Source organism: Mesorhizobium sp. WSM4837, assembly GCF_055811435.1.
In genome coordinates, this window is sequence record NZ_JBVVQE010000045.1 from 1 (window position 1) to 56,830 (window position 56,830).

At 62.1% G+C, this 56,830-nt stretch carries 47 protein-coding genes and 2 pseudogenes; 32 read left to right on the plus strand and 17 right to left on the minus strand.

Annotated features, from left to right (window positions below; genetic code table 11):
* Positions 1-231, plus strand: a pseudogene (gene tdh, locus AC0L3D_RS23610) (L-threonine 3-dehydrogenase); the annotation flags it as partial.
* 62 nt (positions 232-293) lie between these two features.
* Here the strand turns inward: tdh and AC0L3D_RS23615 are convergent.
* The gene (locus tag AC0L3D_RS23615) at positions 294-749 is read right to left on the minus strand and encodes a MarR family winged helix-turn-helix transcriptional regulator (protein ID WP_287070675.1); all 456 of its coding nucleotides are present in this window, start codon (positions 747-749) and stop codon (positions 294-296) included.
* A gap of 79 nt (positions 750-828) precedes the next feature.
* Here AC0L3D_RS23615 and hmgA point away from each other — a divergent pair, with 79 nt between their 5' ends.
* The 6 genes and pseudogenes from hmgA (at position 829) to AC0L3D_RS23645 (ending at position 5,302) form a co-directional block, all read left to right on the plus strand.
* Positions 829-2,142, plus strand: coding sequence for a homogentisate 1,2-dioxygenase (hmgA, locus tag AC0L3D_RS23620; protein WP_128176899.1), 1,314 nt, complete (start codon positions 829-831; stop codon positions 2,140-2,142).
* Between the two features lie 11 nt (positions 2,143-2,153).
* Positions 2,154-3,044: an MBL fold metallo-hydrolase gene (locus AC0L3D_RS23625; protein WP_473645982.1), complete on the plus strand. Its 891-nt coding sequence runs from the start codon at positions 2,154-2,156 to the stop codon at positions 3,042-3,044.
* 74 nt (positions 3,045-3,118) lie between these two features.
* Positions 3,119-4,132 (plus strand): fumarylacetoacetate hydrolase family protein, encoded by a 1,014-nt coding sequence (locus AC0L3D_RS23630; protein ID WP_473629744.1) that lies wholly within the window; start codon positions 3,119-3,121, stop codon positions 4,130-4,132.
* A 27-nt stretch (positions 4,133-4,159) separates the two neighbouring features.
* The gene (locus tag AC0L3D_RS23635; RefSeq protein ID WP_473629745.1) at positions 4,160-4,705 is read left to right on the plus strand and encodes a DinB family protein; all 546 of its coding nucleotides are present in this window, start codon (positions 4,160-4,162) and stop codon (positions 4,703-4,705) included.
* 51 nt (positions 4,706-4,756) lie between these two features.
* Positions 4,757-5,004: pseudogene (locus AC0L3D_RS23640) on the plus strand (BrnT family toxin).
* Positions 4,991-5,302, plus strand: a complete 312-nt coding sequence (locus tag AC0L3D_RS23645) for a BrnA antitoxin family protein (RefSeq protein WP_023803217.1) — start codon at positions 4,991-4,993, stop codon at positions 5,300-5,302. The pseudogene AC0L3D_RS23640 and the gene AC0L3D_RS23645 overlap by 14 nt, the downstream one beginning before the upstream one ends.
* Positions 5,303-5,309: 7 nt before the next feature.
* Here AC0L3D_RS23645 and hppD read toward each other — a convergent pair whose 3' ends face one another.
* Complete coding sequence (hppD, locus tag AC0L3D_RS23650) at positions 5,310-6,422, minus strand: 4-hydroxyphenylpyruvate dioxygenase (protein WP_128170248.1); 1,113 nt, start codon at positions 6,420-6,422, stop codon at positions 5,310-5,312.
* Between the two features lie 139 nt (positions 6,423-6,561).
* Between hppD and AC0L3D_RS23655 the strand changes: the two genes are divergently transcribed.
* The gene (locus AC0L3D_RS23655; protein ID WP_473629780.1) at positions 6,562-7,029 is read left to right on the plus strand and encodes an Lrp/AsnC family transcriptional regulator; all 468 of its coding nucleotides are present in this window, start codon (positions 6,562-6,564) and stop codon (positions 7,027-7,029) included.
* On the opposite strand, the gene AC0L3D_RS23660 is transcribed toward AC0L3D_RS23655, so the two are convergent.
* From AC0L3D_RS23660 to aztA, 4 genes are all read right to left on the minus strand, one after another.
* Complete coding sequence (locus AC0L3D_RS23660; protein ID WP_287257746.1) at positions 7,026-7,364, minus strand: protein tyrosine phosphatase family protein; 339 nt, start codon at positions 7,362-7,364, stop codon at positions 7,026-7,028. The genes AC0L3D_RS23655 and AC0L3D_RS23660 overlap by 4 nt on opposite strands.
* Before the next feature lie 147 nt (positions 7,365-7,511).
* A complete protein-coding gene (gene aztC, locus AC0L3D_RS23665) occupies positions 7,512-8,444 on the minus strand; it encodes a zinc ABC transporter substrate-binding protein AztC (protein ID WP_473645970.1) in 933 nt (310 codons plus the stop codon).
* 19 nt (positions 8,445-8,463) lie between these two features.
* Positions 8,464-9,339: a zinc ABC transporter permease AztB gene (gene aztB / locus AC0L3D_RS23670; protein ID WP_473645984.1), complete on the minus strand. Its 876-nt coding sequence runs from the start codon at positions 9,337-9,339 to the stop codon at positions 8,464-8,466.
* Positions 9,339-10,163, minus strand: coding sequence for a zinc ABC transporter ATP-binding protein AztA (gene aztA / locus AC0L3D_RS23675; protein WP_473645971.1), 825 nt, complete (start codon positions 10,161-10,163; stop codon positions 9,339-9,341). The genes aztB and aztA overlap by 1 nt, the downstream gene beginning before the upstream one ends.
* Positions 10,164-10,385: 222 nt before the next feature.
* Here aztA and AC0L3D_RS23680 point away from each other — a divergent pair, with 222 nt between their 5' ends.
* Positions 10,386-10,730: a RidA family protein gene (locus tag AC0L3D_RS23680; protein ID WP_023803210.1), complete on the plus strand. Its 345-nt coding sequence runs from the start codon at positions 10,386-10,388 to the stop codon at positions 10,728-10,730.
* A 45-nt stretch (positions 10,731-10,775) separates the two neighbouring features.
* On the opposite strand, the gene hutC is transcribed toward AC0L3D_RS23680, so the two are convergent.
* Complete coding sequence (gene hutC / locus AC0L3D_RS23685; protein WP_473629746.1) at positions 10,776-11,522, minus strand: histidine utilization repressor; 747 nt, start codon at positions 11,520-11,522, stop codon at positions 10,776-10,778.
* Positions 11,519-12,871, minus strand: coding sequence for a formimidoylglutamate deiminase (locus AC0L3D_RS23690; RefSeq protein ID WP_473629747.1), 1,353 nt, complete (start codon positions 12,869-12,871; stop codon positions 11,519-11,521). Before AC0L3D_RS23690 ends, hutC begins: the two co-directional genes overlap by 4 nt.
* A gap of 100 nt (positions 12,872-12,971) precedes the next feature.
* On the opposite strand from AC0L3D_RS23690, the gene hutI reads away from it, so the two are divergent.
* The 8 genes from hutI to AC0L3D_RS23730 all read left to right on the plus strand — a co-directional run bounded on the left by hutI (position 12,972) and on the right by AC0L3D_RS23730 (position 30,864).
* Positions 12,972-14,207: an imidazolonepropionase gene (gene hutI / locus AC0L3D_RS23695; RefSeq protein WP_473629748.1), complete on the plus strand. Its 1,236-nt coding sequence runs from the start codon at positions 12,972-12,974 to the stop codon at positions 14,205-14,207.
* Positions 14,204-15,739, plus strand: coding sequence for a histidine ammonia-lyase (hutH, locus tag AC0L3D_RS23700; protein WP_473629749.1), 1,536 nt, complete (start codon positions 14,204-14,206; stop codon positions 15,737-15,739). The genes hutI and hutH overlap by 4 nt, the downstream gene beginning before the upstream one ends.
* A gap of 52 nt (positions 15,740-15,791) precedes the next feature.
* Entirely contained in the window at positions 15,792-16,610 is an 819-nt protein-coding gene (gene hutG, locus AC0L3D_RS23705; protein WP_473645973.1) for an N-formylglutamate deformylase, read from the plus strand.
* Positions 16,611-16,650: 40 nt separating this feature from the next.
* Positions 16,651-18,321: a urocanate hydratase gene (hutU, locus tag AC0L3D_RS23710; protein ID WP_473629751.1), complete on the plus strand. Its 1,671-nt coding sequence runs from the start codon at positions 16,651-16,653 to the stop codon at positions 18,319-18,321.
* A gap of 8 nt (positions 18,322-18,329) precedes the next feature.
* Positions 18,330-18,917: a HutD/Ves family protein gene (locus tag AC0L3D_RS23715; RefSeq protein WP_473629752.1), complete on the plus strand. Its 588-nt coding sequence runs from the start codon at positions 18,330-18,332 to the stop codon at positions 18,915-18,917.
* Between the two features lie 245 nt (positions 18,918-19,162).
* Complete coding sequence (locus tag AC0L3D_RS23720) at positions 19,163-27,721, plus strand: glycoside hydrolase family 94 protein (protein ID WP_473629753.1); 8,559 nt, start codon at positions 19,163-19,165, stop codon at positions 27,719-27,721.
* A gap of 360 nt (positions 27,722-28,081) precedes the next feature.
* Positions 28,082-29,854, plus strand: a complete 1,773-nt coding sequence (locus AC0L3D_RS23725; protein ID WP_027153911.1) for a glucan ABC transporter ATP-binding protein/ permease — start codon at positions 28,082-28,084, stop codon at positions 29,852-29,854.
* Between the two features lie 245 nt (positions 29,855-30,099).
* On the plus strand, positions 30,100-30,864 hold the full coding sequence (locus AC0L3D_RS23730) for a heme ABC transporter permease (RefSeq protein WP_027153912.1): 765 nt from the start codon (positions 30,100-30,102) through the stop codon (positions 30,862-30,864).
* Between the two features lie 89 nt (positions 30,865-30,953).
* Here AC0L3D_RS23730 and AC0L3D_RS23735 read toward each other — a convergent pair whose 3' ends face one another.
* Positions 30,954-32,012 carry a D-TA family PLP-dependent enzyme gene (locus AC0L3D_RS23735; protein WP_027153913.1) on the minus strand — a complete coding sequence of 353 codons (1,059 nt, stop codon included), beginning with the start codon at positions 32,010-32,012 and terminating at the stop codon, positions 30,954-30,956.
* Positions 32,013-32,158: 146 nt separating this feature from the next.
* Between AC0L3D_RS23735 and AC0L3D_RS23740 the strand changes: the two genes are divergently transcribed.
* On the plus strand, positions 32,159-32,845 hold the full coding sequence (locus AC0L3D_RS23740; protein WP_236387019.1) for a D-lyxose/D-mannose family sugar isomerase: 687 nt from the start codon (positions 32,159-32,161) through the stop codon (positions 32,843-32,845).
* Positions 32,846-32,860: 15 nt separating this feature from the next.
* Here the strand turns inward: AC0L3D_RS23740 and AC0L3D_RS23745 are convergent, their stop codons facing one another.
* The 6 genes from AC0L3D_RS23745 to AC0L3D_RS23770 are packed head-to-tail and all read right to left on the minus strand — an operon-like array spanning position 32,861 to position 38,907.
* A complete protein-coding gene (locus tag AC0L3D_RS23745; RefSeq protein ID WP_473629754.1) occupies positions 32,861-33,727 on the minus strand; it encodes an RDD family protein in 867 nt (288 codons plus the stop codon).
* Entirely contained in the window at positions 33,714-34,745 is a 1,032-nt protein-coding gene (locus AC0L3D_RS23750; protein ID WP_051505641.1) for a stage II sporulation protein M, read from the minus strand. The genes AC0L3D_RS23745 and AC0L3D_RS23750 overlap by 14 nt, the downstream gene beginning before the upstream one ends.
* Entirely contained in the window at positions 34,742-36,052 is a 1,311-nt protein-coding gene (locus AC0L3D_RS23755; RefSeq protein WP_473645975.1) for a DUF58 domain-containing protein, read from the minus strand. The genes AC0L3D_RS23750 and AC0L3D_RS23755 overlap by 4 nt, the downstream gene beginning before the upstream one ends.
* Positions 36,049-37,005 carry an AAA family ATPase gene (locus AC0L3D_RS23760; RefSeq protein WP_473629756.1) on the minus strand — a complete coding sequence of 319 codons (957 nt, stop codon included), beginning with the start codon at positions 37,003-37,005 and terminating at the stop codon, positions 36,049-36,051. The genes AC0L3D_RS23755 and AC0L3D_RS23760 overlap by 4 nt, the downstream gene beginning before the upstream one ends.
* Positions 36,992-38,284 carry a DUF4350 domain-containing protein gene (locus AC0L3D_RS23765; RefSeq protein WP_473629757.1) on the minus strand — a complete coding sequence of 431 codons (1,293 nt, stop codon included), beginning with the start codon at positions 38,282-38,284 and terminating at the stop codon, positions 36,992-36,994. The genes AC0L3D_RS23760 and AC0L3D_RS23765 overlap by 14 nt, the downstream gene beginning before the upstream one ends.
* Positions 38,281-38,907 carry a DUF4129 domain-containing protein gene (locus AC0L3D_RS23770; RefSeq protein WP_473645976.1) on the minus strand — a complete coding sequence of 209 codons (627 nt, stop codon included), beginning with the start codon at positions 38,905-38,907 and terminating at the stop codon, positions 38,281-38,283. Before AC0L3D_RS23770 ends, AC0L3D_RS23765 begins: the two co-directional genes overlap by 4 nt.
* Before the next feature lie 151 nt (positions 38,908-39,058).
* Between AC0L3D_RS23770 and AC0L3D_RS23775 the strand changes: the two genes are divergently transcribed.
* The 12 genes from AC0L3D_RS23775 (at position 39,059) to AC0L3D_RS23830 (ending at position 52,422) form a co-directional block, all read left to right on the plus strand.
* Positions 39,059-39,823: a glycerophosphoryl diester phosphodiesterase membrane domain-containing protein gene (locus AC0L3D_RS23775; RefSeq protein WP_473629759.1), complete on the plus strand. Its 765-nt coding sequence runs from the start codon at positions 39,059-39,061 to the stop codon at positions 39,821-39,823.
* Between the two features lie 55 nt (positions 39,824-39,878).
* A complete protein-coding gene (locus AC0L3D_RS23780) occupies positions 39,879-40,766 on the plus strand; it encodes a DUF7847 domain-containing protein (protein WP_473645978.1) in 888 nt (295 codons plus the stop codon).
* A 59-nt stretch (positions 40,767-40,825) separates the two neighbouring features.
* On the plus strand, positions 40,826-41,470 hold the full coding sequence (locus AC0L3D_RS23785; protein ID WP_473629761.1) for a hypothetical protein: 645 nt from the start codon (positions 40,826-40,828) through the stop codon (positions 41,468-41,470).
* Positions 41,470-41,607: a hypothetical protein gene (locus tag AC0L3D_RS23790; protein ID WP_473629762.1), complete on the plus strand. Its 138-nt coding sequence runs from the start codon at positions 41,470-41,472 to the stop codon at positions 41,605-41,607. Before AC0L3D_RS23785 ends, AC0L3D_RS23790 begins: the two co-directional genes overlap by 1 nt.
* Before the next feature lie 540 nt (positions 41,608-42,147).
* Positions 42,148-45,957 (plus strand): methionine synthase, encoded by a 3,810-nt coding sequence (gene metH, locus AC0L3D_RS23795; RefSeq protein WP_473629763.1) that lies wholly within the window; start codon positions 42,148-42,150, stop codon positions 45,955-45,957.
* Between the two features lie 96 nt (positions 45,958-46,053).
* Positions 46,054-46,491 carry a YybH family protein gene (locus tag AC0L3D_RS23800; RefSeq protein WP_473629764.1) on the plus strand — a complete coding sequence of 146 codons (438 nt, stop codon included), beginning with the start codon at positions 46,054-46,056 and terminating at the stop codon, positions 46,489-46,491.
* A 210-nt stretch (positions 46,492-46,701) separates the two neighbouring features.
* Positions 46,702-47,568, plus strand: a complete 867-nt coding sequence (locus tag AC0L3D_RS23805) for a class I SAM-dependent methyltransferase (RefSeq protein ID WP_023803186.1) — start codon at positions 46,702-46,704, stop codon at positions 47,566-47,568.
* Positions 47,569-47,932: 364 nt separating this feature from the next.
* Positions 47,933-50,545: a bifunctional diguanylate cyclase/phosphodiesterase gene (locus AC0L3D_RS23810; RefSeq protein WP_473629781.1), complete on the plus strand. Its 2,613-nt coding sequence runs from the start codon at positions 47,933-47,935 to the stop codon at positions 50,543-50,545.
* A gap of 326 nt (positions 50,546-50,871) precedes the next feature.
* Positions 50,872-51,159 carry a DUF6074 family protein gene (locus AC0L3D_RS23815; protein WP_473645979.1) on the plus strand — a complete coding sequence of 96 codons (288 nt, stop codon included), beginning with the start codon at positions 50,872-50,874 and terminating at the stop codon, positions 51,157-51,159.
* 58 nt (positions 51,160-51,217) lie between these two features.
* Positions 51,218-51,526 carry a hypothetical protein gene (locus AC0L3D_RS23820; RefSeq protein WP_128170272.1) on the plus strand — a complete coding sequence of 103 codons (309 nt, stop codon included), beginning with the start codon at positions 51,218-51,220 and terminating at the stop codon, positions 51,524-51,526.
* Complete coding sequence (locus AC0L3D_RS23825) at positions 51,523-51,750, plus strand: hypothetical protein (RefSeq protein ID WP_473629766.1); 228 nt, start codon at positions 51,523-51,525, stop codon at positions 51,748-51,750. The genes AC0L3D_RS23820 and AC0L3D_RS23825 overlap by 4 nt, the downstream gene beginning before the upstream one ends.
* 444 nt (positions 51,751-52,194) lie before the next feature.
* A complete protein-coding gene (locus AC0L3D_RS23830; protein ID WP_473629767.1) occupies positions 52,195-52,422 on the plus strand; it encodes a hypothetical protein in 228 nt (75 codons plus the stop codon).
* Between the two features lie 179 nt (positions 52,423-52,601).
* Here AC0L3D_RS23830 and AC0L3D_RS23835 read toward each other — a convergent pair whose 3' ends face one another.
* Complete coding sequence (locus tag AC0L3D_RS23835) at positions 52,602-52,844, minus strand: hypothetical protein (RefSeq protein WP_287174308.1); 243 nt, start codon at positions 52,842-52,844, stop codon at positions 52,602-52,604.
* On the opposite strand from AC0L3D_RS23835, the gene AC0L3D_RS23840 reads away from it, so the two are divergent.
* Together AC0L3D_RS23840 and AC0L3D_RS23845 are read left to right on the plus strand one after the other, a co-directional pair.
* The gene (locus AC0L3D_RS23840) at positions 52,829-53,215 is read left to right on the plus strand and encodes an endonuclease/exonuclease/phosphatase family protein (protein ID WP_473629782.1); all 387 of its coding nucleotides are present in this window, start codon (positions 52,829-52,831) and stop codon (positions 53,213-53,215) included. The two genes, AC0L3D_RS23835 and AC0L3D_RS23840, sit on opposite strands and share 16 nt — an antisense overlap.
* A gap of 61 nt (positions 53,216-53,276) precedes the next feature.
* Positions 53,277-54,677, plus strand: a complete 1,401-nt coding sequence (locus AC0L3D_RS23845; RefSeq protein ID WP_473645981.1) for a phospholipase D family protein — start codon at positions 53,277-53,279, stop codon at positions 54,675-54,677.
* 169 nt (positions 54,678-54,846) lie between these two features.
* Here AC0L3D_RS23845 and AC0L3D_RS23850 read toward each other — a convergent pair whose 3' ends face one another.
* A complete protein-coding gene (locus AC0L3D_RS23850) occupies positions 54,847-55,929 on the minus strand; it encodes a sensor histidine kinase (protein ID WP_128170275.1) in 1,083 nt (360 codons plus the stop codon).
* Positions 55,930-56,830: the final 901 nt, after the last annotated feature.

The following is a 56,830-nucleotide window of genomic DNA, read 5'->3' on the forward strand; positions in this document are numbered from 1 at the left end:
GCGCCGACCGGCTTCGAGATCGACTGGAACAAGGTCATCTTCAAGATGCTGCATCTCAAGGGCATCTATGGCCGCGAAATGTTCGAGACCTGGTACAAGATGATCGCGCTGGTGCAGGGTCCGCTCGATGTCAGTGGGCTGATCACCCACCGCATCGGAGTGGACGACTTCCAGACCGGGTTCGATGCGATGAAGAGCGGCAATTCCGGCAAGGTGGTGATGGACTGGTGAGTGTTGGCCGGGTGCCGTTCCGGAAACGTTAGAGGGGTGGGCAGGATCGCTGCGTAGCAGTTTCATAGCTGCGTCGTTGATCTATCCAATGCCCCCTTAAGTGCCGCCATCCCTTCCGTGACCGCCGCTCGCTCGCTCGCGTTCAGCCTTCCCAGCAAGTCCCGCTCGAACGCTTTTGCCAACGGCACCATCTCGCGATAGGCGGCAAGGCCCGCGTTGGTCAGCGTCAGGTGCTCGACACGGCGGTCTTTTTCATCAGGTTTTCGCGTCAGCCAGCGGCGCCGTTCGAGCTCGGCGACGGCGCGCGAAACCTTGGTCTTGTGCATGGCCGACTGTTCGCCGAGCGCTGTTGCCGTCATCGTGCCGTGCTGGCCGAGACCGGCCAGCGTGCGCCATTCGGGCCGCGTCAGGCCGTGGCGGTCCTTGTAAACCCTGGAAAATTCGCGGCTGACAGCATCGGCAAGGCGATAGAGCCGGTAGGGCAGGAAGCTTTCAAGTTCGAGGGTGTCAGCCTCCATGGTCTGCTCCATCACGATTGATAGTTACATTTTCGATGGTTACAAATGAAACCAATTTGGTCAATCCAGGGAGGATGCCATGGCCTTTTCCTACATGCCGGGGTTCGGCAACGACTTCGAAACCGAGACTTTGCCCGGTTCGCTGCCGCAAGGGCGGAATTCGCCGCAGCGGCCGGCCTACGGCCTTTATGCCGAGCAGCTTTCGGGCTCGCCCTTCACCGCGCCACGCGGCACCAATGAGCGCTCCTGGCTTTATCGCATCAGGCCGAGCGTCCGGCACACCGGCCGCTTCAAGGTGGCGGATTATCCGCTGTGGAAAAGCGCGCCGAATGTCGGCGATCACGAACTGGCGCTTGGCCAGTACCGCTGGAACCCGGTGCCGATGCCGAAGGAACCCACCGACTTCATTGCCGGCATGCGCTCGATCACCACCGCCGGCGACGTGCTCGGCCAGACCGGCATGGCCGCCCATGTCTATGTCGCCAACCGATCGATGGCCGACGACCATTTCTTCAACGCCGACGGCGAGTTGCTTATCGTGCCGCAAGTGGGCGCGCTGCGCTTCGTCACCGAGATGGGCGTCATCGAATTGCGACCGGGCGAGATCGCCGTGCTGCCGCGCGGCCTCGTGTTCAAGGTCGAACTGGTCGATGAAACAGTGCGCGGCTATGTCTGCGAGAACTACGGCGCCAAGCTGACGCTGCCGGATCGTGGCCCGATCGGCGCCAATTGCCTGGCCAATCCGCGCGATTTCAAGACACCTTGCGCCTGGTTCGAGGACAAGGAGACGCCGTGCCGGCTGATCGTGAAATGGTGCGGCCAGTTTCATGTCACCGAACTCGATCATTCGCCGCTGGATGTGGTGGCGTGGCACGGCAACTACTCGCCCTACAAATATGATCTTGCAACGTTTTCGCCGGTCGGCGCCATCCTGTTCGACCATCCCGATCCGTCGATCTTCACGGTGCTGACCGCGCCGAGCGGCGAAGAGGGCACCGCCAACATCGACTTCGTCATCTTCCCGCCGCGCTGGCTGGTGGCCGAAAACACGTTTCGCCCGCCCTGGTATCACCGCAACATCATGAGCGAGTTCATGGGCCTGATCCACGGCCAGTACGACGCCAAGGAAGAGGGTTTCGTTCCCGGTGGCATCAGCCTGCACAATCTGATGCTGGCCCACGGGCCTGACGCAACAGGTTTTGAAAAAGCCTTCCACGCGGATCTGAAACCGGTCAAGCTCGACAACACCATGGCCTTCATGTTCGAGACGCGATTCCCACAGATGCTGACCCGCTACGCCGCCGAGGTTGAAACCCGGCAGGACAATTACATCGACTGCTGGGCCGATCTGAAGAAGCGCTTCAACGGCACGCCCGAGGGCGACTGGTCTTGAGCGCTGATCCAATGCGGGATCGGCTGGTGCTGCTGGGCTCGAAGGGCGGCCCGGCGCTCCGGCCGGGCGGTCGGTGGCCGAGTTCGTCGCTGCTGATATTCGGCGGACGTACCATCGTCGTGGATTGCGGGCTTGGCGTGACGCACGGGCTGGCCGAGACCGGCATCAGCCTGAAGTCGCTCGACCTGGTCTTCATCACGCATCTGCATTCCGACCATGTGCTGGAACTCGGTCCGCTGATCCACACCGCCTGGACGGCGGGTCTGGCGACACCGGTCACCGTGTTCGGCCCGCCCGGCACCGGCCATTACTGGCAGCGCTTTTGCCAGGCGATGGAATTCGACATCGAGATACGCATAGTCGACGAAGGCCGGCTTGATATCGCAGATTTGGTTTCGATCATCGAGTTCGGCGAAGGCCGGGTGATGGAGGAGCGCGGCCTGAAGGTTTTGGCGCTGCGCGTCGACCATCCGCCGGTGAACGACTGCTTTGCGCTGCGCTTCGAGCATGCCGGACAGAGCGTGGTGTTTTCCGCCGATACGGCGTTCTTTCCGCCATTGGCGGATTTCGCCAAAGGCGCCGACATTCTCGTCCATGAAGCCATGCTGGAAGACGGCATCGAGCGGCTCGTCGCGAAAACCGGCAATGGCGCGCGGCTGAGGGAGCATCTGCTCGCCAGCCATAGTTTTGCTGAGGAGGCGGGGCGCATCGCCAGTGACGCAGGAGCCAAAAGACTGGTGCTCAACCACCTCATCCCGGCCGATGATCCCGAGATCGGCGAGGCCGACTGGATCGCCGCCGTCAGGAAAACATGGGCCGGAGACTTGACGATTGCCCACGACGGCCTTGTTGTGGGACTGGAGCATGATCCCGAACCGAAGGACCGCGTTAGCGAAAAGTGAGAACCGGTTTTCGGAAGAGATCATAAGAACAAAATTCAAAGCGGCACCAAAGCCGCATCAGGAGAGGAAACCGCATGAAGCTTGCCACATTGAAGGACGGGACGCGCGACGGAAAGCTGGTCGTCGTCTCGCGCGACCTGACGCGGTTCACCGATGCCTCGTTTCTGGTGCCGACGTTGCAGTCGGCGCTCGACGACTGGAACCGGATCGCGCCGCATCTGGCGACAATAGCGGAATCGCTGGAGAACAATGCGGTGCCGTCAGCGCGCTTTCACGAGCATGATGCCCATTCGCCGTTGCCGCGCGCCTACCAGTGGGCCGATGGCTCTGCCTATGTGAATCATGTCGAACTGGTGCGGAAGGCGCGCGGCGCCGAGATGCCGGCAAGCTTCTGGACCGATCCGCTGATCTACCAGGGTGGTTCGGACAGTTTCATCGCGCCGCGTGATCCGATCCGCACGGTCGACGAGGCTCTTGGCGTTGACATGGAAGGGGAAGTCGCTGTCGTCGTCGACGATGTGCCGATAGGCGCAAGCCTCGATGCGGCAAGAGCCGCGATCCGGCTGGTCATGCTGGTCAATGACGTCACGCTGCGCTCCCTCACCGCGCCAGAGCTTGCCAAGGGCTTCGGCTTCTTCCAATCAAAGCCGTCCTCGGCGTTTTCGCCCGTCGCGGTGACGCCGGACGAACTTGGCGAGGCCTGGGATGGCGGCAAGGTCAACCTGCCGCTGCTGGTCGATCTCAACGGCAAGCCGTTCGGCCGCGCCAACGCCGGCGTGGACATGACCTTCGATTTTCCGGCGCTGATTGTGCATGCCGCGAAAACCCGGCCGCTGGCCGCCGGCACCATCATCGGTTCGGGCACGGTCTCCAACAAGCTCGACGGCGGCCCTGGCAAGCCTGTCGCGGCGGGCGGCGCCGGCTATTCCTGCATTGCCGAGTTGCGCATGATCGAGACGATAGAGGCCGGGGAACCAACGACCCCGTTCCTGCGCCTTGGCGATACGGTACGCATAGAGATGAAGGACAGGATCGGACATTCGATTTTTGGTGCGATCGAGCAGAAGGTCGAGAAATACATCAGGTAAGATTGCACTGGGAGGACGTCTGAAACGATGAACCTGCTGGACCATTTCAGCCGCATGGCGCGCAACAATCTCTGGTCGAACGACCGGCTGTATAGCGCTGTGCTGCAGCTTGAGCCCGGCGAATTCGAAGCCGAGCGAACCAGCTTCTTTCCGTCGATCATGGCAACGCTCAACCACATCCTGGCGGTCGATCATCTCTATCTCGATTTTCTCGAAGAGGGCGACGTTGGCGCCGCGGCCCATGACGATTTCGTGCCGTTCGATGAACCACAAGCGCTGTTTGACGCCCAGGGCGCATCCGACCGGCGACTGATCGCCTTTTGCGATCATTTGTCGGCGGCCGATCTCGACCGCCGTGTCATCACCGACCGGCGCGAGGACGGAAAAACGGAGCGCATCAGCGATCTGCTCGCCCACCTCTTCATCCACGACATCCATCATCGCGGCCAGGTGCACGCCATGCTGTCCGGCACCTCGGTAAAGCCGCCGCAGCTCGACGAATTCTTCCTCGACTATGATCTGAAGCTGAGGAGAGCGGAGCTCGAGCGGTTGGCGATTGATGGCGGCAATTAATTGTAGTTACGAAAATTCTTGACTTAATTATTGTAGGTACATAAATTTCGGATGAAGATCGTCTGGAAACGGTTGGCCAACATCGAGAAACACGGGTTGGATTTTGCCGCGCTGGATGACGAATTTTCCTTACGTCAACGATCTGGGCGGCCAAAGCTGGTCGTCTCATGGCAATTGGTCGGATGATTGACGGCGTCGTTGCCGTGATCTTTGTCCGGCTCGGCTCCGAGGGCATCTCAATCATTTCGATGCGCCCGGCCAACCCGGCTGAAGGAAGGTTGTACAATGACAAAACCTAAGCTGCAGACAAAATTCGAACCGGGGCGCGGCTACAGCAAGGAAGATTGGGATGCCGTTTCGGACAATCCGGAATGGACAGAGGAGGATTTTCGAAACGCTCGTCCCTTCGCTGAAGTATTTCCGGACCTCGCCGAAAGCATTCGCCGTTCGCGCGGGCGGCCGGCGCTCGACAATCCCAAGAAACAGGTGACGCTGCGCCTCGACAGCGATGTGGTCGCTCGCTTTCGCGCCGGCGGTCCCGGCTGGCAGAGCCGCATCAACGACATTCTGCGCAAGGCCGCCGGCTTGGCCAAATAGGCGTCGCCTACTCCGCCGCCTGCACCTTCAACACCCCGCGCTTGATCTGGTCCTGCTCGATCGATTCGAACAGCGCACGGAAATTGCCCTCGCCAAAACCCTCGTCGCCCTTCCTCTGGATGAATTCGAAGAAGATCGGCCCGATTACGGTTTTCGAGAAGATCTGCAGCAGGATCTTGGTCGTGCCGCCGTCAACCACGCCTTCGCCGTCGATCAGGATGCCGTGCTTTTTCATCCGCTCGATCGGCTCATCATGGCCGTGCACGCGGGCATGAGACATCTCGTAATAGGTTTCCGGCGGACCGGGCATGAACTTCAGCCCGTTGGCTGCCAGCCTGTCGGTGGCGCCGTAGATCTCGTCCGTGCCGACAGCGATGTGCTGGATGCCTTCGCCATTATACTTCTTCAGATATTCGGCTATCTGGCTGGTGTCGTCCTTGGACTCGTTGAGCGGGATGCGGATCTTGCCGCAGGGCGAGGTGATCGCGCGGCTGACCAGGCCGGTGATCTTGCCGTCGATGTCGAAGAAATGGATCTGCTTGAAGCCGAACAGGTCACGATAGAAATCCCACCATTTGTCCATATTGCCGCGATAGACATTGTGGGTGAGGTGGTCGAGATAATAGAAGCCGACGCCTTCCGGCTTCGGGTCGGGCTCGCCCAGCCAGTCGAATTCGGCTTCGTAGGCCGAGCCTTTGTCGCCGTAGACCTCGATGAAATAAAGCAGCGAGCCGCCAATGCCTGATATCGCCGGCACATCGAGCGCCTTGTCGGCGCCTTCATAGGGTGTGGCGCCTTTGGCGACAGCATGGTCGAACGCGTGCTTGGCATCGACCACCCGCCAGGCCATCGAGGAAGCGCAGGGGCCGTGCTTGTCGACGAATTTCATCGCATGCGAGCCGGGTTCGGCATTGACGACATAGTTGATGTCGCCCTGCCGCCAGACGGTGATGTTCTTGGTGCGGTGCTTGGCTACCGGTACATAGCCCATGCGGGTAAAAAGCTCGGCGAGCTTTTCCGGTTCGGGATGCGCGAACTCGACGAATTCGAAGCCGTCGGTGCCGGCGGGATTGGCCTTGCTGATCGTTGCGGGCGGTGCATCGTGCGGGAAGGGACCCATGGTGTTGTCCTCCTAAGCTGCTTGGCCGCAAAGGGCCATTTTGACGCTACTATAGCGCGGAGCAGGCGCATGGTGCTTGCATTCAAACGCTTTAAACGAATAAATCATGCGGGAATTGTGCATGGTGGATGAAAAAATCATGGATGAGGCGCGCATAGACCAGTTTGACCGCAAGATAATGGCTCTCTTGCAGGGCGACGCACGGCTGACCAACAACGATTTGGCGGAACGGGTGAACCTGTCGGCGTCGCAATGTTCGCGCCGCCGCCAGAGGCTGGAGGAGGACGGCTATATCAGGGGCTATCGCGCGGTGCTCGACCGCGACAAGCTCGGCTTCTCACTGGTCAACGTCATCTCGGTGACGCTCGCCACCCACAACCGTGACAATGCGCGGCGCTTCGGCGAGTTGGTGGCGCGGTTGCCGCAGGTGCAGGAGGCGCACGCGCTGACCGGCGAGATGGATTACATCCTGAAAGTGGTGACGCCCGACCTGAAATCGCTGTCGGAATTCGTCAACGGCGTGCTCCTGCCGCACGAATCCGTGCAGCATGTGAAGACGGCGATCGTGCTGGAAACGCTGAAGGAAACCGGCGCGCTGCCGATTTAGCCCTTCGACTGCTGGATCAGCCCAAAAAGGTTGGTGCAGCGTGCGCCGGAACGGCAATAGGCGAACACCGGGCCTTCGAGCTCATCGAGCGCCTCAGCCTGGTCCTCGACATTTTGGGCGGTGATCTGGCCGCTGACGACCGGGATGTAGCGAAAGGTAAGCCCGGCGGCTTCGACTGCCGCTTTGACGGTGTCCGCCGAAGGCTGGCCGGGCTGCTCGTCATCAGGCCGGTTGCAGATGACGCTCTTGAAGCCGGCGGCCTTGATGGCGGCGACTTCTTCGGGCTGGATCTGGCCGGAGACCGAATAGTCCTCGGTGATCTGACGATATTCCATATTTCCTCGCAAAACTGGTTTGGCCGCAGTCTTTAAGACTCCCCGACGAGATCGGCAATCCGCGCAGAATGAAATCCCACTGCGCAGATAGTTATTTTCGACGGAGAATCCAACAGAGCCGGCGCGGCCCGGCTGGCCAGGAAGGCATCAGCTTCCGAGGATCGCGCCTTTGATCTGGGCGATGTTGTTGTGCATCAGGTCGATATAGGTCGATGCCGGGCCGTCGGGTTGCGACAGCGCATCCGAATAAAGCGTGCCGCCAACCTTGGTGCCGGTCTCGCTGGCGATCTGCTCGATCAGCCGCGCGTTGGTGATGTTCTCGATGAAGACCGCCGCCGCCTTGTCCTGCTTCACCTGGCTGACCAGCTTGGCGACGTCGGCAGCGGACGGCTCCGACTCGGTCGACACCCCTTCGGGCGCCAGGAAGGTGAGGCCATAGGCCTTCTCGAAATAGCCGAAGGCGTCATGCGAGGTGATGACGACGCGCTTCTCTTCCGGGATCGACTGGATCGCCGCCTGCACTTCGCCCTCAAGCACGTCGAGTTTCTCGGTATAGGCGGCGGCATTGGCCTTGTAGCTGTCGCAACCCCCAGCGTCGGCGGTGCAGAAGGCATCGGCGATGTTCTTCACATAGATCTTGGCGTTAGCGATCGACTGGAAGGCATGCGGATCGGTCTCGCCATTAGTATGGGCGCCTTCAGCGGCGTCGGCATCGGCGAATTCGGGTTTGAAGTTGATCGGCGTGACGCCCCTGGTCAAAACGGCGATCGTCGCCTTGGAGGCACTGGCGTCGACCAGGCGCTGCAAAAAGCCTTCGAAATGCAGGCCGTTGACCAGCACCACATCCGCACCCGCCATCGCCACCGCGTCAGCCGGGCTCGGCTCGTAGACATGGGCATCGCCATCCGGCCCGACGATGGTGGTCAGATTGATCCGGTCGTCGCCGACATTTTTGGCGAAATCGGCAATGATCGTGAAGCTGGCGACCACTTTCAACGGCTCCGCGAGGGCCGACGACGCGCCAAAGGCTGACAATGTCATAACGCCCACTGCCAGGGCGGCGCGGATCGATTTCAGCATGGACAGCACTCCTTTGGGATCAGGCGGTTCTGTGGCGGTGATGGATAATGCGGGCGTGCAGGATGCCGCGCGTGCCGAACAGGATCGAGGCAAAATAGACAACGCCGGCCGACAGGATGATGGCCGGGCCGGAAGGCAGCGACACGTGGTAGGACAAAAGCAGCCCGGCGACGCAAGAGGCAAAGCCGATCAGCACCGCCAGCACGCACATCGGCTCGACGCGCATGGTCCAGAAGCGGGCGGCAGCCGCAGGCAGCATCATCAGCCCGACCGATAGCAGCGTGCCGAGCGCCTGGAAGCCGCCGACCAGGTTGAGCACAACGAGGCCGAGGAAGATGAAATGCACCGGGCTGCCCAGCCGGCTGACCGAACGCAGGAACAGCGGGTCGAGACATTCGGCGACGAGCGCCCGCCAGAAGATGGCGAGGCTGACCAGCGTGACCAGCACGATGCCGCCGATCAGTGTCAGCGCTTCATTGTTGAGCGCAAGCACGGTGCCGAACAGCACATGCATGAGATCGACGCTGGAGCCGCGGATCGACACCATCAGCACGCCGATCGCCAGCGAAATCAGGTAGAAGGCCGCCATCGAAGCGTCCTCGCGCTGGATGGTGAAGCGCGAGACGGCGCCGGCGCCGAGCGCGACGATGATGCCGGCAATCAGCCCGCCGATGGTCATCGGCAGGATTTCCAGCCCATAAAACAGGAAACCGGCGGCAGCACCCGGCAGGATGGCGTGGGCCATGGCGTCGCCGGAAAGGCTCATGCGCCGCAACATCAGGAACACGCCGACCGGGCAGGCGCCGAGCGACAGCATCAGCGAGCCGGCAAGCGCCCGCTGCATGAAGGCGAATTCGGCGAACGGAGCAACGAGAAGACCGTAGAGCGTGTCCATCATGCTGCCCGCGGCCCGGAGCCGTGATGATGGTCGTGCGCATGGTTGTGCCCAAGGTCGTGCCCGGGGCCGTGACCGTGATCACCGTGTTTGTCCGGCTCGCACCAGGGCGCGTTCTCCTCCCAGGCTTCGTGGAAGCGGCGCGCGCGCAACAGGTTTTCCGGCCGCAGTGTTTCCCTGGTTTCGCCCCAGGCGATTGGCTGGCGCGCCAGCAGCAGCGTCTCGGGGAAGTTCTGGCGCACCAGTTCCAGATCGTGGACGACAACCAGGATCGTGCGTTCCTCGCCATGCCAGCGCTTGATTAGTGCGATCAGGTCGCCGACGGTCTTGGTATCGACGGCGTTGAACGGTTCGTCGAGCAGAATGAGATCGGCGTCCTGCAGCAGCACGCGAGCGAACAGCGTGCGCTGCAGCTGGCCGCCCGACAGCGTGTCGATCGGGCGCTTCTCGAAGCCGCCGAGGCCGACGGCCATCAGCGCCTGGCTGACCGATTCGCGATCTTCCCTGGTGTAGCGGCCGAGCAGCCCGCGCCGTGGCCACAGGCCGAGCGAAACCAGATCAACGACCCGGGCGGGAAAGGAGCGGTCGAGTTCCGACTGTTGCGGCAGATAGGCGGCGCGCACGCCGGGCGCCCGGACAACCGTGCCGGCCATCGGCTTCAACACGCCGACGATACCCTTCATCAGGGTCGACTTGCCCGATCCATTGGCGCCGACGACTGCTGTCAGCGACCCGCGGCGGATTGTGCCATCGAGATGATGGATCGCCGGATGGCTGTTGTAGCCCAGCGTCAGGTCGCGGAATGTCAGGCAGGTTTTGGTCATGTGACGATCCGTGGGACACCACTAGTACGGCAGCGGGGTGGATATGTGATGTTATTACATTAATCAACAAGTCAATCCGGCGGAATTGCGGCGACCGGAGCAATTTGCGTGTGCCTATTTTCGCCCCACGCCTGCTGGCTCAAGAGGATTCGCTCATGCAACCTTGCCGCCAGCGAACCGCGACTCTAAAGAGGCGCGACCCACAAAGGAAGGAAACGTCCAATGAGCATTCGTCGCATCGATGTTGGCCCACGCATGAGCCAGATCGTCATCCATGGCAACACCGTCTATCTGGCTGGTCAGGTCGGCGAACCAGGCGGAAACGTCGGCACCCAGACCAGGGACATCCTGGCGGCCATCGACGAATTGCTGGCCAAGGCCGGCACCGACAAGACCAAGATCCTGCAGGCGATCATCTGGCTGGCCGATATGAGCACCTTTGCCGAGATGAACGCGGCATGGGACAAGTGGGTGCCACAGGGCCATACCCCGGCCCGCGCCACCGGCGAGGCCAAGCTTGCCGGGCCGGAATACCTGGTCGAGATCATCGTTACCGCCGCCATTTGAGATGCGGCTCTTTACCCTCCCCCTCGAGGGCCCTCGAGGGGAGGGTTACCCCTGCGACGGTGTGAACCGCGCGACCAGCGTGTGGCTGTCGGCCGCATAGGTGAAACGGACATGGGTGACCGGGTGCTCGGCGCTCCATGTCCGTCGCTCGACCACCAGGCAGGGGGCGCCGGACTCGATTTCGAGTGCGGTCGCAATGTGTCTGTCGGCGGCGACGGCGCGGATGCGGTGCTCGGCGGCACTCCATGGCACGCGGGCGATCAGCCACGGCCCAGGCGCGACGGCAAAAAATTCCTCGTTGGCGGCCTCGGCCACAGCGGCCAGGTTGATCAGCCGCTGTTCGTGGGCGAACGGCCGCTTGCCGGCGAAATGCCGGCATTCCAGCGCCAGCACCGGCCCGTTGCAGTCGAGTTCCAGCAAGGCGCGATCCTCGGCGCTGCTGCGTCTTTTATGTCGTGCCACACGCTCGTAGCGATAGGGCAGGCCGAGCGCCTCGACCTCGATCCTGATGTCATGGATTTCCAACACCGCAGCTTGCGACTGCGGCCGCTGGACAAAGCTGCCAGAGCGGCGGCGGCGCTCTATCAGCCCCGCCTTGGCAAGCTGCGACAGCGCCTTGTTCACCGTCATGCGCGAACATTTGTACTCGGCCGTCAGCTCGTGCTCGAACGGGATGCGGTGGCCGGGCGCCCAGGCGCCGGACAGGATTCGTTCGCTGATGTCGGACAGGATGCGTTGATGCAGCGAGAGGGGCTCGCCGCCGTCCGCATCCATTGTCTGGATCATGCTCATGCCGAAAGCGCCGTCATCACCTTGCGAAAACGCTCGGCAATAAAATCGCGCCTTGCGTGCCTGCCACTGCTGACCAGTTTCTTGCCATGCACCCAGACACAATCGACCTTGGAACCGTTGGCGAAGATCCAGGTGTCGAGCACTGCATCGCCCGTCTTGCCGGCAAGCGACGGGTGCTTGCCATCGAGCGAGATGAAATCGGCTGGGGCGCCAGCGGCGATCCGCGAGGGACTTGCGCCGAGCGCTGCGCTGCCGCCGTCGAGCGCGGCATCGAACAGTGCGCGCCCGGTCGAACCGCCGGCGACCGCCAGCAGGTTGCGGGCACGGTGGGCGAGGCGCTGCGAATATTCGAGCTGCCGCAATTCGTCCGGCAGGCCGATCAGCACGTTGGAGTCGGAGCCGACGCCGAAGCGGCCGTCATGCTGTTTGAACAAAGGTGCTGCAAAGGTGCCGTCGCCGAGATTGGCCTCGGTGATCGGGCAGAGGCCGGCGATTGCTCCGCTTTTCGCCATGGCCGCCGTCTCGGTCTCGGTCATGTGGGTGGCGTGGATCAGGCACCAGCGACTGTCGACCCTGGCATTGGCGAGCAGCCATTCGACCGGCCGCGCCCCGGACCAGGCAAGGCAGTCCTCCACCTCCTTCACTTGCTCGGCGATGTGGATGTGGATCGGTCCGCCGGGTGCCATTGTCGCGATGCTTTCCAACTGCTCCGGTGTCACGGCGCGCAGACTGTGCGGGGCGATGCCGACGACCGCGTGATTCAAGGTGCGAACGGTTTCGTGACATTTCTCAACAAGCCGCGAGAACCGATTCATATCGTTGATGAATCGCCGCTGGCCTTCATTCGGCGCTGCGCCGCCGAAAGAGGAATGTGCATAGAAGACCGGCAGCAGCGTCAGCCCGATGCCGGTGTCGGCAGCCGCGGCGGTGATGCGGTCGGCCATTTCGGCGACGTTGGCGTAAGGCTGGCCGTCGCGGTCGTGATGCAGATAGTGAAACTCGCCGACGCGTGAGAACCCAGCCTCCAGCATCTCGACATAGAGCTGCGCGGCGACCGCCTCGACCTGATCCGGCGTCATCGACAGCGCGAAGCGATACATCACCTCGCGCCAGCTCCAGAAACTGTCGGCTGAAGTGCCGCGCAACTCGGCTAGACCGGCCATGCCGCGCTGGAAGGCGTGGCTGTGCAGGTTCGGCATGCCTGGCAGCAGAATGGCATGGCGTTCGTCACCGGGCTGGGATGCGGTGTTCGGCTCGACCGTGGTGATGTGGCCATCACTGAGGACAATCCGGGCATTGGAATGCCAGCCGTCGGGCAGAAGCGCCTGTTCCGCAAAGATCGCCGTCACGTTTTTCTCTCCGATTCCCAGTGTCCCGTGCAATGATACCACTTGCAGTGCGTTTCAATATGTATATACATAACCACCGCCGATTGAAACGGAAAAGATGATGGCTGGAGAGAGCAAAAGCCGGGCAGGGGAGATCCGCCTCTGGCGCAATGCGCGACTGGCGACCATGGCCGACAGCGCCGCCGGACTGGGTATCGTCGAAGACGGCGCGATCGTCGCGCGCGATGGTCTGATCGTCTATGCCGGCCAGGAAGCCGACATGCCGGCAGCGTTCAGCCAGAACGCCGAGATTGTCGATTGCGAAGGCCGCTGGATCACACCCGGCCTGATCGACTGCCATACTCATCTGATCCACGCCGGCAATCGCGCCAACGAATTCGAGATGCGGCTGGCCGGCGCCACCTATGAAGAGGTCACCAGGGCCGGCGGCGGGATCGTCTCGTCGGTCAAGGCGCTGCGCGCTGCCAGCCAGCAGGAATTGGTTGCGCAGTCGCTGCCGCGCCTCAACGCGCTGATCGCTGAAGGCCTCACCACCATCGAGGTCAAGTCGGGCTACGGGCTCGATCTCGAAAACGAGAAGAAATCGCTGCGCGCCGCGCGGCTCTTGGGCGAAAACCGTCCAGTAACGGTAACAACGAGCTTCCTCGGCGCGCATGCCCTGCCGCCTGAAGCGAAAGGCGGCAAGGACGCGTTTATCGATCTGGTCGCAAACGAGATTTTGCCGGCCGTCACCGCCGAGGGCCTGGCCGACGCGGTCGATGGTTTTTGCGAGGGCCTCGCCTTTTCGCCCGAGCAGATTTCTCGCGTGTTCGACGCGGCGAAAGCAGCAGGCCTGCCGGTAAAACTCCACGCCGACCAATTGTCCAACCTGCACGGCGCGGAACTTGCGGCGCGCTATGGCGCCCTGTCGGCCGACCATCTCGAATACACTGACGAGGCAGGTGCGGCGGCGATGGCGAGGGCCGGGACCGTGGCGACGATCCTGCCCGGCGCCTACTATTTCATCCGTGAGACCAAGAAGCCGCCGATCGGCCTGTTTCGCCAGCATGGCGTCAAAATGGCGGTCGCCACCGACTGCAATCCCGGCACCTCGCCGCTGACCTCGCTGCTGCTGACCATGAACATGGCGGCGACTTTGTTTGGTCTGACTGTTGACGAATGCCTTGCCGGTGTCACCCGCGAGGCCGCCCGTGCGCTCGGACTGCTCGGACGAACCGGCACGCTGGAGGCTGGGAAATCGGCCGACCTGGCGATCTGGGACATCGAGCGCCCGGCCGAGCTCGTCTACCGCATGGGCTTCAACCCGCTGCATGCCCGCATCTGGAGGGGACAATGAGTGAACTCAGACTCAAGCCGGGCAACACGACGCTGGCCGACTGGCGCGAAATCTATCGTGGCGCCATGCCGAAGCTGGACGCGGCCTGCTGGCCAAAGATCAAGGCCAGCGCCGAGGCCGTTGCCCGCATCGTCGCCAAGGGTGAGCCGGTCTATGGCATCAACACCGGTTTCGGCAAATTGGCCAGCGTCCGTATCCCCGCCGCCGATCTCGAGACGCTGCAACGCAACATCGTGCTGTCGCATGCCGCCGGCGTCGGCGAACCGATGCCGGTCGCTGTTTGCCGGCTGATGATGGCACTGAAGCTGGCCAGCTTGGCGCAGGGCGCGTCCGGCGTGCGGCCGCAGACCATTGAGCTGCTCGAAGCGATGCTCGCCAACGACGTCATTCCGGTGGTGCCGGCGCAAGGCTCGGTCGGCGCATCCGGCGACCTTGCGCCACTGTCGCACATGACAGCGGTGATGATCGGCGTCGGCGAATGTTTTACCCCGCATGGCCGGTTCCCGGCCAAGGTCGCCTTTGTCTCGCACGGGCTGGAGCCGGTCACGCTTGGCGCCAAGGAAGGGTTGGCGCTGCTCAACGGCACGCAGTTCTCGACCGCCTATGCGTTGGCCGCCTTGTTCGACGCCGAAGTGCTCTACCAGTCGGCGCTGGTCGCCGGTGCGCTCTCGACCGATGCCGCCAAGGGTTCCGACGCCCCCTTCGATCCGCGCATCCACCTGCTCAGGAGGCATCCTGGCCAGATCGAGACGGCAGAGACGCTGCGCAACCTGATGGCCGGCAGTGCCATCCGTGAATCGCACCGGGTCGGAGACGAACGCGTGCAGGACCCGTACTGCTTGCGCTGCCAGCCGCAGGTGATGGGTGCAGCGCTCAGCGTGCTGCGCCAGGCCGCCGGCACGCTGGGCACCGAGGCCAACGGCGTCACCGACAATCCGCTAATCTTCGCCGAGGACGACTCAGCACTTTCCGGCGGCAATTTCCACGCCGAGCCGGTCGCCTTCGCCGCCGACATGATCGCGCTCGCCGTCTGCGAGATCGGCTCGCTGTCGGAACGGCGCATCGCCATGCTGGTCGATCCGGCGCTGTCGGGCATGCCGGCCTTCCTGACCCCGAAGCCAGGCTTGAATTCCGGCTTCATGATCCCGCAAGTGACGGCGGCGGCACTCGTCTCGGAAAACAAGCAAAAGGCCTATCCGGCCAGTGTCGATTCGATCCCGACCTCGGCCAATCAGGAAGACCACGTCTCGATGGCGGCACATGGCGCGCGCCGGCTGATCGGCATGATCGAGAATGCGACGGCCGTCATCGGTATCGAATTGCTGGCCGCCACGCAGGGCTGCGATTTCCATGCGCCGCTGGCATCGAGTGCGCCGCTCGAAGCGGTACGCAGGCTGGTCAGGGCCGAAGTGCCGCATCTCGACAATGACCGGCATTTCCACCCCGACATGGAAAAGGCCATCGCCATGGTGCGCAGCGGCGCTGCCGTGAAGGCAGCGGGCGCGGTGGCGCTGCCGGGAATCGCGTCGTGAGGATGTGCGCCTCTATAGGTCGCCGCAAAGCGCCAGCGCAGGGAGACCATTCATGAACGTGCCCTCCTGGCTCACTGTAAAGCGCGGCACCGCCCCCCTGCTGGTCTCGATCCCGCACACCGGCATCGATCTCGCCGGCCTTGAGAGCCGGCTGGTGTCGCCTTGGCTCGGCCGCCGCGACGCCGACTGGTGGATCGACAAGCTGTATGACTTTGCCGAAGACCTCGGCGCGACGGTGGTGCATACCGCGATCTCGCGCACCGTCATCGACGTCAATCGCGATCCCTCCGGCGTCTCGCTCTATCCCGGCCAGGCAACCACCGGCCTGTGCCCGACCGAGACCTTCGACGGCGATCCGCTCTATCGTGTCGGGGAAGAACCTGATGCCTCGGAGGTCGACGAGCGCCGCGAAAAGTACTTTGTGCCTTACCATGCCGCCATGCAGGCCGAGATCGACAGGCTGCGCGCCGTGCACCGGAAGATCGTCCTCTATGACTGCCATTCGATCCGCTCGATGCTGCCGCGGCTGTTCGAAGGCACTCTGCCGGTGTTCAACCTCGGCACCAATGACGGCAAAAGCGCCGACCCGGGCTTGCAGGCAATGGTCGGCCAGATCCTCGCCGAGACCGGCGAGAGTTTTGTCGTCAACGGCCGCTTCAAAGGCGGCTGGATCACGCGCCATTTCGGCCAGCCGCAAAACGGCGTTCATGCGCTGCAGATGGAACTGTCCAACCGCGGCTATATGCGCGAGCCCGAGGGCAAAAGTACGCCCGACAATTGGCCGGTGCCTTACGACCCGGCATTCGCCGCGCCGATCCGCGCCACGCTGAAGCGGATCCTGGAAAGAGCGATTGCCTGGGCCGGGCGCTGACGCATCGTCGCGCAGCTCATTCGAAAGGAAAAGTGACGCCATGACCGATCCTCGCCACAACATCCGCGAAGTCCGCAGCCCGCGCGGCAGCGAGCTCAACGCCCGCACATGGCTGACTGAAGCGCCGTTGCGCATGCTGATGAACAATCTCGATCCCGACGTCGCCGAAAACCCCAACGAACTGGTCGTCTATGGCGGCATCGGCCGCGCGGCGCGCACCTGGAACGACTTTGATCGCATCGTCGCCTCTCTGAAGACGCTTGGAGACGACGAGACGCTGCTGGTGCAGTCGGGCAAGCCGGTCGGCGTGTTTCGTACCCACACCGATGCGCCGCGCGTGCTGATCGCCAATTCCAACCTCGTGCCGCACTGGGCGACATGGGAGAAATTCAACGAGCTCGATAAGAAGGGCCTGATGATGTACGGCCAGATGACGGCCGGCTCGTGGATCTACATCGGCACCCAAGGCATCGTGCAGGGCACCTACGAGACCTTCGTCGAGGCTGGCCGCCAGCATTACGACGGCAACCTCAGGGGCAAATGGATCTTGACCGGCGGCCTCGGCGGCATGGGCGGCGCCCAGCCGCTGGCCGCGGTCATGGCCGGCGCCTGCTGCCTGGCGGTCGAATGCGATCCCGACCGCATCGATTTCAGGCTGCGCACCCGCTATGTCGACGAACGCGCCGACACGCTCGACGAGGCGCTGGAAAGGATCGAGCGCTGGACCAGGGCCGGCGAGGCGAAATCGGTCGGCCTCGTCGGCAACACCGCAGACATCGTGCCGGAACTGGTGCGGCGTGGCGTGCGCCCCGACCTGGTCACCGACCAGACGTCGGCGCATGATCCGCTCAACGGCTATCTCCCCAAGGGCTGGTCGCTCGCCGAATGGCGCGAGAAGCGCACCAGCGACCCGAAGGCGGTCGAAAAGGCGGCGCGCGCGTCGATGCGCGAACATGTCGAGGCGATGGTGGCGTTCTGGAACGCCGGCGTGCCGACGCTCGACTATGGCAACAACATCCGTCAGGTGGCGAAGGAGGAAGGGCTCGACAATGCCTTTGCCTTCCCGGGTTTCGTGCCGGCCTATATCCGGCCACTGTTTTGTCGCGGGATCGGTCCGTTTCGCTGGGCAGCCCTCTCCGGCGATCCCAAGGACATCTACAAGACCGACGCCAAGGTGCGTGAGCTGACGCCCGGCAACACCCACCTGCACAACTGGCTCGACATGGCGCGTGAGCGCATCGCCTTCCAGGGTCTGCCGGCGCGCATCTGCTGGGTTGGTCTCGGCGACCGCCACCGGCTCGGCCTCGCCTTCAACGAGATGGTGGCGAAAGGCGAGCTCAAGGCGCCGGTGGTCATCGGCCGCGATCATCTCGATTCAGGCTCGGTTGCCTCGCCGAACCGCGAGACGGAATCGATGAAGGACGGCTCCGACGCCGTGTCCGACTGGCCGCTGCTCAATGCGCTGCTCAACACCGCCTCCGGCGCAACCTGGGTATCGCTGCATCATGGCGGTGGCGTCGGCATGGGCTTTTCGCAACATGCCGGCATGGTCATCGTTGCCGACGGCACACGCGAAGCGGCCAAACGCCTGGAGCGGGTGCTATGGAATGACCCCGCAACCGGCGTCATGCGCCACGCCGATGCCGGCTATGACCTCGCCATCGACTCCGCCAGGGAGCACCAGCTCAACCTGCCAGGCATCCTCGGCTGAACCGCGCCTTGCGCATCCTCCGGGCAGCCGAATACCGGTCCATGCCGTGGAAGAACGGCGGCGGGGTGACGACGGAAATCGCCGTCTCGCCCGCAGGTGCTGCGCTCGATGATTTCGACTGGCGCGTCTCCATGGCGCGCGTCGAAAGCGGTGGACCATTCTCCGAGTTTGCCGGAGTGGACCGAAGCTTGGCCGTGCTGGAAGGCGAGGGGATCATCCTTGATATCGCCGGCCGCCCGGCGGCTACGCTGACCAAAACGTCCGCCCCGCTTTCCTTTGCGGCCGATGTGCCGACGCAAGCGGCGCTGATCTCCGGTCCGATCACCGATCTCAACGTCATGACACGGCGTGGACGGATGACCCATGCCGTCGAACGCCTGGTGATTTCAGCCCCGACGGAAATCCAGTCGGCCGCTGATGCGACCCTCATCCTGTGTTTTGACGGCGAAATCACGATGGCCGGCGCGGCGCCTGTCCGCATCGGACCGAGCGACACGCTGTTGCTCGGACCGGACGCCGCGAAACGGCGCGTCGAGCCTGCGCGACCAGCGACGCTGTTCGTGATCCGCATCGATCGCGTTGCGGCAAACGATTAACGCCTGTTTCGAAACATGATCACAACACCAGCGAAATATGCCGTAAGCTCAAGCCCAGATCACGAAAAAGCCTGAATCCTTCCGTCGATCAACTCCCGGCGGGAGGGAGGTGGTTTGTCTGCAGGTCTTGGTGCGAAAATAGACTTTCGGCCCTTGTTTCGATGCAACCAATTTCATTTCAATCGGTTCTAGGGACATTGCCGTGGCGGTGACGCCGCTAACGCGTCCCCCATGCGGAATTTTCAATGAATATACAGACAGACCCCACCCAAATGGAAAAGACGAGCGCGAGCTTTCCGGCCATCACGGAAGAGCCGATACGCTCCAATTTCCTGCCGGAAGAGCGCCTGCGCACGCTGGGTGCAAGCCTCGCCAAGGGTGACGTCAAGGATCTGTTCGGCCTGGAGCCGTTCGATTTCCAGCCACGCGTCCGCGACAGCGCCAGCAAGATCCTCGAAGTCTACCGTTCGACCAATGCCGCGCAGGCGAGAGGCGAGACGATCACGCCGGCGGCGCAATGGCTGCTCGACAACAACTATCTGGTCGAGGAAACCATCTTCCAGGTCAAGCGCGACCTGCCGCACCGTTTCTATCGGCAGTTGCCGACCCTGAAGCTGCGCGACGGCGCTCGTGTGCCGCGCGCGCTTGCGCTGGCCTGGACCTATGTCGCGCATTCGGACAGCTCCGTCTCGGCGGCGATGTTCAAGGCGATCGTCGAAGGCTTTCAGGCTGTCGAGCCGCTGAAGATTGGCGAGCTCTGGGCGCTGCCGTCGCTGCTGCGCTTCGTTCTGATCGAAAATCTTCGCCGGATCGCGGTCCGGGTCAATCGTACCCGGCAGATGCGCCAGATTGCCAACGAGGTTGCCGATGGCGTGCTGGCGATCGACGACAGCGCCGACCGTCAGGCGATCCTGTCGAACTACGTCGCCCATGCACGAGACACCACCTTTGCCACCCAATTGCTCTACCGCCTGCGCGACGGATCGCAAAATGCCGGCAGGGCGCTGGAATGGCTGGAGGGCGAGCTTGAAAAGTCCGGCTCCGATGCCGAGGAAATCATCATCAGCGAGCATCGCACGTTGTCCAGCGGCAACGTAACCACCGGCAACATCATCCGCGGCCTCAGGCTCATCAACGATATCGACTGGACGGTTTGGTTCGAAGATGTCAGCCGCATCGACACCTTGCTGCGCGAGCGCACCGATTTCGCCGCGCTCGATTTCTTCTCGCGCGACCAGTACCGGACCGCGATCGAGGAAATGGCGCGCCGCTCCGATCGTTCCGAATTCCGCGTTGCTGAAAAGGCGATCGAACTCGCCGGCCATGCCGCTGTCGCCGATACCACCGTCACCGGTCCGACCGCTCACACCGACGTCGGGTTCTTTCTGGTCGGCCCGCGCCGGCTGGAACTGGAAAAGGCGATCGGCTATCGGCCGACCGTCAGCGTCACGATCAAACGAGCGTTCCGCAAGACCGGATGGCTGGGCATTGTCGTGCCGGTGTTCGCGCTGACGGTCCTGCTTCTGGTCCTCTCAGGCAATGCCCTTGCCAGTCTCGGCCTGTCGCTGCCGTCGATCGTCCTGATGCTGGCGCTGTTTGCCGTGCCGGCAAGCGAAGGCGCGCTTGCCTTCTTCAACACCGTCGTATCGTTATTCCTGAAGCCCACGCGCCTCGTCGGCTACGACTACAGACGCGGCATGCCGCCCGAGGCGCGCACGCTGGTGGTGGTGCCGTCGCTGATCGGCTCGCGCGACGACGTCGAGGAGAACATCCGCAACATCGAAGTGCACCACCTGGCCAACACGGCGGACGAAATCCATTTCGCTCTGCTTTCGGACTGGCCGGACAGCAAAACCGAAATCGATGCGGCGGATATCGAGATCCTCCAATATGCTCGCGACGAGATCGCGCGGCTGAACGCCCGCTATCCCAGCGAAGGCGCGCCGCGTTTCTACGTCCTGCACCGCCGGCGGCTCTACAATGAATCCCAGGGCGCCTGGATGGGCTGGGAACGCAAGCGCGGCAAGCTCCACGAACTGAATCTTCTGCTGCGTGGTGACAGCGACACCACTTTTCTGCCGCTGGACGTGCCGTTGCCGGAAAACGTCATCCATGTGATGACCCTGGATGCCGACACGCGCACCACCCGCGATGCCGTCGCCAGTTTGGTTGGCAAGCTTTGCCATCCGCTCAACCGCCCGCGTTACGATGCGGCAAAGCGCGTCGTCAGCGCCGGCTACACCATCCTGCAGCCGCGCATCACCGCTTCGCTGACCAGCGGCGACGACGCATCCTTCTTCCAGCGGGTCTTTTCTGCCAATCGCGGCCTCGATCCCTACGTATTTGCCGTCTCGGACATCTACCAGGACGTCTTCGGCGACGGCTCCTTCACCGGCAAGGGGCTCTACCATGTCGACGCCTTCGAGGCGGCGCTGAAGGGCCGCATCGAAGAAAACACCGTCCTCAGCCACGATCTGCTCGAAGGCGCGTTGGCGCGCGCGGCCCTGGTCACCGACGTCGAACTGGTCGAGGACTATCCGACCCGCTATTCGGTCGACGCGTCGCGCCACCATCGCTGGGCGCGCGGCGACTGGCAGCTTCTGGGCTTCATTCTCAATCCGCGATCCGGCGTGCCGGCGCTGTCGCGCTGGAAGATGGTCGACAATCTGCGCCGGTCGCTGACGCCGATCTTCTGGGTGATGGCCGCGATCGCCGGCTGGACGCTGCTGCCCTTCACCCAGGCCGCGCAATGGCAGGCGCTGCTGATCCTCACACTTTTCATGGCGCCGACGTTCGACATCGTCCACGCCATCCTGCCCAAAAGCGGCGACCAGACGCCGCGCGGTCATTTCTCGGCGCTGGCGCGCGACGTCGTCTTCGGCACCGCCCTCGTGGCTCTGAAGATCGTGCTGATGGCGCATCTGGCCTGGATGATGGGCGATGCCGTCATTCGCACGCTCTACCGCCTGTTCGTCAGCCGGAAGAACCTGCTCGAATGGCGCACTGCCTCGCAGGCTCACAAGAACGGCGACAACGATCTCGGCTCCTATTACGGCATGATGTACGGCGCGGTGGTTGTCGGCGTCGTCGGCCTCGCCATCCCTGTTGTGGCCGATTCAACCGGAGCTTTCGTCGCCTTCTTCTTCGCGCTGTTCTGGATCGGCTCGCCAGCCTTCGCCTTCTTTATCAGCCGCTCGGCCGAAACCGAGGACCGTTTGCGCATATCGGCGGCCGACACCCATGTGCTGCGCACGATTGCGCGGCGCACATGGCATTATTTCGAGACCTTCGTGACGGCCGAGCATCACAATCTGCCGCCTGACAATTTCCAGGAAAGTCCGGCGCCTGTCGTGGCGCCCCGCACCTCGCCGACCAATATCGGCGTCTATCTCCTGTCAGTGGTTTCGGCGCGCGATTTCGGCTGGATCAGCCTGTCCGACGCCACCACCCGCATCGACGCCACGATGTCGACTATCGAGAGCATGCCGCGTGAGCGCGGCCATCTCTTCAACTGGTATGACACGACGACGCTGAAGCCGCTCTATCCGCTGTACATTTCCGCCGTCGATAGCGGCAATCTCGCCGGCCATCTGGTGGCGGTGGCGGCAGCCTGTGCCGAATGGGCGGAAGCGCCTGCAGTCCACCTTCAGGGCGACTTTGAGGGTATCCTCGATACGGTGACGATCCTCGACGAAAGCCTGGCCGAGTTGCCTGACGACCGCCGTCAGTTGCGGCCGTTGCGCCAGCGACTTGCCGATCGCCTCGATGGCATGCGACGCGCGGTCGAATCGATCAAGGCACAGCCCGAGATGGCGTCGATCCGCACCATCAACCTGGCCGTTCTGGCCGGCGAGATCCGCAAGCTCGCCATCGCTATCCATACTGAGGCCGCATCGACGCAGAGCGACACCATCGCCGACTGGGCGGCGAGACTGGAAGCCACCTGCGAGGCGCATGTCCATGATGCGCATAGCGACGACAATGCCATCGAGGCGCTGCGGGCCAAGCTTCTTTCGTTGCGAGAGCGCACGCGCCGCTTTGCCTTCGAGATGGATTTCTCCTTCCTCATGCGCAAGGAACGCAAGCTTCTGTCGATCGGCTACCGGGTCGAGGAGCATCAGCTCGACGAAAGCTGCTACGACCTCTTGGCTTCCGAGGCGCGGCTGACCAGCCTGTTCGCCATAGCCAAGGGCGATTTGCCCACGGAGCACTGGTTCCACCTCGGCCGGCCGATCGTCGAGATCGGGTTCAAGGGCGCTCTGATGTCCTGGTCCGGCTCGATGTTCGAGTATTTGATGCCGCCGCTGGTGATGAAGGAGCCGCAAGGCAGCATCCTCAACCAGACCAGCAAGCTCATCATCAAGCGCCAGATCCAGTACGGCCGCTCGAAGGACGTGCCCTGGGGGATTTCGGAAGCGGCCTACAACGCCCGCGATCGCGAACTGACCTACCAGTACACCAATTTCGGCGTGCCCGGGCTGGGCCTGAAGCGAGGTCTCGGCCAGAACACGGTGATTGCCCCTTATGCGACCGTGCTGGCGGCGCAGTTCACCCCGCGTGAATCGGTGCAGAACCTGGCCAGGCTGCGGCGGCTTGGCGCCCTTGGCCGGCACGGCTTCTACGATGCGGTCGATTTCACGCCGCAACGCGTGCCGGAGGGCACCGACCATGTCGTCGTGCTGAACTACATGGCCCACCATTCCGGCATGTCGATCGCCGCCGTCGCCGACGCCATCTTCGAAGGACGCCTGCGCGACCGCTTCCACAGCGATCCGGTGATCGAGTCGGCCGAGTTGCTGCTGCAGGAAAGAGCGCCGCGCGACATCCCGACCGCCACCGTCAGGACCGAGGCCGACGAACGGTCGAAGGACGAAACGGAAGCCGAGAGCCCCGATACGCGCATCGTGCTCAACCCGCTCAAGGCGCTGCGTTCGACCAGCGTCATGTCCAATGGCCGCTACTCGGTCATGGTTACCGCGACCGGCTCCGGCTATAGTCGCTGGGGCGAGCTTGCCGTCACGCGCTGGCAGCCGGACCCGACCGAGGATCGGCTTGGCTCCTACATCTTCCTGCGCGACTCCGGCACCGGCGACTGGTGGTCGGCCACCGCCGAGCCGAAGCGTGCCACCCACGAAGAGGTGCGGACGCTGTTCTCCGACGACAAGGCGAGCTTCGTCAAGTCAGTGGGATCACTGCGTTCGGAGGTCGAATGCATCGTCATTTCGGAAGGAAATGGCGAAGGCCGGCGGGTGACGCTCTACAATGACGGCCCGGTCGACCGGCATATCGAAGTGACCTCGTTCGCTGAACTGGTGCTGGGCTCCGAAGCATCCGACAACGCGCATCCGGCGTTCTCGAAAATGTTCGTGGAAACCGAAATCGCTGCGAATAACGCAGCGATCTTCGCCACCAGACGTAAGCGGGAAACGGACGAGCCTGATGTCGCCATGGTGCATTTCGTCACCGACCCGTCTGGGTCGACGCGCGACGCCGAGGCCGAAACTGACCGGCGCGCCTTCATAGGCCGCGGCCGCACTATTACCGAGGCCGCCGCATTCGATCCCGGCGCCAAGCTTGGCGGCCATTCCGGCTTCACGCTGGATCCGGTCGCGGCACTTCGCCGACAGGTGCGCGTGCCGGCCAACAAGAAGATAGCGCTGACCTTCTGGACTGCCGTCGGCGCCAACCGTGCCGAACTCGAAGAAGCCATTGCGCGGCTTGATCATCCGGAAGCCTTCGCGCGCCAGGCGATGCTCGCCTGGACCCGCTCACAGGTGCAGACCCGGCATCTCGGTCTCAGCCTTGCCGATGCCGCCAATGTGCAGAATCTGGCGCGCTACCTGATCTATCCGGATCCGTTCCTGCGGCTTCCGGCCGAATCGATCGCTTCCGGGCTCGGTAGGCAATCGGGCCTATGGCCGACCAGCATATCCGGCGACTTTCCGATTTTCCTGGTCAGGATCGGCGATGTCGCCGATCTCGAAATCGTTGCCCAGGCGCTCCGTTTCCAGGAATACATGCGCGCCCGCGGCATGATGATCGACTTTGTCGTCGTCAACGAGCAGGCTTCGTCCTACGTGCAGGACCTGCAACGGGCGGTCGAGACGCTGTGCGAAAACAGTCGCCTGCGCGGCAAGGAGCTAGGACCCCGCCAGCACATCTTCGCGGTGCGCCGCGACCTCATGGACGAGGCGACCTACAAGACGCTGCTGGCCACCGCTCGCGTCGTTCTGCACACGCGCAACGGCACCATCTTCGATCAGATCGAGCGCGCCGAGGCCGCTGCGCTGCAAGCGCGGGACGCGTTGCAGCCGGCGGGTGCAGCAGCGCTTCGTGAACCGTCTCCGCCGGCGCCACAGACGTGGGCTCAAGCCCCGTTCGACCGTAGTGCCGACGGCAGCGGGCTCAACCAATGGAACGGCTTTGGCGGTTTCGAGGGCGACGGACGCCACTATGTCGTGCGCCTTGCTGGCCGGCGCACGACGCCGCAGCCCTGGATCAACGTCGTCTCCAACGCCTCGTTCGGTTTCCACGTTTCGGCTGAAGGCGCTGCCTTCACCTGGAGCCGAAACAGCCGCGACTATCAACTGACGCCGTGGGCGAACGACCCGGTCACCAACCGGCCAGGCGAGGGCATCTATATTTATGATCATGCCAGCGGCCGGGCGTTCTCACCGCTGGCCGCCGTGGTCCGCGACCCCGCCACGACCTACGAAACATGGCACGGGCAGGGTTTTTCGACCTTCCGTTCGAAGCACGGGCCGCTGTCGATGGACCTTACCCATGTGGTGGATCCCGTCGATCCGGTGAAAATCTCCCGGTTGCGCATCCAGAATTCCGGTTCGGCGCCGGCGCGCCTGCGCGTCTATGCCTATGCAGAATGGGTTCTTGGCAGCCATCGTTCGCGCACGGCGGCGACCATCGTTCCCTCCAGGGATGCTGCGACGGGCGCGTTGCTGGCGCAAAATCCCTACGGGCTCGATTTCAGCGAGCGGGTTGCCTTCCTGGCCGCCGACGGGGCGGCACACTCGGTGACGGCCGACCGCCGCGAGTTCATCGGCCGCCACGGCACCAGCGAACTCCCGCAAGCCGTGCTCAGCGGCGCAAGCCTGTCGGGCCGCGTTGAGGCGGGCGACGATCCTTGTGCGGCAATTGCACGCGACGTCGACATCCCCGCCGGCGGCGACGTGACGCTGCTCTGGCTGCTCGGCGATGCAGCCTCTGCCGAGGAAGCCAGCGCGCTGGTACAGCATCATTGCAGCAAGGACTTCGATCAGCGGCTGGCTGACAATGAACGCACCTGGCGAGGGTTTCTCGACACCATCCAGGTTGAGACGCCGGACAGGGCGCTCAACGCGATGGTCAACCACTGGCTGCCCTATCAGAGCCTTGCCTGCCGCATCCGCGCCCGCTCGGCGTTTTACCAGGCGAGCGGCGCCTTTGGCTTCCGCGATCAGTTGCAGGACACGCTGGCCCTGCTTCTCCATGATCCGAAACTGGCGCGCGACCAGATCCTCAACGCGGCGCGGCGGCAATTCCCCGAAGGCGACGTGCAGCATTGGTGGCTGCCGCGAACCGAGGCAGGCGTCCGCACCATGATATCCGACGACGTGGTCTGGCTCGCCCACGCCACGGCACACTACTTGCTGGTGACCGGCGATACCGCGATCCTCAGGGAACAATTGCCCTTCATCGAAGGGCCGTCGCTGGAAGAAGGCGAGCACGACGCCTTTTTCACGCCGGAGATATCGAAGAAGACCGCTTCACTCTACGATCATTGCGCGCGCGCACTTGACCTTGCCATCAAGCGCAGCAGCCCCGCCGGACTGCCGCTGATCCTCGGCGGTGACTGGAACGACGGCATGAACCGTGTCGGCGAGCAAGGTAAGGGCGAGAGCGTCTGGCTGGGTTGGTTCCTGCTGAAGACGCTGGGCGACTTTGCAGCTGTCGCCAAGGCGGAAGGCGACGCCAAGCGCGCGCAAGCCTGGACAAAACACGCGGGCGTGCTGAAGCGGGCGCTTGAAAGCACGGCCTGGGACGGTGAATGGTACCGTCGCGGCAGCTTCGACGACGGCACGCCGCTGGGGTCGCGCAGCTCGCAGGAATGCAAGATCGACTCGATTGCCCAGTCGTGGAGCGTGCTGTCGGGCGAGGGCGATCCGGCGCGATCGACGACGGCGATGCAGCAGGCGATGAAAATGCTCGTCGACGACGAGCTCAACATCGTCAAGCTTTTCACGCCGCCCTTCTCCAGGACGGAACAGAACCCAGGCTACATCAAGAGCTACCCGCCGGGTGTCCGTGAAAACGGCGGCCAGTACACCCACGCGGCGACATGGTTCGTCATTGCGCTCGCCGAAATGGGGCGCGTCGACGACGCCTACCGCTGCTTCTCGATGCTCAACCCGGTCAACCATGCACCCGACGAAGCCGCTGCCGAGCACTACCGCGTCGAGCCTTATGTCGTCGCGGCAGACGTCTACGCCGGGGAAGGCAAGGGCGGCCGCGGCGGCTGGACCTGGTATACCGGCTCGGCCGGCTGGCTTTATCGCGCGGCGGTCGAAGGCATCCTCGGTATCGAGCGCAGGGGCGAGCGCATCCAGTTCAGGCCGAAACTGCCCAGCCATTGGGATGGCTATGCGGCAACGCTCAAGGTGCTGGGGGCCGAGCTCAGGGTTCAGGTTGTCCGCGACAAGAAGGCCAAAGCCGTCTCGCTCGAGGTAAATGGTAAAAAGACGAAGGCTTCGTCTTTCGAACCGAAAGCCGGCGACAAGGCCGATCTGGTCGTCAGGATACCGGCGTAGCTTCAAGGATTTGGAACGTCTTTGTGCATCTTGAGGATGTGCGTTATTTAAAGTTGCTCGAGCAATTCTATTGCGCATGAGATTTCCCAAAAGCCGATGCAGGCTTTTGGGATTCGTACATGCCAAGTTGCTGATTAAAATTTCGGCAGTGCTTCCTGCCTGCCACGATTTTGCCGCAAGGCTGACATTTTACCTTTCTTCTCAAACCGTTAGGTGATCACGACAGATTTCGCAGCGTCGCCATCTTTTGTTCGCGAATTGGGAACTGAAGGGGTACGAGGGCATTGTTTCGCGACACGTCAACGAGTACGAGTCAGAAAATGATGCAGTGCACAATAACAATTTGCCGGAGTAGCTGAAGTGTCCCTTCTGCAAATCTACTGGAGAGCGCTCGGTTATCTCGCTGCCGACAGAAAACGCGTCGCGTTTATCTGTGGGGCGAATGTCGCGCTTGCGATTATCGCCATCCTTGAGCCGATCATGTTCGGACGGGTGATCGATGCCATTTCGGATAGCGGCTCGGTCTTTTCGACGCTCGGCCTATGGGCCGGTATCGGCGTCTTCAACGTCATCGCCTTCGTTCTGGTGGCGCGCGGCGCGGACCGTTTTGCCCATGCGCGGCGCAGCGAGGTTCTTTGCCAGTCGTTCGAGCGCGTGATCACCATGCCTCTTGCCTGGCATCATCAGCGCGGCACCTCCAATTCCCTGCACACGCTGCTGCGCGCGGTCGAGACCTTGTTCAGCCTCTGGCTCGAGTTCATGAGGCAGCATTTGTCGACTGTTGTCGCACTGGTTCTGCTGGTGCCGACGGCGCTCAGCATGGACATTCGCATGTCGATGGTCCTGCTGGCACTGGGCGCGCTTTACGTCGGAATCGGCCGGCTGGTGATGCGTCGTACCAGGGAAGGCCAGGCGTCCGTGGAGCGGCACTTTCACCAGGTGTTCGCGCATGTGAGCGACTCGGTCAGCAATGTCGCCGTGCTGCAGAGCTACAATCGCATCGGCCACGAGACCGACGCCTTGAAGCGCTATGTCAAGAATCTGCTTGATGCGCAGTATCCGGTGCTCGACTGGTGGGCGTTGGCCAACGCCCTGCACCGTCTGTCGTCGACCATTTCGATGATGGTCGTGCTGTTGATCGGCTCCTATCTTGTCATGCATGGCCAATTGCGCATCGGTGATGTCATCGCGTTTACCGGCTTTGCCACGCTGCTGATCGCCCGGCTCGACCAGATGTCGGCCTTCGCCAACCAGATTTCGGAAGCCAGGGCCAAGCTCGAGGAATTTTATCGGCTTGAGGACTCCGCGGCCGACGCCGCCGAGCCGGACGGGTTGCGTGACCTGGTCAACGTCACTGGTCATGTGCGTTTCGAAAACGTCAACTTCGAATTCGCCAATTCGGGGCAGGGCGTGAACGACGTGTCGTTCGAAGTCCGTGCCGGCCACACCGTGGCCATCGTCGGTCCGACGGGCGCAGGCAAGACCACGCTGATCAATCTCTTGCAGCGGGTCTTTTCGCCGTCCAGCGGCCGCATCCTGATCGATGGCATCGATACCCGCACGGTGACCCGCAAGTCGCTGCGCCACTCGATCGCCACCGTGTTCCAGGATGCCGGCCTGCTCAACCGCTCGATCGAGGACAATATCCGCGTCGGGCGCGCCGAGGCGACCTATGATGAGGTCCACGCCGCCGCCAATGCCGCTGCCGCGCAGGATTTCATCCTGTCGAAGAGCAACGGCTACGATACGGTTGTCGGCGAACGCGGTGGACAACTTTCGGGCGGCGAGCGCCAGCGTATCGCAATCGCGCGCGCCGTGCTGAAGGATTCACCCATCCTGGTGCTCGATGAAGCGACCAGCGCGCTCGACGTCGAGACGGAAGACCGCGTCAAGGAAGCGATCGACGAATTGCGGCGCGGCCGCACCACCTTCATCATCGCGCACCGCCTGACCACTGTTCGCGATGCCGATCTGGTCGTCTTCATGGACAAGGGCAAGGTGGTCGAAATGGGCGGCTTCGCCGAATTGTCGATGCGCAATGGCCGCTTCGCCAGCCTGCTGCGCGCCGGCGGCCTGCTCAACGACGAGGAAGTCCGCCGCCTCAGCCGCACCATCACGGACGCGGCCGCCTGAGTTCTTCCCTTCTCCCCTTGTGGGAGAAGGTGTCGCCGAAGGCGACGGATGAGGGGTGCTCGCTTGGCGCCGGCCTCACTCCGTCCAGCACTCCTCATCCGGCTCGGCGCTGTGCGCCGATCCACCGCCCGGGCGAGTCACGGGCCTCGCCCGCCCTTCGGGCCCCACAGGGGGAGAAGGGAACGCGCGCCTGCGACACGGTGCTGTAGTTGCCCCAAGCCCATCACCGGTTTATGTAAAGCCGCATGAGTGACCTGACTTCACGCCTCAGCGGCTGGATGGATTTCGCCAACCCGACGCGGTTTGTCGGGTTGGCCGACAAGGTGGTGCCGTGGCTGGCAACCATCGCCACACTCCTCCTAGCCGCCGGGCTCTATATGAGCTTCACGGCGCCGGAGGATTTCCAGCAAGGCATCACCGTACGTATCATGTACATCCATGTGCCGTTCGCCTGGCTGGCCATGATGTGTTTCACGCTGATGGCGGTTTCCGCATTGGGCACGCTGGTATGGCGCCATCCGCTGGCCGACGTCGCGCTCAAATCGGCGGCACCCATCGGTGCCGTCTTTACAGCGCTCGCGCTGATCACCGGTTCGATCTGGGGCAAGCCGATGTGGGGCACCTGGTGGGTGTGGGATGCGCGGCTGACCTCGGTGTTCGTGCTGTTCCTGATGTATCTCGGCATCATTGCGCTGACGCGGGCCCTCGACGATGCCGCGCGCGCCGCCTGGGCCGCTGCAGTCATCACCCTGGTCGGCTTCATCAACATCCCGATCATCAAATTCTCCGTCGACTGGTGGAACACGCTGCATCAGCCGGCTTCGGTGATCCGGCTCGGTGGGCCGACCATCGATCCCAGCCTGTTGCGGCCGTTGCTGGTGATGGCTCTGGGCTTTACCGTGCTGTTCTTTGCGCTGCATCTGATGGCGATGCGCACGGAAATCCTGCGTCGCCGGGTCATTGCCATGCGCCGCGTCGCGGCACGGCAGGCTGAACGGCAATCAGCCTGACTCACTTCAGCTTTGCCCCTTTGCAGGCTCAGGGGGTCAAAGCTCGAAAGCCAAGCAATTGGCTTTCCGTCCGCTCCGCGGACCGCTTCTCACCCCATGCGGCCGCGCGCCGCCACCGGCAGCGTCTCAAGCACCCGTTCTCCGGCGATCAAGTGAACTTCGTCGAACAGATTGGTGACGACGCAGCAATGGTCGGGCACGATGCGCACGCGCTCGCCGATACGCAGCCTGGCCTCGCCGGAAAGCGTGACGTTGCCGTGCTCCTCGCTGAGGCTGGTGACGGTGGCGCCCGGAAGGCCCAGCAATTCGCCGAAATCGGGCAGCCCCAGCGTATCGCTGGACAACGCCTTGCTGCCGGCATCGAGGATGGCCCGTGTCGGCGTCGGATGGCTGACCACCGTCGACAGCACCGTCAGCGCGCAATCGTCGAGGCTTCCGACGCCCTTGGCGACCTGGTAGCGGTCGAGATAGATGTAGGTGCCGGGGCGGTACTCGGTGACGACGGAAGCCTCGCCTGCGCGCCACATATCCGGCGTGCCGCCGCTGGAGATGCGTTCGCAGGCGAGGCCGGATGCGGCGAGCGCATTGCGCGCATCGGCCAGCCAAGTCTCGGCCTCGGCGGCGCGGCCTGCCGCCGGATAGGTCATCAGCCCGCCGAAGGCGAGCCCCCTGGCCTTGTCGATCTCTCTGGCCAGCGCGACAGCCTCGCTGGCCGACTGGACGCCGCAGCGGCCCATGCCGGTATCGCACTCCACCAGTACCTGTAGCGGCTGGCCTGGATCGGTGAAGGTGGCGGCGAGACCCGCAAGCGTCTCCATGCTGTCTGATGTCACCGACAGTGTCACGCGGCTGTGCAGCGCCTTGAGACGCTCCAGCTTGGCGCGGCCAACAATGTTGTAAGGCAGAAAAATGTCGGTGAGGCCGGCATCGGCCATCACCTCGGCTTCACCGATCTTCTGGCAGGTGATGCCGACCGCACCGGCTGCGATCTGCTTCTTTGCCCAGTAGGGCAGTTTGTGGGTCTTGATGTGCGGCCTGAACTTCAGCCCGTGGCGGTCGGCGTGGGCCTGCGCCCGCGCGATGTTGGCTTCGGCGCGGTCGACATCGATCAGGATCGCCGGTGTATCGAGGTCGTCTATGCTCAGCATGGATTTTCACCCTGGGATTTGCCTGGACTTATGGCCTTGATCGGCCCGGATGTCATGAGGCCAGCACGCGGTTTACGTCGACACCGGATCGGTGTTCGGCTATTCGGTTTGGAGATCGCCCAAGCCAATGGGAAGGAACCACGACCATGAAACGCTCCGCCATCAACGAAATCATCCGCGACGCCGATGCCTTCATCCGTTCGTTCGGCTACATTATGCCGCCCTTCGCCTATTGGACCCCGGAACAGATGAAGGCGCGCCGGCAGGATTCGTCGGCCATCTTCTCCTCGCGGCTCGGCTGGGACATCACCGATTACGGCCAGGGTAAGTTCGACGAGCTCGGCCTCTTCCTGTTCACCGTTCGCAACGGTCGCTACGAAGACATGAAGAAGGGCATGGGCATGCTCTATGCCGAGAAGATCATGATCTCGCGCAAGGATCAGCTGTCGCCGATGCATCGCCATAACATCAAGGCCGAGGACATCATCAACCGCGGCGGCGGCAAGCTGGTGCTGGAGCTGTTCATGCACGATCGCGATGGCGGCATCGATCCGAAGGCGGAAGTATCGGTGCCGGTCGACGGGACTATCCACCGGCTGCCGGCGGGCGGGCTCTTGAAGCTCGATCCGGGCGAGAGCGTGACGCTGCTGCCGGGCGTCTGGCACGCCTTCTGGGCCGAGGGCAAGGACGTGCTGATCGGCGAGGTTTCGACCGTCAACGACGATCTCACCGACAATGTCTTCCGCGAGCCGATCGGCCGCTTCGCGGACATCGACGAGGACGTCGCGCCGCTGCACCTCCTGGTGTCGGACTACGAGAAGTGGGTGGGGTAAGACGGCCTTTCGTTCCTAACGCTGATGCTTGTCTTCCTTTCGCTTGCCCAGCAGCAGCTTTCGCTCGAGATGGGCTCGCAGGTCGCCGTAATACGCGGTCAGGAACGGGCGGGCATCATGCGCCTGCGGCGTTGAACCGATCTTGCGTCCGATCGTCTCAGCCACCGCCCGCTGCGCGAAATAGTCGTCGCGGCGCAGCACTTCTTCCAGCTTGTGCAGTTCGGCGATGCCATAGGCATCGAGCTGGGCGTGGCTGAACTGAAAAGTCCTGGCGACCAGATCTTTTCGTGCCGACAAATCCTCCATCAGCGTGCGCTTAGGCGCCTCGACGACCCAGGTTCCCGCCAGGAGGTCGCCAATCCGCAACCGGTCGCGATTGAAAAGCGGGAACAAGGCGAACAGCAGCGCCCATACCAGCCCGAAAACTGTCGTCAGCGTGTCGGCGACGCCCATCCCACTGCGTCCGGCGATAATCGACAGCGGCAGAAAGACCTCGATCTCGCGCATCAGATTGCGGGCGATGACCTGATCGACCGACAGGCCGGCTCCGCTGCGTGACGCCACCCTGATGCCGATGATCCGCTTGCCGGGGGTCGACGCGCGCCGGCCCGCCTCGAAGGCGATGAAATAGACGTTTCGCAGAAAAAAAATCGCGATGATCCAGACGATGAAAAGCGGCTGCAATTTATCAGTGCCGAAACCTGTTGCTCCAAAGATCGCAACAATCGTGACCGCGATTGCAGCCGTGGCGATAAACACGACATCGAGCAGGAAAGCGGCAGCCCGTGTGCCGGCGTCGGCCAGCTTTATCTGGAGATCGACACCTTCAGGCGTGATCAGCGAGCGCATTGTCGCCAGCGCAGCGCGTCTAGCGGTCGCCATTGCGCACCACCTGGAACAGGTAGAAGTAGCCGATCCACAGTGCGAGCATGCCGGTGCCAATGGCATAGCGGGTGACGTCGCTGGTGATCGTCTGCCTGCCGATGCCCTCGAGCAGTCCGGCAAACAGCAGCATGACCGAAACGCCGACCATCGCGGTCGCGGCGACGCGTCCGGCATGGGCGGCTGCCGTCATGCGGGTCAACTCGCCGGGGAAGGCGATGCGTGTGCCGATCCGCATGCCGGCAGCGCCGGCCAGTGCGATGGCGAACAATTCGGTGGTGCCGTGAATGGCCAGCCAGCCGCCAAGTTCCATGCCAAGCCCCTTTGCCCAATAGACCTGGAACATCGCCCCCAGCATGCAGCCGTTGAACAGCATCAGCAGCACCGTCGGCACCGCGAAAGCAAATCCAAGGGCGAAGGCGAGGATTGCGACCTGGACGTTGTGGGTGAAAAGATAAGCAGCAAAGCCTGAGAGAAAGCCATTGTCGCCATCATAAAGCATGCTGCGCAGCATCTCGGCCGAAGCGTCGGGACCGCGGCCGGCAGCCAGGCCCGACGGGATGATCGCGTCGAACCAGCCCTTGTCGGACGCTACCAGCCAGGCGCCGGCGCCGATGCCGACAAACATCAGCGCCACCGACACCAGCGTCTCGCGCCACAAATCGCGGATGGCACCGGGCCAGTCATGCAGGAAGAAATCGCCAACACGCTGCCGTAGTCCGCGGCGTGCCCCATAGAGATAAAAATATCCCCGCAGCGACAGGGATTCGAGATAGGCGATCAGTGCGCTGTCGAGGGATGTCGCTCTCGCTACCGAAAGCGAAGACAATGCCGACCGGTAGAGCAGCGGCAGCGACAGCAGCTCTTCTTCCGACAGTGTTCGCGGCGCGCGTTTCTCGACGCGGGCGAGTAGCGCCTCGAACGCCTGCCAGTCGGCCTCGCGCTCCCGACGGAAGCTGGCCAGCGACTGGCGTACGGCATCGCCGCGTCGAGCATCGCCGGGAACTGGCGCAGTCACAACAAATCCTCGCGCTTGAACTGCAGGTAGCGCTCGACCAGCGCCGGCCCTAGCCTTTGATGGTCGGCTTCGATCACATGCGCGCCGAGCAGCCGCAACCGGCCGATGACGACCTGCCTTTCGCGCAAAAGCCCGCCGGCGACGACGGCGCGGGCGATATCCTCGCCTGATGAAGGCGGCATGTCGGCCATGCTCTCCAATTCGACATCCCTGATCATCATGAACAGCACCAGATGCCGCTCGGTGAGCCTGCCGACGGTGCGCAGCATCAATTCCGCGCTGATCGGATCGACGAAGTCGGTGAAGATGATCACCAGAGAGCGCCGGTCGAGCCGTGCCGCGAGCGTGGTCAGCGCCAGGATGAAATTGGTCTCCTCGTTGGAATAGTCGATCTCAATTGCCCGCTTCTGGATCATTGCAAAGCTGGCCGAGCCGCGCACCGCGCCGCTGGCGACGCGCGGCCGCGCATCGAAGCTGAACAGGCTGACCATGTCGCCGCCCTTGAGCGCAATGAACGCCGACAGCAAGGCGGCAGCCACCGCCCGGTCCAGCTTCGGGAGGCCGTCGACCGGCTCGCACATCAGGCGTCCGCTGTCGATGGCCAGCACGATGTTGTTGTTCTCCTCGATACGGAACTCGCGCGCCAGAAGCCTGCCGTGGCGGGCGCTGCGCTTCCAGTCGATCATCCGCCGGCCCATGCCGGGCTGATAATCCTTGAGCGCCTCGAATTCCCGGCCCTGGCCGGCCCGGCGCTGCGCATGCCCGTCGGGCAGGGCGTTGCGCTGCAGCAGCGTGATCGCCTGGTCGCGGGCGCTGCGGACGTCGGGCAACACTGCCACCTTGCTTTCCATCGGCAGGACGACCTGGTTCCAGACCAGTCCGAACGGCCCGCGCCAGCGCAGCCACAGACGATCGAAGCTGGCGATGCCGCGCCGCAGCGCCTGGAACCGCAGGTCGAGCGATCCGCCATCCTTTGTGGCAGCCAGGGGACCGCCGGTACCGCCGATCGGCGCCAGGCGCGCATCATGACCGACGCGCGCCTCCAGGGTTGGCATCCTGCCTGAAAAACGGGCGGCGACGTGGACGGTGAACTGGCCGCCGACGCCGACCTGCGGCGGCGCGTGGAGGCTGGCGGCCAGCGATTTCCGCCCCCGTCCCGCCGCGGTGTCGACCGCCAGGAAGGCGAGCACCAGGCAGATCCACAGCAATCCGAGATACCACAGCGACGGCAGCGCCAGCGCGACCAGGAAGGCCGGCACCGCGCCTGCTGCTGCCGCCCACACCGCTCGGCCGCTGGGATAGATCAACGCGGCGCTTCCGTCTGGTCGACCAGGTCGGAGACGATCTGCTCGACCAGCCGGCCATCGATCTGCGCGGCCGGCGACAGGATGACGCGATGGCGCAGCGCCGGCACCGCCAGCGCCTTGACGTCGTCTGGGATCACATAGGCGCGCCCGTCGAGCGCTGCCCGCGCCCGCGCCGCCCTGGCCAGCATGGCGCCCGCGCGTGGACTGGCGCCAACCTCCAAATCGGCGGTGTCGCGCGTGGCGCGCACCAGCGCCGCGATGTAGCCGACGACGTCGTCGACGAGGGTGACGGAGCCGACGGTTTCGAGTGCCTTCTCCAGCGTCTTGCGATCCGTCTGGGCCTTGATGCCGTATTGCGCGATGTCGTGCGAGGCGGAGCCGCCGCCGTGATGGATGATGATGGCCCGTTCCTCCTCGGGACCGGGATAGCTGACCCGATGCTTGAACAGGAAGCGGTCGAGCTGTGCTTCGGGCAGGGGATAGACACCCTGATGCTCGATCGGGTTCTGGGTCGCGACCACCATGAAGTTGCGGCCCAGCGAATGCGTGGTGCCGTCGAAGGTGACCGCATGCTCCTGCATCGCCTCCAGAAGTGCAGCCTGTGTCTTGGGCGGCGTGCGGTTGATCTCGTCGGCAAGCAAAAGATCGCAGAAGATCGCACCGCGCGTCAGCGTGAACTGTCCAGTCTGGAAATTGTAGATGTTCGATCCGACGATATCGCCAGGCATCAGGTCCGGCGTGAACTGGATGCGCCCGTAGGCGACACCCAGAGCCTGCGCGAAGCAGCGCGCGGTCATTGTCTTGGCCGTGCCCGGAGGGCCTTCCAGCAGGATATGCCCGCCGGCGAACAGGGCGGTCAGCATCAGGTCGACCGTGTCGTGCTGTCCGGTGATCGCCTTGGCCACTTCTTCCCTGATCCGTGTCGCCAGGGCCTTTACATCATCGACGTTCACCGAGCCTCCTTGCCGTCCAATCGTGCAGCCGCTCGGCTGCCTCGTGCATTTGCGTCAGGTTTTTCGCCTCGCCGGCGGCTTGCGCCCGCGCGGTGAATCCGCTGACTTCGTCCTTATCGCGAGAATCGAGCCAGCGGTCGAGCGCTTCGCCTTGCAGGCCCTGCGGCGCTCCCAGCAGTGCGCCGGCGCGCACCCGCATCAAGGCGGCATAACGGCCTCCCAGTTCGTTGAGCCGCCCGGCGCGCCGCAACAGCATCGCCGTCGTATCCACCAGCGCACGCTTGCCGAAGGCAATGGCGCGCTGGTCGGCGCGCGGCGGGCCGAAACGGCCGAGGCCACGCAGGAAAGCGAGCGCCGCCGCGGCCAGGATCGTCAGCGTCAGCGCCAGGAGCGGCGGTTCGACGAGGAGTTTGGCAAGGTCGTATTTTCGCCCCGCGCCATGCAGCGTGAGATCGAACATGACCGGCTGTGCGCGGCCTCTCTTATCTGGATTTTCGGATGCGTCGTCACCGAGTTGGTCAGGGTCGGGCAGTTTGAAATTGGACCAGGACGGACCGATTCCGGATTGAAGCCGGCTGATCAGGTCGAGCGCGGCTGCCGCCTTAGTGGAATCCGCAAGCGCGGCGTTGTTGATCAGGTCGGGGTCGGTCAGGATATAAAAAGGCTTGTCGTCGAGTTCAGTGAGCACAGCCTTGTCGTTGCCGGCTGCTATGATTGGATTCTCGTCCGCCACCCACTGCAACTCGTCGGGGGCGGCAACGAGCCGGCCTTCGACGTCGAGTTGCCGCACCTTGCTTTGGCCGACGCCGATCCTTGTTTTGGCGATCCGGCCGAGCCATTGGTTCACCACGGATTCTGGCAATCGCCCGAATTTCATCTTCCATCCTTCGTGCTCCTCCAGCGGCAGGGTTTGCCATTTGGGCAGCACGAAGAGGGTATTCAGGTCCTGCCGAAGTTCGAGGATGCGGTCGAGCGCGGCGGGGTCGCTCTCGGGCGAAATGGTGACGATCAGCAGCATGTCGGTGCCGAGATCGTCCTCGGTCCGCGCCATGGCCGGCGTCTCGCCGGTGAGTCGCAACCATTCCGCCAGGCCGGCATAGCCGACACCGCTTTTCGACAGCGGCGTGGCGCTGCCATTGCCGGGTTGCCGGAAGTCGGGCGCATAGGTGGACAGCAGGAAGAAACCCGCTGCCGCAAGCAGGCTGGCGAAAATGCCCCAAAACAGCGTTCTTCGATTGAATGGTTCCTGCGCGGCTGGTTCGACCGTCGCAGCGCTCATATCCAGGCATCCCGGAAGACGAACCGCTCATAGGCGCCGCGTGCTTGCCGCCAGCCTTCGGCGCCGACCGGCCTGCGCGCGAACAATGCGGCTTCGACGATGCGTGCGATCTCGGTAAACGCCGCGCGGGCCTTGGCGGGAACCGAAGCAGCAGCGGCGATGTCGCGCGCCGTGAGCGACGGGCGCAAAAAATCCGGCAGCCGGCCGGCAATATCGGCGACGCTGCGCCGAAGCAGGAGATGGACAGCTTCGTCATAGTCGCCTCGCGCGGCCAGCGCGTCGGCTTCCGACAGCAGGATCTGCGCGGCGCCGGCGTCGGGGCGCCATGCTTCCTCCGCCTCGGTTTCGCGCCGCGCGCGCTGCCAGGGCAGGCGCCAGGCGATACCTTTCATATCGAGAAAGACCAGGAGCAGGATGATCGCCGCACCTGATATCACCGCCCCCCAGAACAGATAGATCATGTAGGGGCCGAGCGACGACAACAGGTCCAGCAGCGGCTTCAGCCAGTCAGGCGGCTGCGGCGGCACATAGGCCGGCAGGCCGAACTGGATCGACTTATCCGAGATCAACTGCTGATGCGCTTTTGCCAGCCATTCGGCTTCCGCTGTGCCTGGCTGTGCCACTGCCAACCGTCCCCTGCAACCTGTGGTTCCCAGTCGACACTGGCAATGCACAACGGCAATTGCAAGTGGGCTAGACGTCGATCTCCAATGTTGGCACATTTGATGCGGGGATCACCAGCCGATATGCGGCGATTGAGCGAGGGGACGCATCATGGTTTCAACGACACTGGAACGACCGGACAAGTTTCGCATCGGCAGGGTTTTCAACGACAGCTTTGCTGTCATCAGCCGCAATATCGTGCTTTGCCTCGGGCTGGCAGTGCTGTTTTCAGGCTTGCCAACGTTGCTCTACCAGCTTTGGCTCTGGAAATGGGCAAGCGGCACCGAGACAGGCACTCCGGAGTTCTCGGCCCAACGCGTTATCGTTACAATCCTTGTCGTGCTGGCTTCCATGGTATTGGCAGCGATCTTGCAGGCGACGCTGGTGCGCGCGGCCATCGAGGATCTGAACGGCAAGCAGCCATCAATGGGCGACAGCCTCAAGATGGCAATCTCCCTCCTGCTGCCGGTGATAGGCATCGCAGTACTGGTCTCTCTTGGTGCGGGATTGGGCTTCATGCTGCTCATCGTCCCGGGCATCATATTATGGCTCCGCTGGTCGGTCGCCGTGCCGGTTCTGGTTCAGGAACGGCGGGGGGTGTTCGGCAGCATGAAGCGCAGCCGCGAGCTGACCAAAGGGAGCCGCTGGGCTCTGTTCGGATTCTGGATTGTCCTGATCATAGCGGTGATCGTCATCCAGCTTGTCTTGAGCCAAGTCGTCATGGTCTTTGGCGTGACAACGGCTCTCATCCTGGATGCTCTGGTGACATCCGTCGTATCCGTGGTGACCTCGGTTGCGCCGGCGGTCAGCTATGTCGAGTTGCGGCAGGTCAAGGAAGGCACCAGCGTCGACGAACTGGCGGAGATCTTCTCATAGCGGCAAGGCCGCCTTCACCGCATCGGGATCGGCCTTGACTGGACAGGTTTACGTCATGGTTTCAACGACATTGGAACGACCGGACAAGTTTCGCATCGGCAGGGTTTTCAGCAATAGTTTTGCGGTCATCGGCCGCAATCCGGGTCTGTTGGTCGGACTGGCGGCTCTTTTTTCCGCCCTTCCGGCACTGGTGCTCAACCTTTGGAATTACAGAAATCTTGCCAACCTTGATTTTGCCGATCCCGAAAGCATGGCGGTTGCCGATCCATCGGCGGTTCTAGGCAACTCGCTAATATCGATGGCTTTTGGCTTGATCTATTTTGTGCTGGCTTTGTTGTTTCAGTCGTCACTGGTAAGGGCGACGATAGAAGACTTGAACGGCAAGCGCCCGGCAATCGGTGACTGCATCCAGATCGCCTTGCGTTGCATGTTCCCGACGCTCGGGATGGGCCTGGTTGTCTTCCTCACCATGATCCTCGCGTTAGTGGTGACGATGTTCGTGGCCGGCATGCTTATCCCCGTTTTTGGAAACATCATTGTGTTCATCGCGTTCATCGCGTTGGTGGTTCCAGGCATCATGTTGTTCCTCGGTATATCGGTTTCCGTGCCCGTGCTGATCCAGGAGCGGCTTGGCGTGTTTGGTTCGATGTCGCGCAGCCGTGCTCTGACGAAGGGCAGCCGCTGGTCATTATTCGGTCTTTTGCTGGTTCTGTTCTTGGCGGCGATTGCCATCCAAATGGCGTTTGCATTGTTGTTTGGATTTACTTTCGCCATTACCGGCAGCCTCTCGACCGTTGGCCTTGTTGTCGGCGCAATCGGAAGCGCGCTTGTTTCGACAGTCGTGTCTACTTTAATGTCGGTTGCCATCGCGGTCAGCTACGTCGAACTGCGGCAAGTCAAGGAAGGCACCAGCGTCGACGAACTGGCGGAGATCTTCTCATAGCGGGAGGTTCGCGCCGCCTTCGTCGCATCAGCAACAGCCTGAACCGGACAGGTTACGTCATGTCTTCAGTGACACTGGAACGACCGGACAAGTTTCGCATCGGCAGAGTTTTCAACGACAGCTTTGCTGTCATCGGTCGCAACGCCGTGCTTTGCCTAGGGCTTGCGGCATTGTTTTCGGGTTTGCCGACCCTTGTTTTTCAACTCTGGGCGTTGAGACAGCACCCGGCCGACCCCTTCGACCCGAGCACTTTTGGCGAGCAGAATCTGGTACTCGGCTATACTGCCGTCACGATGGGCGTTGGCCTTGCTTCCTATATCCTTTCGCTGTTGCTCCAAGCATCGCTGGTGCGTGCCACCATCGAGGACTTGAATGGCAAGCAGCCTTCTTTCGGTGACTGCATGGCGAAAGCAGTTTCCTTTCTCCTGCCGACGTTCGCCATTGCCCTGTTGGTCGGTTTAGGCGTGGGCCTCGGTTTTGTGCTGCTTATCGTGCCTGGAATCATGTTGGCGCTGCGTTGGTCGGTCGCGGTACCGGCGCTGGTACAGGAGCGGCTCGGCGTGTTCGGCTCGGTGGCGCGCAGCCGCGATCTGACCAAGGGAAGCCGCTGGGCGCTGTTAGGCCTGTTCATTACTCTGATCATTATCGCAATTGCCATCGAGTTGGCGCTCGGCACTGCAACCGATCTGTTTGGAGGGGGATAGTGGGTGCAGTGGTGGGCGCGTTGGTGACCAGCGTAACATCAATGGTAATGTCGATCGCCACCGCGGTCAGCTACGTCGAGTTGCGGCAGGTCAGGGAAGGCACCGGCGTCGATGAACTGGCGGAGATCTTCTCCTGACGCGAGAGTCGCTCCCGCCTATCACATCATGAAGGAAGCGACATCCGCGTCGGAGACCTTGCCGGCACGCACATCGGCGATCGCCCGGTCGACGATGGCCGCGCCTCTCTCGCCGACGTCGACAGGGCGGCAACGGCGAAGACAGCGCAGCCGGCGTTGTAGCACCAGCTGCGAAGCTGCGATCTCCCCTTTGCGGGGGAGATGCCCGGCAGGGCAGAGGGGGGTGCTGTCCCGCCGACCTGCCCAGCCAATCGCAGTCACGTCCTCGGGCTGTTCCAGGTTGGGATGGGTAAGTCGAAGTGGCGATCCGTCCCACCCCCCTCTGTCCTGCCGGACATCTCCCCCGCAAGGGGGGAGATCGGATGTCGCTTTGGCTTTCGCCAATCACCAACGCAAGAAACGCAGGTGGCAGCGGCAACCTCAAGCGATTGCCCCGCACGCCTCCAGCGGCGGCAGGTGACAGCAGCAGACAAATCCCGTATACTCACATAAAGATGTCTTTATGTCGCTTAAGCGCGACCGTCGCCATGAGGACGAAATATGTCGCAAAACCCATCGTCGCTGGACGACCTGTTCGGCCCCGTCGCGGCCAAGCCCGACGGTTCGGAAGTGCTTGCTGCGCTGACGGCGGCGGCGCGCGAACGCATCCTCATCCTCGATGGCGCCATGGGCACGCAGATCCAGGGCCTGGGCTTCGACGAGAACCATTTCCGTGGCGACAAATTCGCAGAGTGCGCCTGCCATCAGCAGGGCAACAACGACCTGCTGATCCTGACGCAGCCCAAGGCGATCGAGGAGATTCACTATCAATACGCCATCGCCGGGGCGGACATTCTTGAAACCAACACCTTCTCCTCGACCTCCATCGCCCAAGCGGATTATGGCATGGAGGACGCGGTCTACGCTCTGAACCGCGACGGTGCACGGCTGGTGCGCAGGGCAGCGGCAAGGGCCGAGCAGGAGGACGGCAAGCGTCGTTTCGTCGCCGGTGCGCTGGGGCCGACCAACCGCACCGCCTCGATGTCGCCCGACGTCAACAATCCCGGCTACCGCGCCGTGACATTCGACGAATTGCGCCTTGCCTATGGCGAGCAGCTGCGCGGTCTCATTGACGGCGGTGCCGACATCATTCTGATCGAGACCATTTTTGATACGCTGAATGCCAAGGCGGCAATCTTCGCCTGCAACGAGATCTTCATCGAGAAGGGCGTGCATCTGCCGGTGATGATTTCCGGCACGATCACCGACCTGTCGGGCCGCACGCTGTCGGGCCAGACGCCGACGGCTTTCTGGCATTCGGTCCGCCACGCCAACCCGTTCACGATAGGCCTCAATTGCGCGCTGGGCGCCAAAGCCATGCGCGCGCATCTGGACGAAATATCCGGCGTCGCCGACACCTTTGTGTGCGCCTATCCGAATGCCGGTCTGCCCAACGAATTCGGCCAATATGACGAAAGCCCGGAGTTCATGGCCGCGCAGATCGAGGATTTCGCCCGCGACGGCCTGGTCAATATCGTCGGTGGCTGCTGCGGCTCGACACCCGACCACATCCGCGCCATCGCACAGGCCGTGAAGAAATATCCGCCGCGCGCTGTTCCCGACATCGAGCCGCAGATGCGCCTTTCGGGGCTCGAGCCGTTCACGCTGACCGACGAGATTCCGTTCGTCAATGTCGGCGAGCGCACCAATGTCACCGGCTCGGCGAAATTCAGGAAGCTGATCACCGCGGGCGACTATGCCGCGGCGCTCGAAATCGCCCGCGACCAGGTCGCCAACGGCGCGCAGATCATCGACATCAACATGGACGAAGGCCTGATCGATTCGAAGCAGGCAATGGTCTGTTATCTCAACCTGATCGCCGCCGAGCCGGACATCGCCCGTGTACCCGTGATGATCGACAGCTCCAAATGGGAGATCATCGAAGCCGGCCTGAAATGCGTGCAGGGCAAGCCGCTGGTCAATTCCATCTCGATGAAGGAGGGCGAGGAGGCTTTTCTGCACCATGCGAAGCTCGTCCGCGCGTATGGCGCGGCGGTGGTCGTCATGGCCTTCGATGAGGACGGCCAGGCCGACACCCAGGCGCGCAAGGTCGAAATCTGCACCCGCGCCTACAGACTGTTGACCGAGCAGGCCGGATTCCCGCCCGAGGACATCGTTTTCGACCCGAACATCTTTGCCATCGCCACCGGCATCGATGAGCACAACAATTACGGCGTCGACTTCATCGAAGCCGCCAGGCAGATCACCGCGACGCTTCCCCATGTCCACATATCGGGCGGCGTGTCGAACCTCTCCTTCTCGTTTCGCGGCAACGAGCCGGTGCGCGAGGCCATGCATGCCGTGTTCCTCTACCATGCCATCCAGGCCGGCATGGACATGGGCATCGTCAACGCCGGACAGCTTGCCGTCTATGACACCATCGATCCGGAACTGCGCGAAGCCTGCGAGGACGTCGTCAACAACCGCCAGCCGAAGGGCGGCGGCAGCGCGACCGAACGCCTGCTGGAACTCGCCGAACGTTTTAGGGGCACGGCGGGCAAGGAAGCGCAGGAACGCGATCTCGCCTGGCGCGACTGGCCGGTCGAGCAGCGCATTTCGCACGCACTGGTCAACGGCATCACCGAATTCATCGACCAGGACACGGACGAGGCGCGGCGCGCCGCCGAGCGTCCGCTGCACGTCATCGAAGGTCCGCTGATGGCAGGCATGAATGTCGTCGGCGACCTGTTCGGCGCGGGAAAGATGTTCCTGCCGCAAGTGGTGAAATCCGCCCGCGTCATGAAACAGGCCGTCGCCGGCCTGCTGCCGCACATGGAGGCGGAGAAGCTGGCGAATGCCGCCAAAGGCGTCGACACCGGCGAGCGCCAGACCGCCGGCAAGATCCTGATGGCGACGGTGAAGGGCGATGTCCACGACATCGGCAAGAACATCGTCGGCGTGGTTCTGGCCTGCAACAATTACGAGATCATCGACCTCGGCGTCATGGTGCCGGCGGCAAAGATCCTGCAGACGGCGCGCGAGCTAAAGGTCGACATCATCGGCCTGTCCGGCCTGATCACGCCCTCGCTCGACGAGATGGCGCACATGGCCGCCGAGATGGAGCGCGAGGGTTTTGACATTCCGCTGTTGATCGGCGGTGCTACGACCAGCCGCGTGCATACCGCAGTAAAGATCCATCCGCGCTATATCAGTGGCCAGACCGTCTATGTCGCCGATGCCAGCCGCGCGGTCGGCGTGGTGTCGGCACTTTTGTCGAACGAGACCAGGGGCGGTTATGTCGACAACGTTCGCGCCGAATACAAGAAGGTCGCCGATGCGCATGCGCGCAGCGAAGCCGACAAGCAGCGCCTGCCGCTGGCCAAGGCGCGGGCCAACGCCCACCGGATCGACTGGTCGGCCTACGCGCCGCCAAAACCGGCCTTCCTCGGCCTGAAAACCTTCGAAGCCTGGGATCTGGCCGAGCTCGCGCGCTATATCGACTGGACGCCGTTCTTCCAGACCTGGGAGCTGAAGGGTCGCTATCCCAAAATCCTCGACGACGAGGCGCAAGGGCCGGCGGCACGCCAGCTCTTCGACGACGCCCAGGCGATGCTGGCCAAGATCATTGCGGAAAAATGGTTCGCGCCAAAGGGCGTCATCGGCTTCTGGCCGGCGAATACCGTCGGCGACGACATCAGGCTGTTCACCGATGATGCCAGGTCACAGGAACTGGCTACCTTCTTCACGCTGCGCCAGCAGCTGACCAAGCGCGACGGCAAGGCGAACGTCGCGCTGTCGGATTTCGTCGCGCCATTGGACAGCGGCAAGGCCGACTATCTCGGCGGCTTCATCGTCACCGCCGGCATCGAGGAAGCGGCGATCGCCGAGCGCTTCGAACGTGCCAACGACGACTACTCGTCGATCATGGTCAAGGCGCTGGCCGACCGTTTCGCCGAAGCCTTCGCCGAACGCCTGCACGAGAAGGTGCGCAAGGAGTTCTGGGCCTATGCGCCGGATGAGGATCTGGCGCCGGACGAGCTGATCGGCGAACCCTATCGCGGTATTCGCCCGGCGCCCGGTTATCCGGCGCAGCCCGACCACACCGAGAAAGCGACGCTTTTTCGCCTGCTCGACGGCGAGCGCAACGCCGGCGTCAGCCTGACCGAGAGCTTTGCGATGTGGCCGGGCTCCTCCGTGTCGGGTATCTACCTGTCGCACCCCGAAAGCTATTACTTCGGCGTGGCCAAGGTCGAGCGCGACCAGGTCGAGGACTATGCGCGCCGCAAGGCCATGCCGCTAGCCGAGGTCGAGCGCTGGCTCGGCCCTATACTCAACTATGTGCCGACCCCCTTCGCCGAAGCCGCGCAGTAAGGCAGCAGCTTTGACCTGACATCGCGGTCGATGACCAGGTGCATCGCTTCGAGAGCAACGGCCTGGCCCACTCATCATGCGATGAAAGGAGAGCCCGTGCAGACCCCGACTGCAGAAGAAATGGAAATCCGCAAAGGCCTGGATGACCTGGTGCAGGCATTGCGGGCCAAGGACATAGAAGCCCTGATGGCACACTATGCCGTGGCTACTGTCGTATTCGACATCAGGCCGCCGCTGCGGATCGAGAGCGCCGGTGCCTATCGAAAGAATTTTGAGGCGTGGTTTGCCTCGGTTGACGGTCCGATCGATTACGAGGTGCACGAGCTGCTCGTCACAGTCAGAGATGACGTGGCGTTCTGCCATGGTCTGTGCCACGTCAGAAGCAAAAGAACCAACGGCGAGAAGGCCGACTATTGGGTGCGGGTGACATCGGGTTTGCGGAAGATGAGCGACCGCTGGATGATCACGCACGAACACATATCCATGCCAATCGATCTCCGGACAATGCAGGCACAGCCGGAGTTTCAGTCGTAGCTGCGCGGACGTTTCGCACGACAACAAATTTCTTCCGGCGCTGCCCGTCGACCGACCTCGCGAAGAGGCTTGCCGAATTCGCTCACCAATCGATCAGCCCCGGTGGTGCGCCGTACCGCCACGGATTGACGCGCGACACTTTAGCTGCAAGGTATATTAACGTTCTGTTTACCATATATATTGGTCTCGGCAGGGACTTGAGGGGGCAATTTGGAACCGTTTCTGGGCGCGAACCGCCTTAATTGGGATGATCGAGCCGAACTGCATTCGACCGACACGACGGGCAGCTACCACATAGAAAATGTGCTGGCTGGCGGATCCAATCTCTATGAGCTGGAAACGCGCGAGGTCGGTGATATTGTCGGCAAGGATATCGTTCATTTGCAATGCCATATCGGGCTCGACACAATCAGCTTGAAGAATCTGGGCGCGGGCAGCGTGACCGGCCTCGACTTTTCACCGACGGCGATCGCAGCGGCGCGGGATTTCGCTGCAAAGGCAGGCACTGACGTCCGCTTCGTGGAGGCGCCACTGTTCGAGGCAGTCGAAGCGCTTGGCCGGACCTTTGACATCGCTTACGTTACCTGGGGTTCGGTAAACTGGCTTGACGACGTGTTCCGTTGGGCGCGGGTGGTTGCCGATCTCCTGCGGCCCGGCGGCCGGCTCTATCTCGCCGAGGGCCATCCGTTGATGTTCCAGTGTGACCGCAAGGCTGCGGCGCTGGAGTTCAAGCATGACTGGCGAACGCCAATAGCTCGACCACTCGCATGGAACGAGGAACTCACCTATACCGGCGACGACCGCATCTTGAAACATCCGCGCTACTATGAGTGGATTCATCCGGTCAGCGACGTGGTGAACGCGCTGATTTCAGCTGGGCTGACGCTGGATTTTCTCAATGAGCATGACACGGTTTCGTGGCAGCACTTTTCATTTGCCGTGAGGGCCGGCAAGGATATGTACGGCCTGCCAGAGAACTCTCCCAAGATCCCAATGGCCTATTCCATTGGCGCGACGAAACGTAGCGTCGGCAAGATACCCTACCTGGTTACCGCCAAGGCGATTGAGGGCCACTAATGCATGTCGCGCAAAAGCATGCCCTCGGGCTTGAACCGAGGGTATGCGGCGGTTTTGCAGTAACGACATGCATAAAACAAAACTTGAAGCGCGTCGCATGAATCCATTCAGCCGCGACGCGCTTTAAGGCGTCAGCCGGAGCCGCAGGTCCGTGTCAGCCACTCCGGCCACCTCAGGAGGTTGGAGGGTGCAAAATTTTTTAGGACCCGTGAAGGTCAAAATTAAACATTGATAGCTAATATACCTTGGTCGGGTTGGCCCAGAACCTGAATAGTATCTGAGGAATCGCCTATTGGCTCCTTTCCGCGCTAGGTTCGGCGGTATCAAGAAGGCCGTTTTCTCGTCGGCAAATATCCCGGCGGCAATGGCGGTGATCGTTATTGCCGTTGGCGCAGCGTTCGCGGACCACCAGAACAAAGTCGTCTCGGATCAAGCCGCCCGAGCGGATGTCCTAGCCAAGGTCAATCTTATCCGCGCCAAGCTTGAAGGCAACATCAACGGAAACCTTCAACTGGTGCAGGGACTGGTCGCGGCGGTCGTGACTGAGCCCTATATGGGACAACAACGCTTCGCCTCGCTGGCGAGCAACCTGTTTGGCAGGGGCTCGCAATTAAAGAATATTGCTGGCGCGCCCGATCTGGTCATTTCTCTGATGTACCCGATGAATGGCAACGACAAGGCGATAGGCCTCGATTACCGCAAGGACGAGCGGCAGCGTCTGGCCGCGCTAAGGGCGCGAGACAAGCGCGAGCTAATTCTTGCCGGTCCCGTCGACTTGAGGCAGGGAGGGCAAGGCTTCGTCGGCCGTATTCCGGTCTTTGTACGCAGTGCGGGCAACACCGAAAGGTTCTGGGGCATCATTTCGGCCGTTGTAGACGTTCAGCGCCTTTATAAGGCGAGCGGCCTGCTTGACGATGATCTCGGGATTGACATAGCGCTGATCGGTAAGGACGCTCTCGGTCCAACCGGAGAGCAATTCTTCGGCAATGAGCGCGTCGCAAAGAGCAATCCGGTGACAGCCGACGTCCTGCTCCCGTCCGGTTCGTGGCGGATCGCAGCCATTCCCAAAAACGGCTGGCCTTCGACGCCCGACCACGCGTGGTTCTTGCGCGCCATCATGGCGGTGGCCGGGGCGTTGGTTGTGATCCCATTCCTGGTGACCGGTCGCCTGATTGGCGAGAGACAGCGCAACTATGCGGAACTGAGTCGATTGTCGAGACGCCTGGAACTCGCTCTGGAAGCGTCGGCTATTGGCGTTTGGGAACACGATCTCGCGACCAACGAACTGACGTGGGACGACCGCGTCAATGAAATATACGGCAAACCAGCTGGGGAGGGCCGCGGCTACCTGGACTGGGCGGGAGCAATCCACCCGGATGATTTGGCTGGCGCCAACGCCGATTTCGACCGCGCGATGGCCGACGGCGGGCCATATTTGTCGGAATACCGGATTATTCGGCCGGATGGCGAGATACGTCATGTCCGATCCAAGGCGATAATTTACCGGGCCGCAGACGACACCCCAAAAATGATTGGCGCCGAATGGGATGTGACAGCCGATGTCCTGTTGAACAAGGACCTAGTTCGCGCAAAACAGCTTTCCGAGTCGAAAAATGCAGAACTCGAGTCGGCCAAGGCGCGCATAGAGCACATTGCGCTCCACGATTCGCTGACCGGTTTGCCCAACCGGCGTTACCTCGACCGGGTGCTGGAAGACTACGCGGCAAACGCCAGGCGGACCGGCGGGTATGCCGCACTGCTCCACATAGATCTCGATCGGTTCAAGCACATTAACGATACGCTTGGCCACGCCGCAGGCGACGCAATGCTTGTTCACGCCTCGACCGTGCTCCGATCCAAGGTCGATGGCGAGGGATTCGTCGCTCGGATCGGAGGAGACGAATTCATCGTCCTGTGCGCGGTGCATGACGATATCGAGCAACTGGCGCTGCTCGCTGACCGCGTCATCAGCCAGATGCGGGAACCGGTCTACTATCAGGGCCATCGATGCCGTTTTGGCGTGAGCGTGGGAATTGCAGTCGATAACGGAAAAGATGTCGAAGCCAAACACCTGCTGGTCAACGCTGACATCGCGCTTTACCGGGCAAAGAGTCGTGGGCGCAATCGATACGAGTTCTTCACCGAGGCGATGCAAAGCGAGATCGTCGAGACAAAACGGATTGCCGACGAAATTCTCGGCGGCCTTGAGCGCAACGAGTTCATTCCCTTCTACCAGCCGCAATTTGACGCAAAAACCCTTGAAATTGTTGGGGTTGAGGCGCTGGCGCGATGGCGGCATCCGGAGAAGGGCATTTTGGCGCCCGACGTCTTCCTAAGGATTGCGGAAGAATTGAATGTCGTCTCGATCATCGATCGAAACATATTAGAGCAATCGCTTTTGGATCTCGAAGGGTGGTCTGCTGCGAATCTCCATATTCCGCGGGTGTCAGTCAATGTTTCGGCACGCCGCCTTCAGGATGAGGAACTCATAAAGAGTCTTAGGGAACTAAATATCAAGAAGGGAACAGTTGCCTTCGAGCTCGTTGAGTCAATTTTCCTTGACGAAAATGATGATTTTGTTACCTGGAATCTTGAGCAGATAAAAGAGCTCGGCATTGACATAGAAATAGACGATTTTGGCACGGGCTACGCCTCTATAGTCAGCTTGCTCAAGCTGCAGCCTCGCCGGTTGAAGATAGATCGCCAATTGGTCATTCCTATTGTCAAATCGCCGCAACGAAGGCAGGTCGTCTCATCGATCATTGAAATCGGCAAATCCCTGGGTATCGAGGTCGTAGCCGAGGGTGTCGAGACGATGGAGCACGCACAGACACTCAAGAGCTTGGGCTGCGACATATTGCAGGGTTATGCCTTCGGGCATGCGTTGGATGCCGACGGACTAAAGGCATTTGTTCGATCTCGGCGTCTGCGCCCGAAACGGGTTTTGGATGAACCGCTCCGGTTGGGTAGAGTATAAGCCTCACGTCACAGAGTAGCGCTTCGCTTTGAGTCTTAGGATTTGGAGGTTGGCCGATCACGGCAGCGAAGTTCTGGGGGCCTATGCACCCGACGAGACCTGGCCCCGGACAAGCTGATCGGCGACCCCTATCTCGGCATCGGCCCGGCGCCGGCTATCGACGCAGCCTGATCATACCGAGATGGGACGGACGAGGGTTTTGAATGCAGCGCCCAGTTGAAGTTTAACTTTTTGCAACTACGGTCAAGCTTCACACATCCTCAAGGTCCGCATGGCCGACGAAGCAGAAAAGTCCGAAGTCCTATACATATCTTGGAGGGATACCGATGCGCGGGCTGAGCCCTCATGCTATCGACGATGCGGTGTGCACCGTTCTGCCTTTTCCGACCGTTCGACGCGTCGGGAAGATCCGTCGGACCGTCGAAGTGCTGTCAGATCGAACCGGAAAGGGCGGAAACCAATATTGTAAACAAGTCATCGCGGGCATGCGGACGCAAATGGTGTCCGCTGGCCTGGCCGACGAGGTCATTGACCAGGAACTTCGGGCGTTTGCCGACGAGGTTTTCGGCCGAATCCGGAATTACCGTCAACCCGAAACCAATGGTGCAGCATGAAATCGATTGGCCTTCCGATGCCGCGAATTGCATTCGTGAAATATTGGCGGCCTAATCCATGACGGCAAAAACAAAAGTCCTCGCCGCGCCCGATCACGCGCACCAATCGAACCCGTCGCGCCTCTTAAAGATCGACGGAAGCACCGTCACTATCGACCATACGGCAGCCCAGAAAGCCTTCGGATCATCGGACGAAGATTTCATCAATGGCCTCCTGCGCCAGCTGGTGAATGTCGGCAGCCACGGCAAAACGCCAGACGATAAGGGCACGGCCTTTGTCGCCTCGATCGTGAAAGGCATTGAACCGCAGGATCAGATCGAAGCTATGCTGGCATCCCAGATGGCTGCGGTGCACATGGCGACATGACGTTCGCCCGCCGCCTTGCTCACTGCGAAACTATCCCGCAGCAAGACAGCGCCGAACGTGCTTTCAACAAGCTCACCAGGACGTTCGCGGCCCAGGTGGAAGCCCTAAAGAACCGCACGGGCGGCCAGCAGCACGTCACGGTGAAGCACGTCACGGTGAACGAAGGCGGCCAAGCTATTGTCGGCAACGTCTCGCATGGGGGGCAGGGTGACGGAAAAAAATAACGTCAACCTCATGAACCTAGCGCCTCGGTGTCATGCTCGGTCGAAGCGGACAGGATGCCAGTGTCGATCGCCAGCGGTGAGGGGCAGCGCAGTCTGTCGCATGCACGGTGGGGGCGGTGGCGCACCTGAAGGCAAGCGGAACGGCAACTATCGCAACGGAGGCAGGACCAAACGCACAATGGCAGCCTTGGCGGTTGTCCAGGCAATGGCGCGGATATGTCGGCAGACGATCGATGATCTGCCGGATTAACTGGGAACTAGTCGCGATGCTGCTCGCCGGTTGCGAAGGGGCGCTGTCCCAACATTAAGGGGATGTGAAATGTCCGGCTCTTCTGCAGGACGTCGTTGCCGATCGCACCGCAATCGGCAGCGGCCGGCGAAGCAGGCCGAAGTGCACTTGTCACTGATCAGGGAACGATATCGGCCCCCATGTGTTAGAAATCCATGGACACTTTGGAACCCCAGGGCCACGGGACGGTGGTCGACATTTTGACATCGGAAGTTGCCAATGCCAGGCAGCGCATCCACCGGACCGAGCTCGCGCTTCAACGTACTGAAGAAATGCTGGCCGAGAACCTCGCGCTGCGCAACAGGATACGAACTGCGGTCGAGGCCGCAGACCGCTTGGTGAAGATCGATCCCCCCAGCTTTGAAGGACGTCGCGCGGGTTGAACTGGGCCGGCGTTTCATTCGTCGCGCCCTTCAGGCCACCGGCGCCACCACTCTCGCTCCAGAACTTTGCCAACCACATCTACGTCTGGGCTGCACGCTCGCGAACAGCCGGAACCAACGGCGACCACAAGCGGTTTACCAATCGAAGGGACCGCAATGGATTCGGAATAATGGAACTTTTAGATATGGAACTGGCGCGAGCCCGACAGCGGCTTAATCGGGCCGAGCGCTCCCTTGAGCGTGCGAACGAGATGCTGGATGATGACTGCGGTGTCGGCATCAATATCGCGCTGTGCAGCAGGATACGGGCTGCGCAACAGCGCGTAATTGAGGCCAGATCGCGGTTGACGAAGATCGATCCCACTAGCGCTGACGGAGTTCGCACGGGTTGATCCGGCCCGTCGACGTGCCGCCTCGGGCATATAGGACGATCGGTTCGGCACTCCGGCGGTCGCGCACCAAGCAAGCCAACGCACTGCTTGAGGCGACGCGTTCGGTCCTAAGGCCAACCATTTTGCTTGGCGATCTCAACGAATGGCGGGTGCACAGCAGATCCTCGTTGCTGGCGCTACTGCCGCATTTTGGTCCAATTCACACCGTGCTGTCCAGTTTCCCTTCGCGATTCCCTTTGCTTGCGCTCGATCGGATCGTGGCCAAACCACCAAGTCTGATTTCCAGCCTCGAAGTGCACCATACATCGCTATCTCGGATCGCCTCCGATCATCTACCGATCATGGCACGATTAAATCTCCAGGGGATTCGACAGCTGCATTTGCAACCAGATTACCTTTGAAGGGTTCTTGCTACGATTTTGAGCGAGGCCGGGTTTCTATCGCTGAAGGGTAGAAAATTTTATGGAAGTATCCATTGCGCGGATTGCACACGACAACATCAAAGCAGGCAAGAGCGGCTTGCTGCTGGTCCCGGACAATTATGACGCCTTCGCCGGGCGCGTTCTGGCGGCAAGGAGTGCCGTTCGCAGTCTCGATCTCATGTACTACCTTTGGCACGATGACCACACTGGCCGCTTGCTCTTGCAGGAAGTTTTCCGGGCCGCTGAGCGCGGTGTGCGAGTTCGCATGCTCCTTGATGACGCCAATCCGCGAAAGAACGATGCGGCCTATCTGGCCTTGAGCAATCATCCAAACATCGAGTTGAAGTTGTTTAATCCGAGCGGCGTCAGGCAACGCAGCGTCATGCGCGCTGTGGAAATTGTATTGCGACTATTTGCGTTGACCCGGAGGATGCACAACAAGGCATGGATCGCTGACGACAACGTTGCTATCGTAGGCGGGCGCAACGTTGGCGACGCCTATTTCGACGCAGCAGAAACCAATTTTCGCGACTTAGACGTGCTGCTCCTCGGTCCTGCCGTGCAGCAAACCGCCGAAATATTTGAGGCATTCTGGGCTTGCGGGGACGCGAAATCAATCAGTGTCCTGGGTCCAGCCGCGGAGAACGAGCATTCCGATTTGTTTTCGGGAAGCGATCTCGAAACCGAATCAATGCTTTTGAACGGGATCGGTGACCGAGGGTCCATCGCAGAGTTCATCGCGGCCAGCAACGACGTGCATTGGGTGGATCGAGTTCGGGTGATTTCCGATCCTCCAGAGAAGGTGAGAGGTTGGAGACGTCGCAGCTGGCTTACCAAGGAGTTGCTTCCCCTCATAAAGTCGGCGCGCAACAATCTGGAAATTGTATCTCCCTATTTCATCCCTGGCAAAAGGGGCTCCGCGGTCCTGATGGACCTCGTCAGCAATGGGGTTGACGTTTCCGTTTTGACCAATTCCTTGGCCGCTACAGACGTCGCCGCGGTTCATGGGGCTTATGCAAACTATCGCAAGCGATTGCTGAGGAATGGCGTAAGACTGTTCGAGCTCCAGCCCTTCACTCGCGGTCAGGGAATTTCGGTGTTTGGCTCCAAGGGTGCCAGTCTGCACACCAAATCGTTCACGGTTGACGACAGGGCTGGGTTCGTCGGTTCCTTCAATTTTGATCCCCGGTCAGTGTCTTTGAACTCGGAGATGGGCGTGCTCTTTGAGGATGCCGAATTAGTCAGTGAACTTCGGCGCTTTTTTCAAGCGGAGATATCACTAGAAACCAGCTATCGGCTGGAACTAAAGAACAATGTGCTGCACTGGCATGGATGCGAAGAAGGCAAACTCCAAGAATACACACACGAACCAGAGGCCGGAATTTTTCGCCGGGTTCTGGCGGCCTTGGTCCGCCACCTTCCGGTTGAGTCTCAGCTTTAGCCAGACCCACTAAGATAGCATAGGTGCTAACGGCGGGATCGACGCGGCGTTCTTGCCGCGAGCCGGGTACGGCATACCTGAAGAACGGCGACGTGAATGTGCCAAGCACAGCGCCCCGGGGCCGCGGTGGAAAGGCCGGGAGCATGCAGCATCCGCCCCTTGGCAATTGTCAGCTTGCTGCCGCCGATCGCGTGAAGACGATGGTGACCTTCGTCCCTTCGCTGGCGCTCGAGGCGACGTTGAACTTTGCCTTGGCGTTCTCTGTCAGCGAGCGCGCGATCAGCGCGCCGAGCTTGCCGGGCTTGGGCCATGTCTCCCCTTCCGGCAGGCCGATACCGTCGTCCGCAACTATCACCAGGCAGCCGTCGCCATCGGCGATGCTGTGCAGCTTTATCGTCCCGCCTTCACGCCCTTGGAATGCATGCTTGAGTGCATTTGTGAGCAATTCGTTCACGACCAGTCCCGTTGGCATGGCGACGTTGATCGATACCGGATAGGTATCCACCTTCATGTCGAGGCGGATCCCCTCAACTGCATGCGACCCCATCACCGCGGAGGCGATCTGGCTAAGATAAACGCCGAGATCGACCTCATCCTTCTGCTCGTCTGCCGATAGCGTCTGGTAGAGGATCGCCAGAGCGTCGACGCGGCCGGCGAGCCTCTCAAATCTTTTCTGGTCGGGCTCGGTCGCGTTACGGGTTTCTAGACGGATCAATGCGGTGATCATCTGTAAGTTGTTCTTCACCCGGTGCTGCAGTTCGCGCAACAGGGTGTCCTTCTCACGGACGCGCTCCTCCACCAAGCGCGCTTCTTCAGATTCGCCATGGGATGAGACGTCGACCAGAGCCACCAGTCGGAAGCAGTTCGTGCCGTTATCGTCCACGATGATGTTTGAATAAACGTCGACAAGAGCCGGGTTGGCCCCGACGGGCTCCAGCCGGAAAGTGCCGACGAAATCGGTTTCCTCGACCAAGGCCTCGGGCAGAGGCCGGCCCTTCTGCTGGTGGATGCCAATGCCGGAAAGTGCTCCCCAGTTTTGCCGGGTAAGCTCGGCTGCCTTCAGGCCTGACACTTTTTCGAATTCTGGATTAGCATAGACGACGCGCTCCTTCGCGCCTAAGTCCGACACGGCGATAGCGATCGGCACCTGGTCAAGAAATTTTTTGAACTGCTCGCTTTCCAGCGCGGTGGCAAGGTCCGGTGTATCGAGCAATTGCTCAACTGCCTCAGCCTTGTCTGAATCTGATGTCATCTTGGTCGCCTGTGCTTTGCGTGGGAGCCTCAGTCTCAGTCATGCACTTTGCTCGACACCGACAACGCTGGAAGCGGCTGCGCGATGTCAGGAGTAGGACGAGCCCGCGTCACGGAGCGGCAGAGCCATGGGCAACACAGGCCGTCTTGCTGAGAGTTCAGTCAACCTTGCGTCACTTTGCACGGCCACGACCTTTTTTCCAACAGCGTTGTGCCAAAATCCCGTCTCTGCCAATCGAAATTGACGATCTGCACGTCGCCGGAACTGCCGACAGAATATTTCCGCCATTTGCAATGGGCTCACCTGGCAGCGGCGGCGCCGGTGGCGGCATGCGGTGGCCAAACCGCACCCCGCATGTGCTCATCCAGGTCTGGCTGCTTCGCCGCGACACGATCGGGCGAAACGGTATGCTGCGCCGGTTCCGGCCGCCTTGGAGTTGCCCGGGTTGGCTCGCGGGACCTATCGGGTCATCGCCTGGGATACCGCGGCCGGCAGGCAAACGGGGGAATGGCAAGCGAATTCCGACATGGCTGAAACTTGATGTGCCGCCGTTCTGTGCCAATGTGGCGCTTGCCATTCGCCGAACCTGAGCAGGATGGAGACTGCGCCTGAAGGTATTCATTTGCTCGCTGATCTGACTTGTCATTGCCCAAGGTCTTTGCAACTTCGTCGCCAATGCCGATGTCAGTGATCTGCGCCAAGCGAAGTTGCGCGGAGATCTCACGAGATCTGCGCATTAGGTGTTGCGCTCGCCCGAACGCGACTGCTGGTTGGCAGCATCGGCCGATCCGCCCAGCGTGTCGGCGACCGTGGCACCTCGCGCACCCATCGGCTGCTGCGCACCTGTGGTGGTGTCCTTGGCTGTCTGGTGCTCCATCTCGGCATTGAGCTCCGCCCCCAC

What these genes read in the sequence shown, in the direction of transcription:
- AC0L3D_RS23635 (WP_473629745.1), top strand. Translation starts at nt 4,160, where the DNA reads ATGAACCTGCTGGACCATTTCAGCCGCATGGCGCGCAACAATCTCTGG.
- AC0L3D_RS23765 (WP_473629757.1), bottom strand. Translation starts at nt 38,284, where the DNA reads ATGAGCGCTGCGACGGTCGAACCAGCCGCGCAGGAACCATTCAATCGA.
- AC0L3D_RS23645 (WP_023803217.1), top strand. Translation starts at nt 4,991, where the DNA reads ATGACAAAACCTAAGCTGCAGACAAAATTCGAACCGGGGCGCGGCTAC.
- AC0L3D_RS23720 (WP_473629753.1), top strand. Translation starts at nt 19,163, where the DNA reads ATGAATATACAGACAGACCCCACCCAAATGGAAAAGACGAGCGCGAGC.
- AC0L3D_RS23785 (WP_473629761.1), top strand. Translation starts at nt 40,826, where the DNA reads ATGTCTTCAGTGACACTGGAACGACCGGACAAGTTTCGCATCGGCAGA.
- hutC (WP_473629746.1), bottom strand. Translation starts at nt 11,522, where the DNA reads ATGAGCATGATCCAGACAATGGATGCGGACGGCGGCGAGCCCCTCTCG.
- AC0L3D_RS23660 (WP_287257746.1), bottom strand. Translation starts at nt 7,364, where the DNA reads ATGGAATATCGTCAGATCACCGAGGACTATTCGGTCTCCGGCCAGATC.
- AC0L3D_RS23775 (WP_473629759.1), top strand. Translation starts at nt 39,059, where the DNA reads ATGGTTTCAACGACACTGGAACGACCGGACAAGTTTCGCATCGGCAGG.
- AC0L3D_RS23740 (WP_236387019.1), top strand. Translation starts at nt 32,159, where the DNA reads ATGAAACGCTCCGCCATCAACGAAATCATCCGCGACGCCGATGCCTTC.
- hutG (WP_473645973.1), top strand. Translation starts at nt 15,792, where the DNA reads ATGAACGTGCCCTCCTGGCTCACTGTAAAGCGCGGCACCGCCCCCCTG.
- AC0L3D_RS23830 (WP_473629767.1), top strand. Translation starts at nt 52,195, where the DNA reads ATGGACACTTTGGAACCCCAGGGCCACGGGACGGTGGTCGACATTTTG.
- aztB (WP_473645984.1), bottom strand. Translation starts at nt 9,339, where the DNA reads ATGGACACGCTCTACGGTCTTCTCGTTGCTCCGTTCGCCGAATTCGCC.
- AC0L3D_RS23735 (WP_027153913.1), bottom strand. Translation starts at nt 32,012, where the DNA reads ATGCTGAGCATAGACGACCTCGATACACCGGCGATCCTGATCGATGTC.
- AC0L3D_RS23745 (WP_473629754.1), bottom strand. Translation starts at nt 33,727, where the DNA reads ATGGCGACCGCTAGACGCGCTGCGCTGGCGACAATGCGCTCGCTGATC.
- AC0L3D_RS23615 (WP_287070675.1), bottom strand. Translation starts at nt 749, where the DNA reads ATGGAGGCTGACACCCTCGAACTTGAAAGCTTCCTGCCCTACCGGCTC.
- AC0L3D_RS23680 (WP_023803210.1), top strand. Translation starts at nt 10,386, where the DNA reads ATGAGCATTCGTCGCATCGATGTTGGCCCACGCATGAGCCAGATCGTC.
- hutI (WP_473629748.1), top strand. Translation starts at nt 12,972, where the DNA reads ATGGCTGGAGAGAGCAAAAGCCGGGCAGGGGAGATCCGCCTCTGGCGC.
- metH (WP_473629763.1), top strand. Translation starts at nt 42,148, where the DNA reads ATGTCGCAAAACCCATCGTCGCTGGACGACCTGTTCGGCCCCGTCGCG.
- AC0L3D_RS23820 (WP_128170272.1), top strand. Translation starts at nt 51,218, where the DNA reads ATGACGGCAAAAACAAAAGTCCTCGCCGCGCCCGATCACGCGCACCAA.
- hutH (WP_473629749.1), top strand. Translation starts at nt 14,204, where the DNA reads ATGAGTGAACTCAGACTCAAGCCGGGCAACACGACGCTGGCCGACTGG.
- aztA (WP_473645971.1), bottom strand. Translation starts at nt 10,163, where the DNA reads ATGACCAAAACCTGCCTGACATTCCGCGACCTGACGCTGGGCTACAAC.
- AC0L3D_RS23625 (WP_473645982.1), top strand. Translation starts at nt 2,154, where the DNA reads ATGCGGGATCGGCTGGTGCTGCTGGGCTCGAAGGGCGGCCCGGCGCTC.
- AC0L3D_RS23655 (WP_473629780.1), top strand. Translation starts at nt 6,562, where the DNA reads ATGGATGAGGCGCGCATAGACCAGTTTGACCGCAAGATAATGGCTCTC.
- hmgA (WP_128176899.1), top strand. Translation starts at nt 829, where the DNA reads ATGGCCTTTTCCTACATGCCGGGGTTCGGCAACGACTTCGAAACCGAG.
- aztC (WP_473645970.1), bottom strand. Translation starts at nt 8,444, where the DNA reads ATGCTGAAATCGATCCGCGCCGCCCTGGCAGTGGGCGTTATGACATTG.
- hppD (WP_128170248.1), bottom strand. Translation starts at nt 6,422, where the DNA reads ATGGGTCCCTTCCCGCACGATGCACCGCCCGCAACGATCAGCAAGGCC.
- AC0L3D_RS23780 (WP_473645978.1), top strand. Translation starts at nt 39,879, where the DNA reads ATGGTTTCAACGACATTGGAACGACCGGACAAGTTTCGCATCGGCAGG.
- AC0L3D_RS23815 (WP_473645979.1), top strand. Translation starts at nt 50,872, where the DNA reads ATGCGCGGGCTGAGCCCTCATGCTATCGACGATGCGGTGTGCACCGTT.
- AC0L3D_RS23825 (WP_473629766.1), top strand. Translation starts at nt 51,523, where the DNA reads ATGACGTTCGCCCGCCGCCTTGCTCACTGCGAAACTATCCCGCAGCAA.
- AC0L3D_RS23730 (WP_027153912.1), top strand. Translation starts at nt 30,100, where the DNA reads ATGAGTGACCTGACTTCACGCCTCAGCGGCTGGATGGATTTCGCCAAC.
- hutU (WP_473629751.1), top strand. Translation starts at nt 16,651, where the DNA reads ATGACCGATCCTCGCCACAACATCCGCGAAGTCCGCAGCCCGCGCGGC.
- AC0L3D_RS23850 (WP_128170275.1), bottom strand. Translation starts at nt 55,929, where the DNA reads ATGACATCAGATTCAGACAAGGCTGAGGCAGTTGAGCAATTGCTCGAT.
- AC0L3D_RS23630 (WP_473629744.1), top strand. Translation starts at nt 3,119, where the DNA reads ATGAAGCTTGCCACATTGAAGGACGGGACGCGCGACGGAAAGCTGGTC.
- AC0L3D_RS23835 (WP_287174308.1), bottom strand. Translation starts at nt 52,844, where the DNA reads ATGCCCGAGGCGGCACGTCGACGGGCCGGATCAACCCGTGCGAACTCC.
- AC0L3D_RS23810 (WP_473629781.1), top strand. Translation starts at nt 47,933, where the DNA reads ATGGCGGTGATCGTTATTGCCGTTGGCGCAGCGTTCGCGGACCACCAG.
- AC0L3D_RS23845 (WP_473645981.1), top strand. Translation starts at nt 53,277, where the DNA reads ATGGAAGTATCCATTGCGCGGATTGCACACGACAACATCAAAGCAGGC.